49 protein-coding genes and 1 pseudogene (2 of these 50 running past the window's edge) are annotated in these 56,825 nt (G+C 71.4%); 23 read left to right on the top strand and 27 right to left on the bottom strand.

Annotated features, from left to right (window positions below; genetic code table 11):
- From AB0D53_RS02925 to AB0D53_RS02900, 6 genes are all read right to left on the bottom strand, one after another.
- A protein-coding gene (locus AB0D53_RS02925) for a glycoside hydrolase family 95 protein (protein ID WP_362439126.1) crosses the window boundary here: on the bottom strand, nt 1–178 show its start. 2,216 nt of this gene lie to the left of the window's left edge; only the first 178 of its 2,394 coding nucleotides appear in the window; its start codon is at nt 176–178; its stop codon lies off the left edge, out of view.
- Between the two features lie 147 nt (nt 179–325).
- A complete protein-coding gene (locus AB0D53_RS02920; protein WP_018550733.1) occupies nt 326–826 on the bottom strand; it encodes a hypothetical protein in 501 nt (166 codons plus the stop codon).
- Between the two features lie 139 nt (nt 827–965).
- Nucleotides 966–2,132, bottom strand: coding sequence for a thiolase domain-containing protein (locus tag AB0D53_RS02915; RefSeq protein ID WP_329815122.1), 1,167 nt, complete (start codon nt 2,130–2,132; stop codon nt 966–968).
- Complete coding sequence (locus AB0D53_RS02910; RefSeq protein ID WP_362439123.1) at nt 2,125–3,177, bottom strand: thiolase domain-containing protein; 1,053 nt, start codon at nt 3,175–3,177, stop codon at nt 2,125–2,127. Before AB0D53_RS02910 ends, AB0D53_RS02915 begins: the two co-directional genes overlap by 8 nt.
- Nucleotides 3,178–4,122: an OB-fold domain-containing protein gene (locus AB0D53_RS02905; RefSeq protein WP_362439120.1), complete on the bottom strand. Its 945-nt coding sequence runs from the start codon at nt 4,120–4,122 to the stop codon at nt 3,178–3,180.
- A 15-nt stretch (nt 4,123–4,137) separates the two neighbouring features.
- Nucleotides 4,138–4,938: a crotonase/enoyl-CoA hydratase family protein gene (locus AB0D53_RS02900; protein WP_362439117.1), complete on the bottom strand. Its 801-nt coding sequence runs from the start codon at nt 4,936–4,938 to the stop codon at nt 4,138–4,140.
- Nucleotides 4,939–5,105: 167 nt separating this feature from the next.
- Between AB0D53_RS02900 and AB0D53_RS02895 the strand changes: the two genes are divergently transcribed.
- The 3 genes from AB0D53_RS02895 (at nt 5,106) to AB0D53_RS02885 (ending at nt 9,042) form a co-directional block, all read left to right on the top strand.
- Nucleotides 5,106–6,734: an acyl-CoA synthetase gene (locus tag AB0D53_RS02895; protein ID WP_362439114.1), complete on the top strand. Its 1,629-nt coding sequence runs from the start codon at nt 5,106–5,108 to the stop codon at nt 6,732–6,734.
- Nucleotides 6,735–6,862: 128 nt separating this feature from the next.
- Nucleotides 6,863–7,930: a right-handed parallel beta-helix repeat-containing protein gene (locus tag AB0D53_RS02890; RefSeq protein WP_362439111.1), complete on the top strand. Its 1,068-nt coding sequence runs from the start codon at nt 6,863–6,865 to the stop codon at nt 7,928–7,930.
- Between the two features lie 35 nt (nt 7,931–7,965).
- Nucleotides 7,966–9,042 (top strand): methyltransferase, encoded by a 1,077-nt coding sequence (locus tag AB0D53_RS02885; RefSeq protein ID WP_362439108.1) that lies wholly within the window; start codon nt 7,966–7,968, stop codon nt 9,040–9,042.
- Between the two features lie 73 nt (nt 9,043–9,115).
- Here AB0D53_RS02885 and AB0D53_RS02880 read toward each other — a convergent pair whose 3' ends face one another.
- The 7 genes from AB0D53_RS02880 to AB0D53_RS02850 form a co-directional block, all read right to left on the bottom strand.
- The gene (locus AB0D53_RS02880; protein WP_362439105.1) at nt 9,116–9,448 is read right to left on the bottom strand and encodes a TcmI family type II polyketide cyclase; all 333 of its coding nucleotides are present in this window, start codon (nt 9,446–9,448) and stop codon (nt 9,116–9,118) included.
- Between the two features lie 75 nt (nt 9,449–9,523).
- Nucleotides 9,524–10,003, bottom strand: a complete 480-nt coding sequence (locus tag AB0D53_RS02875; RefSeq protein WP_362439102.1) for an SRPBCC family protein — start codon at nt 10,001–10,003, stop codon at nt 9,524–9,526.
- A 1-nt stretch (nt 10,004) separates the two neighbouring features.
- The gene (locus AB0D53_RS02870) at nt 10,005–10,262 is read right to left on the bottom strand and encodes an acyl carrier protein (RefSeq protein WP_189545375.1); all 258 of its coding nucleotides are present in this window, start codon (nt 10,260–10,262) and stop codon (nt 10,005–10,007) included.
- Between the two features lie 15 nt (nt 10,263–10,277).
- On the bottom strand, nt 10,278–11,528 hold the full coding sequence (locus tag AB0D53_RS02865; protein WP_362439098.1) for a ketosynthase chain-length factor: 1,251 nt from the start codon (nt 11,526–11,528) through the stop codon (nt 10,278–10,280).
- Complete coding sequence (locus tag AB0D53_RS02860) at nt 11,525–12,793, bottom strand: beta-ketoacyl-[acyl-carrier-protein] synthase family protein (RefSeq protein WP_362439095.1); 1,269 nt, start codon at nt 12,791–12,793, stop codon at nt 11,525–11,527. Before AB0D53_RS02860 ends, AB0D53_RS02865 begins: the two co-directional genes overlap by 4 nt.
- Nucleotides 12,790–13,224 carry a cupin domain-containing protein gene (locus AB0D53_RS02855; RefSeq protein ID WP_329815111.1) on the bottom strand — a complete coding sequence of 145 codons (435 nt, stop codon included), beginning with the start codon at nt 13,222–13,224 and terminating at the stop codon, nt 12,790–12,792. Before AB0D53_RS02855 ends, AB0D53_RS02860 begins: the two co-directional genes overlap by 4 nt.
- Nucleotides 13,225–13,300: 76 nt before the next feature.
- On the bottom strand, nt 13,301–14,422 hold the full coding sequence (locus AB0D53_RS02850) for a SchA/CurD-like domain-containing protein (RefSeq protein WP_362439091.1): 1,122 nt from the start codon (nt 14,420–14,422) through the stop codon (nt 13,301–13,303).
- A gap of 268 nt (nt 14,423–14,690) precedes the next feature.
- Here AB0D53_RS02850 and AB0D53_RS02845 point away from each other — a divergent pair, with 268 nt between their 5' ends.
- On the top strand, nt 14,691–16,319 hold the full coding sequence (locus tag AB0D53_RS02845) for an FAD-dependent monooxygenase (protein ID WP_362439088.1): 1,629 nt from the start codon (nt 14,691–14,693) through the stop codon (nt 16,317–16,319).
- A gap of 7 nt (nt 16,320–16,326) precedes the next feature.
- On the opposite strand, the gene AB0D53_RS02840 is transcribed toward AB0D53_RS02845, so the two are convergent.
- Entirely contained in the window at nt 16,327–17,850 is a 1,524-nt protein-coding gene (locus AB0D53_RS02840; protein WP_362439085.1) for an alpha/beta hydrolase, read from the bottom strand.
- Nucleotides 17,851–18,022: 172 nt separating this feature from the next.
- Between AB0D53_RS02840 and paaK the strand changes: the two genes are divergently transcribed.
- Complete coding sequence (paaK, locus tag AB0D53_RS02835) at nt 18,023–19,312, top strand: phenylacetate--CoA ligase PaaK (protein ID WP_362439082.1); 1,290 nt, start codon at nt 18,023–18,025, stop codon at nt 19,310–19,312.
- Nucleotides 19,313–19,376: 64 nt separating this feature from the next.
- On the opposite strand, the gene AB0D53_RS02830 is transcribed toward paaK, so the two are convergent.
- The 3 genes from AB0D53_RS02830 to AB0D53_RS02820 form a co-directional block, all read right to left on the bottom strand.
- A complete protein-coding gene (locus tag AB0D53_RS02830; protein ID WP_362439079.1) occupies nt 19,377–19,766 on the bottom strand; it encodes a VOC family protein in 390 nt (129 codons plus the stop codon).
- Entirely contained in the window at nt 19,763–20,056 is a 294-nt protein-coding gene (locus tag AB0D53_RS02825) for a metalloregulator ArsR/SmtB family transcription factor (RefSeq protein WP_362439076.1), read from the bottom strand. The genes AB0D53_RS02830 and AB0D53_RS02825 overlap by 4 nt, the downstream gene beginning before the upstream one ends.
- An 80-nt stretch (nt 20,057–20,136) precedes the next feature.
- Nucleotides 20,137–21,636: an acyl-CoA synthetase gene (locus AB0D53_RS02820; RefSeq protein WP_362439073.1), complete on the bottom strand. Its 1,500-nt coding sequence runs from the start codon at nt 21,634–21,636 to the stop codon at nt 20,137–20,139.
- Nucleotides 21,637–21,786: 150 nt separating this feature from the next.
- Between AB0D53_RS02820 and AB0D53_RS02815 the strand changes: the two genes are divergently transcribed.
- Entirely contained in the window at nt 21,787–24,204 is a 2,418-nt protein-coding gene (locus tag AB0D53_RS02815; protein ID WP_362439070.1) for a penicillin acylase family protein, read from the top strand.
- Between the two features lie 40 nt (nt 24,205–24,244).
- Here the strand turns inward: AB0D53_RS02815 and AB0D53_RS02810 are convergent, their stop codons facing one another.
- Genes AB0D53_RS02810 through AB0D53_RS02800 form a run of 3 tightly spaced genes read right to left on the bottom strand, consistent with a single transcriptional unit; the run spans nt 24,245 to nt 28,068 of the window.
- Nucleotides 24,245–25,351 (bottom strand): ionic transporter y4hA, encoded by a 1,107-nt coding sequence (locus AB0D53_RS02810; RefSeq protein ID WP_362439067.1) that lies wholly within the window; start codon nt 25,349–25,351, stop codon nt 24,245–24,247.
- 60 nt (nt 25,352–25,411) lie between these two features.
- A complete protein-coding gene (locus AB0D53_RS02805) occupies nt 25,412–26,962 on the bottom strand; it encodes an acyl-CoA synthetase (RefSeq protein ID WP_362439064.1) in 1,551 nt (516 codons plus the stop codon).
- A complete protein-coding gene (locus AB0D53_RS02800; RefSeq protein WP_362439061.1) occupies nt 26,959–28,068 on the bottom strand; it encodes a nitronate monooxygenase family protein in 1,110 nt (369 codons plus the stop codon). The genes AB0D53_RS02805 and AB0D53_RS02800 overlap by 4 nt, the downstream gene beginning before the upstream one ends.
- Nucleotides 28,069–28,250: 182 nt before the next feature.
- On the opposite strand from AB0D53_RS02800, the gene AB0D53_RS02795 reads away from it, so the two are divergent.
- The 4 genes from AB0D53_RS02795 to AB0D53_RS02780 are packed head-to-tail and all read left to right on the top strand — an operon-like array spanning nt 28,251 to nt 32,785.
- A complete protein-coding gene (locus AB0D53_RS02795) occupies nt 28,251–30,101 on the top strand; it encodes a serine hydrolase (protein WP_362439058.1) in 1,851 nt (616 codons plus the stop codon).
- 31 nt (nt 30,102–30,132) lie between these two features.
- Nucleotides 30,133–31,008 (top strand): aminoglycoside phosphotransferase family protein, encoded by an 876-nt coding sequence (locus AB0D53_RS02790; protein WP_362439055.1) that lies wholly within the window; start codon nt 30,133–30,135, stop codon nt 31,006–31,008.
- Nucleotides 31,009–31,046: 38 nt separating this feature from the next.
- Entirely contained in the window at nt 31,047–31,568 is a 522-nt protein-coding gene (locus tag AB0D53_RS02785) for a diadenosine tetraphosphate hydrolase (protein ID WP_362439052.1), read from the top strand.
- Nucleotides 31,565–32,785, top strand: a complete 1,221-nt coding sequence (locus tag AB0D53_RS02780; protein ID WP_362439049.1) for an MFS transporter — start codon at nt 31,565–31,567, stop codon at nt 32,783–32,785. The genes AB0D53_RS02785 and AB0D53_RS02780 overlap by 4 nt, the downstream gene beginning before the upstream one ends.
- Nucleotides 32,786–33,066: 281 nt before the next feature.
- Here AB0D53_RS02780 and AB0D53_RS02775 read toward each other — a convergent pair whose 3' ends face one another.
- Complete coding sequence (locus AB0D53_RS02775; RefSeq protein WP_329815480.1) at nt 33,067–34,158, bottom strand: LacI family DNA-binding transcriptional regulator; 1,092 nt, start codon at nt 34,156–34,158, stop codon at nt 33,067–33,069.
- A gap of 225 nt (nt 34,159–34,383) precedes the next feature.
- Here AB0D53_RS02775 and AB0D53_RS02770 point away from each other — a divergent pair, with 225 nt between their 5' ends.
- The 11 genes from AB0D53_RS02770 to AB0D53_RS02720 all read left to right on the top strand — a co-directional run bounded on the left by AB0D53_RS02770 (nt 34,384) and on the right by AB0D53_RS02720 (nt 48,410).
- Nucleotides 34,384–35,652: an ABC transporter substrate-binding protein gene (locus AB0D53_RS02770; protein WP_362439045.1), complete on the top strand. Its 1,269-nt coding sequence runs from the start codon at nt 34,384–34,386 to the stop codon at nt 35,650–35,652.
- Nucleotides 35,653–35,664: 12 nt separating this feature from the next.
- Complete coding sequence (locus AB0D53_RS02765; RefSeq protein ID WP_362439042.1) at nt 35,665–36,633, top strand: sugar ABC transporter permease; 969 nt, start codon at nt 35,665–35,667, stop codon at nt 36,631–36,633.
- Nucleotides 36,620–37,543, top strand: a complete 924-nt coding sequence (locus AB0D53_RS02760) for a carbohydrate ABC transporter permease (RefSeq protein WP_362439039.1) — start codon at nt 36,620–36,622, stop codon at nt 37,541–37,543. The genes AB0D53_RS02765 and AB0D53_RS02760 overlap by 14 nt, the downstream gene beginning before the upstream one ends.
- 84 nt (nt 37,544–37,627) lie before the next feature.
- Complete coding sequence (locus AB0D53_RS02755) at nt 37,628–38,392, top strand: SDR family NAD(P)-dependent oxidoreductase (protein WP_329815484.1); 765 nt, start codon at nt 37,628–37,630, stop codon at nt 38,390–38,392.
- Nucleotides 38,380–40,170 carry a heparinase II/III family protein gene (locus tag AB0D53_RS02750; RefSeq protein ID WP_362439036.1) on the top strand — a complete coding sequence of 597 codons (1,791 nt, stop codon included), beginning with the start codon at nt 38,380–38,382 and terminating at the stop codon, nt 40,168–40,170. The genes AB0D53_RS02755 and AB0D53_RS02750 overlap by 13 nt, the downstream gene beginning before the upstream one ends.
- Before the next feature lie 3 nt (nt 40,171–40,173).
- Complete coding sequence (locus AB0D53_RS02745; RefSeq protein ID WP_362439033.1) at nt 40,174–42,159, top strand: hypothetical protein; 1,986 nt, start codon at nt 40,174–40,176, stop codon at nt 42,157–42,159.
- A gap of 5 nt (nt 42,160–42,164) precedes the next feature.
- Entirely contained in the window at nt 42,165–42,767 is a 603-nt protein-coding gene (locus AB0D53_RS02740; protein WP_329815487.1) for a YesL family protein, read from the top strand.
- The gene (locus AB0D53_RS02735) at nt 42,764–43,843 is read left to right on the top strand and encodes a right-handed parallel beta-helix repeat-containing protein (RefSeq protein ID WP_362439029.1); all 1,080 of its coding nucleotides are present in this window, start codon (nt 42,764–42,766) and stop codon (nt 43,841–43,843) included. Before AB0D53_RS02740 ends, AB0D53_RS02735 begins: the two co-directional genes overlap by 4 nt.
- Entirely contained in the window at nt 43,840–44,991 is a 1,152-nt protein-coding gene (locus tag AB0D53_RS02730; RefSeq protein WP_362439026.1) for an SGNH/GDSL hydrolase family protein, read from the top strand. Before AB0D53_RS02735 ends, AB0D53_RS02730 begins: the two co-directional genes overlap by 4 nt.
- Before the next feature lie 7 nt (nt 44,992–44,998).
- Nucleotides 44,999–47,431, top strand: coding sequence for a polysaccharide lyase 8 family protein (locus AB0D53_RS02725; protein ID WP_362439023.1), 2,433 nt, complete (start codon nt 44,999–45,001; stop codon nt 47,429–47,431).
- 4 nt (nt 47,432–47,435) lie between these two features.
- Nucleotides 47,436–48,410, top strand: coding sequence for an alpha/beta fold hydrolase (locus AB0D53_RS02720; RefSeq protein ID WP_362439020.1), 975 nt, complete (start codon nt 47,436–47,438; stop codon nt 48,408–48,410).
- 9 nt (nt 48,411–48,419) lie between these two features.
- Here the strand turns inward: AB0D53_RS02720 and AB0D53_RS02715 are convergent, their stop codons facing one another.
- From AB0D53_RS02715 to AB0D53_RS02700, 4 genes and pseudogenes are all read right to left on the bottom strand, one after another.
- On the bottom strand, nt 48,420–49,964 hold the full coding sequence (locus AB0D53_RS02715; protein ID WP_362439017.1) for an NAD(P)/FAD-dependent oxidoreductase: 1,545 nt from the start codon (nt 49,962–49,964) through the stop codon (nt 48,420–48,422).
- A 52-nt stretch (nt 49,965–50,016) separates the two neighbouring features.
- A complete protein-coding gene (locus AB0D53_RS02710; RefSeq protein ID WP_362439014.1) occupies nt 50,017–52,263 on the bottom strand; it encodes a serine/threonine-protein kinase in 2,247 nt (748 codons plus the stop codon).
- 21 nt (nt 52,264–52,284) lie between these two features.
- Nucleotides 52,285–52,674: pseudogene (locus tag AB0D53_RS02705) on the bottom strand (oxygenase MpaB family protein); the annotation flags it as partial.
- A 15-nt stretch (nt 52,675–52,689) separates the two neighbouring features.
- Nucleotides 52,690–53,565 (bottom strand): universal stress protein, encoded by an 876-nt coding sequence (locus AB0D53_RS02700; protein ID WP_362439011.1) that lies wholly within the window; start codon nt 53,563–53,565, stop codon nt 52,690–52,692.
- Nucleotides 53,566–53,767: 202 nt separating this feature from the next.
- On the opposite strand from AB0D53_RS02700, the gene ppk2 reads away from it, so the two are divergent.
- Together ppk2 and AB0D53_RS02690 are read left to right on the top strand one after the other, a co-directional pair.
- Complete coding sequence (gene ppk2 / locus AB0D53_RS02695; protein ID WP_362439008.1) at nt 53,768–54,589, top strand: polyphosphate kinase 2; 822 nt, start codon at nt 53,768–53,770, stop codon at nt 54,587–54,589.
- Nucleotides 54,590–54,736: 147 nt separating this feature from the next.
- Nucleotides 54,737–55,198, top strand: a complete 462-nt coding sequence (locus tag AB0D53_RS02690) for a cyclic nucleotide-binding domain-containing protein (protein WP_362439005.1) — start codon at nt 54,737–54,739, stop codon at nt 55,196–55,198.
- A gap of 18 nt (nt 55,199–55,216) precedes the next feature.
- Here AB0D53_RS02690 and AB0D53_RS02685 read toward each other — a convergent pair whose 3' ends face one another.
- The gene (locus tag AB0D53_RS02685; RefSeq protein ID WP_362439002.1) at nt 55,217–56,245 is read right to left on the bottom strand and encodes a zinc-dependent alcohol dehydrogenase family protein; all 1,029 of its coding nucleotides are present in this window, start codon (nt 56,243–56,245) and stop codon (nt 55,217–55,219) included.
- Nucleotides 56,246–56,377: 132 nt separating this feature from the next.
- A protein-coding gene (locus tag AB0D53_RS02680) for a universal stress protein (RefSeq protein ID WP_362438999.1) crosses the window boundary here: on the bottom strand, nt 56,378–56,825 show its 3' portion. 434 nt of this gene lie beyond the right edge of the window; 448 of the gene's 882 nt are visible here — the last part of the coding sequence; its start codon lies off the right edge, out of view; it ends in the stop codon at nt 56,378–56,380.

Here is a 56,825-nt window from a genome sequence, read left to right as displayed (position 1 = left end):
GCGCGTCGTACCGGAGGGTCGGTTCCGCTCGTTTCTTCGCATAGGCAGCACTCCCCGATTCATCGGAGGTGCTGACCGCCGCCGCCGTTTCGGAGAGGGCGGGAATTCCCAGCGCCAGAGCACCGGTTGCGCCGATCGCTGTCTTCACTGTGGTGCGTCGCGTGATCCCGGATGTCATGCGGCCGACCGTAGAGGTCCGACGACTGGCCCGACAAGGAGCATGACAAAGCGGCCTCTTGGACGGAGGCCGCGAGCACTTGGACAGATGGTGGGGGCAGAGGCCCACAGCCGCCCGGAAGGCGCGGACGGCCGACGGGAGGGAGTCTCAGCCCTGCTGGAACAGCTCGGCGGGCAGGGGCTTGAGCAGGGTGTACAGATCGTCGGTGATCGGCCGGTCCCAGCTGGCGATGGTGACGAGCACACCGTCGCTGCGGTCGAACTGGACGCAGGAGATCCGGCTCTCGGAGAGCTTGACCCGGCGGACGATCAGCAGGTTGTCGCCCTGCATCACGGGCATGTCCTCGGTCCCGGTGACCTCGACCGGCTCGTCGTTCTCCAGCGCGAGCAGCAGCTGGGCGACCTCGAACGGAACCTGTCCCTCCTCGGTCTCGCGGGCGGGCGAGCCCTCCGGGAGGTTGCCGATGATCATCGCGGGGCCACGGCCGCCGAACAGGTCGTAGCGGAGGAAGACACCCTGACAGCTTCCGTCGGGCGCGGGCAGCAGACCGGCGCCGAGGTTTCCGGGCCAGTCCCCCGGGTCCATGGCCAGGACGTCGAAGTCGGGGCCCGCGGGTGTGGCGGCGCTACGGCGGCGGAGGAAGGACATGCAGCCATGTTACGTGTCCGGGCTCACGTTGCAGAGCCGGGTCCGCGCAGGCCAACGCGCCGCCGGGTGTCCCGGGCCGGACCGTCCGGTCCCGGACCGGACGCGGGCGGGGCCCGCGGCGGTCCGGGACGGCCCGGTGTCAGCGGGTGGGGGGCTCGGCGCCGACCAGCCACATGGAGAAGAACTGCGCCCCGCCCCCGTAGGCGTGGCCGAGTGCCTTCCGGGCCCCGGGTACCTGGTGCTCGCCCGCCTGCCCCCGGACCTGCAACGCGGCCTCGGCGAAGCGGATCATGCCGGAGGCGCCGATCGGATTGGTGGAGAGCACTCCGCCCGAGGGATTCACGGGGAGATCCCCGTCGAGTTCGGTGACGCCGGACTCGGTGAGTTTCCAGCCCTCGCCCTCGTCGGCGAAGCCGAGGTTCTCCAGCCACATCGGTTCGTACCAGGAGAACGGCACGTACATCTCCACGGCGTCGATCTCGCGTCGCGGGTCGCTGATGCCGGCCTGCCGGTACACATCGGCGGCACAGTCGCGGCCCGCCCGCGGCGAGACGAAGTCCTTCCCGGCGAAGAGCGTCGGCTCGCTGCGCATCGCGCCGCCGTGCACCCAGGCGGCCGGGTGCGGAGAACGGGCCGCCCCGGCACGGTCGGTGAGGATCATCGCGCAGGCCCCGTCGGAGGACGGGCAGGTCTCCGAGTAGCGGATCGGGTCCCAGAGCATGGGCGCCGAGCGGACCTTCTCCAGGGTGATGTCCGGGTCGTGGATGTGCGCGTACGGATTCTTGAGCGCGTTGCGGCGGTCCTTGTACGCGACGAGGGAGCCGACCGTGTCGGGCGCGCCGGTACGGCGCATGTACGCCCGCACGTGCGGGGCGAAGAAGCCGCCCGCTCCGGCCAGCAGCGGCTGCTGGAACGGGATGGGCAGCGAGAGCCCCCACATGGCGTTGGACTCGGACTGTTTCTCGAAGGCGAGCGTGAGGACGGTGCGGTGCACCCGCGCGGAGACCAGGTTGGCCGCGACCAGCGCGGTGGAGCCGCCGACGGAGCCCGCGGTGTGCACCCGGAGCATCGGTTTGCCGACCGCGCCGAGGGCGTCGGCGAGATAGAGCTCCGGCATCATCAGGCCCTCGAAGAAGTCGGGTGCCTTGCCGATGACGACGGCGTCGATGTCCGCCCAGGTCAGGGCCGCGTCCTCCAGTGCGCGGACGGCGGCCTCGCGGACAAGTCCGGCGATGGAGACGTCCCGGCGCGCGGACACGTGCTTCGTCTGGCCGATGCCGACGACGGCCACGGGCTCCTCAGGCATGAGCGCTCTCCCCTTCGAGGACGGCGACCAGGTTCTGCTGCAGGCAGGGCCCGGAGGTGGCGTGGGCGAGCGCCCGGTCGGACTCGCCGCGGTGGATGCGGGCTGCGGCCTCGCCGAGGCGGATCAGCCCGGCGGCCATGACGGGGTTGGCGGCCAGCGCGCCGCCGGACGGGTTGACGTTCACACGGTCGTCGAGTCCGAGCGCCTTGCGCAGCACCACCTCCTGGGAGGTGAACGGGGCATGCAACTCGGCGGTGTCCACCGGCCGTTCGAAGACTCCGGCGCGGGTCGCGGCGAGCCGGGTGGACGGTGAATCGGTCAGCTCCCGCACCCCGAGGCCATGGGCCTCGACGCGGTGGTCGATGCCGCGGATCCAGGCAGGGCGGGGGCACAGGGCCCGTGCGGTGTCACCGGCGGCGAGGATCACTGCGGCCGCCCCGTCACCGATCGGCGGGCAGTCGCCGGTGCGCAGCGGTTGCACGATGTACTCGCCGGCCGGGACCGGCCCCTTGAGCTGGGCGTGCGGGTTGTCCGCCGCGGCGGCCCGGCTGCGGCGGGCGATCTCGGCGAGCGCGGCCTCGTCCGTGTCGCCCGCGTCGATCAGTGCGCGGGCCTGGAGGGCGGCGAGCGCGACGGAGTCGGGCCAGAGCGGGGCGGCGTAGTACGGGTCGAGCTGGCGGGTCAGGACGTCGCGCACCTCGCCGGGCGAGGACTTCCCGTAGGAGTAGACGAGCGCGGTGTCCGCCTGGCCGGTCTGGATCTTCACCCAGGCCTCGTACAGCGCCCAGGCTCCGTCCATCTCCACGTGGGACTCCGAGATCGGCGGGTACGCGCCGACGCCGTCGAGCGCCATGGTGAAGGAGAAGGCCCGGCCGGCCAGGTAGTCGCTGGAGCCGGAACAGGTGAAGCCGATGTCGCTGGTCCTGAGCCCGGTCGCGTCGAGGACCCGGTGCAGGACGGGCATCAGCATCTCGACCTCGGAGAGTTCGTCGGTCCGCCGCAGATGGTCCGTCTGCGCGAAGGCGACGATCGCCACGTCTCGCATCTAGAGCAGCTCCTTGTACGCGTCGTAGTCGGCGTCGGGCTCGCCGGTCGGCCGGTAGTGGTCGGGGTGGCGTCCGCCCTCGGTCCAGACGGGTTCGACGCGCAGGCCCATGCGCACCTGGTCGTAGGGAATGCCGCCGATGCGCGCGTGCAGGGCGAGGTCCGCGCCGTCGAGCGCGATGTGCGCGTAGACGTAGGGGACTTCGATGTCCAGGTTCTTCGCCTTGATGTTGACGATGCAGAACGTGGTCACGGTGCCGCGCGGGCCGGCCTCGACCTGTTCGGCGGTGGCGACCCCGCAGGTGGGGCAGGCGCCGCGGGGCGGTACGTACACCTTGCGGCAGGAGGGGCAGCGCTCGCCGACGATGCGCCGGCGGGAGAGCGCGTCGAGGTACGCGCTCTGGGCGCGACCGGGGGTGTACCGGTAGTCGAGCCTGGTGGGGGTGACGATGCCGGTGACGGGGTCGGTGAACCGACCGTCGTGCGGGGCCGGTTGTCCCGTCTCCTCACCCTCGTACGGTTCGAAGCAGGCGATGTCCGTGATCGCTCCGGTGCGCTCGGCGGCCCAGCGGATCCGGACCCGCATGCCGGTGCGTACGGCTTCGGGGCCGGGTGCGGCGAGGGCGTGCAGCAGCGCGGTGTCGGCGCCGTCGAGCCGGACGAGGACCCAGGCGAAGGGGGTGTCCAGGGGCTGGCCGCGGCGCGGGGCGGGGTTCCAGGCCCAGGTGGTGACGGTGCCGGTGGCCCCGACCTCGGTCAGTTCGCTGATCTCCTCCGCGGTGACGGGGTCGTACTCGACCGGCGGGACGAGGATCTTTCCCCCGGCGGTGCGGACGCCGAGGACGGTGCGTTCACGCAGTCCGGTGAGGAAGGCGCTCTGGACGGGTCCGAGGGAGCGGGTGAAGGGGAATTCGACCACCAGCGGGGCGCTGAGGGCTTCGGGCACGGTTGCCTCCTCGGCTCAGGCACGCCGGTAGACGGGCGGGCGCTGCTCGGCGAAGGCGCGGGCGCCTTCCTTGGCGTCGTCGGTCGCGAAGACCGGCCAGCCGCGTTTCAGCTCGGCGGCCAGTCCCTCGGTCTCGGTCATCTCGGCCGTCTCGTACACGGATGCCTTGACGGCCTCGACGGCGAGCGGCCCGCAGGCGTTGATCCGCTCGGCGACGGCGAGGGCCTCCTCCAGGGCGGTGCCGTCGGGGACGACCCTGCCGATCAGTCCGATGCCGGCGGCCTCCGCGGCGCTGTACGCGCGTCCGGTGAGGAGCATTTCGAGTGCGTGTGTCCGGGCGATCTGGCGCGGCAGCCGGACCGTCGAGCCGCCGATGGGGAAGAGCCCGCGCCGCACCTCGAAGAGCCCGAAGGTGGCCCCTGTCCCGGCGATCCGGATGTCGGTGCCCTGGAGGATCTCCGTGCCGCCCGCGACACAGTGGCCCTCCACGGCGGCGATGACCGGTTTGCGGGGGCGGTGGTGGCGCAGCATCGCCTTCCAGTGCAGATCGGGGTCGGCGGTCATCCGGTCCCGGTACTGCTCGCCCTCCATCCCCTTGCCCGCCAGCGCCTTGAGGTCCATTCCGGCGCAGAAGCAGCCGCCCGCTCCGGTCAGCACGACCGAGCGGATCGTGTCGTCCTCGTCCGCCGCCAGCCAGCCGTCGTACAGCCCGACCAGCATCGGCAGCGACAGGGCGTTCTTCGCCTCCGGTCTGTTCAGGGTGAGCACCAGTGTGGCGCCCTCGCGCCGCACGGCGAGGTGTTCCGTACCAGCCATTGTCCGCCTCCCATCCAAAGACCTAGAACAGGTTGCAGTAGGCGGTGCCCCAGTTCAATAGTTTTCTGACAGCCAGTCAGATTTCCTTGGCGGCACCCCTTCCCAGTTGCGCCTCCCGGCGCTCTAATGACCGCCGAGCCAGTCAGCTTCCGGCGTCAGGAGGAACGGTGGAGTACAACCTTGCCGACCTGTTCGAGTCGGTCGTCGACGCGGTCCCGGAACGCGAGGCGCTCGTCCACCTCGACCATCCCGGCACGGGTGCGGAGCGCCGGCTGACGTACGCGGAGCTGGACGCGGCGGCCAATCGCCTCGCCCACCACCTGATCGAGGCGGGCATCGCCCCCGGCGAGCACCTGGGACTGCACCTCTACAACGGGGTCGAGTACCTCCAGACCGTGCTGGCCTGCCTCAAGGCCAGGATCGTCCCGGTCAATGTGAACTACCGCTACGTGGAAGAGGAGTTGATCTACCTCTACCGCGACGCGGATCTGGCCGCGCTGGTCTTCGACGCCGAGTTCGACGAGCGGGTCGCGGCCGCCGCACCGAAGGCCCCGGGCCTGCGTCATCTGGTGCGGGTGGGCGCGCCGGAGGCGGGGGTCCGGGGCCCCGAGGCCGTCGCGTTCACCGACGCCGAGGCGGCCGGGAGCCCGGAGCGCGGCTTCCCGCCGAGGTCGGCCGACGACCAGTTCATCATCTACACCGGCGGCACCACCGGAATGCCCAAGGGTGTGATGTGGCGCCAGGAGGATCTCTTCTTCTCCGGCCTGGGCGGCGGCGCGCCGACCGGTGAGCCGGTGAAGAGCCCGCAGGAACTGGCCGAACGGGTCGCCGCGGGCGGTGACGGGATCACCTTCTTCCCCACTCCCCCGCTGATGCACGGCACCTCGACGCTCACCGCCTTCATCGGCTTCAACTTCGGACAGCGGGTCGTGGTCCACCGCAAGTTCGTGCCCCAGGAAGTGCTCCGTACGATCGAGAAGGAGAAGGTCACCAGTGTGTCGCTGGTGGGCGACGCGATGCTGCGACCGCTGATCGACGCACTGAAGGGCCCGTTGAAGGGCACCGACTGCTCGTCGCTGTTCTCCGTGTCCAGCTCGGGCGCGATCATGTCGGACTCGGTGCGCGCGGAGTTCCAGGAACTGGTGCCGACGGTGATGCTGCTCAACAACTTCGGCTCGTCGGAGTCCGGTTTCAACGGCACGGCGACGGCCGACTCGGGCCCGGAGAAGGGATTCCGGCTCCGGGTCAACTCCCGTACCGCGGTGGTCGATCCGGCGACGTACGAGCCGGTCGCACCCGGGGAGCCGGGGCGGATCGCCCAGCGCGGGCATGTGCCGCTCGGCTACTACAACGACCCCGGCAAGACCGCGGAGACCTTCTTCCGCCGCGGCGACGAGCGGTGGGTCCTGCTCGGCGACATGGCGACGGTCGACGAGGACGGCATCGTCACAGTCCTCGGCCGCGGCTCGCAGTGCATCAACACCGGGGGCGAGAAGGTCTACCCCGAGGAGGTCGAGCAGGCCCTTAAGGCCCATCCGGACGTGTACGACGTACTGGTCGCCGCGGTACCCGACGACCGGTGGGGCAACCGTGTCGCGGCGGTCGTACAGCTGCGCGAGGGAGCGTCCGAACCCACGCTCGACGACCTCCAGGCCCACTGCCGGACCCGGCTGGCGGGCTACAAGATCCCGCGCCGGCTGGTGATCACCCGCCGGATCCAGCGCTCGCCGAGCGGCAAGGCCGACTACCGGTGGGCCCGCTCGGTCGTCGCACCCCGGCGCGAACCCGGGGAATGAGGGCCGGGCGTCCGTGCGGCCGGACCGGCCACCGGGCGGCGGATCACGCGTAAGCCATTCGGGCACGCTCCGAACCCATCCGCTCACCCTATGTGGCAACCGGGGGAGATCGACCATAGCTTCGGCTCATGAGGAAACGAAACATCAGGATCCTTGTCCCCGTCGCGGTCCTCTCGGCCGCGGGATGCGGCATGTCCATCCCCTCCGCCTCGGCCACGGACTCGCACGAGGTCCGTCCGGGCGAGTCGATCCAGAAGGCGGTGGACGCCGCCCGGCCGGGTGACACCGTCGTCCTGCTGCCCGGCACGTACCGGGAGAGCGTGCTGGTCACCAAGCCCGACCTGACCCTGCGCGGCTCCGGCAGCGGGACCGTGCTGCGGCCGGCCGAGCCGGGCACGAAGGCCGCCGACGCCTGCGCCAAGACCGGCAGCGGGATCTGCGTCCTGGGCAAGTCGGGCGGGACCGTGGACGGTGTGCGCATCGACTCGCTGACCGTCTCCGGCTTCAAGAAGAACGGTGTCTGGGCCTCCTGGACCGACCGGATGACCGTCCGGCGGGTGACCGCCGAACACAACGGCGTCTGGGGCATCGCCCAGGAGCACTCCACCCGCGGTGCGTTCATCGGCAACACCGCCCGCGCCAACGGCGACGCGGGCATCTTCGTCGCGAACACCGTGGACAAGGAGGGCGGTGCGACCGACACCCGGGGCACCGAGCTCCGGGACAACACACTCACCGACAACCGGATCGGCTTCACCGCCAGGCGGGTACGCAACCTGTCGGTCCACGACAACCGTCTCACCGGCAACTGCACCGGTGTGTTCGTCGTGGGCGACGAGGGCAAGCCGCAGGCCGGAGCGATGACGATCGAGTCCAACGAGATCACCGGCAACAACAAGTTCTGCTCCGCGACCGAACGGCTGTCGGCCCTCCAGGGCTCCGGCGTGGTGCTCACCGGCGCCGCGGACACCGTGGTGCGCGCCAACACGATCCGCGACAACTCCGGCGCCGCCCCGATGTCCGGCGGTGTCGTCCTGTTCAAGAGCTTCGTGGGCACCAAGAACACCGGCAACACCATCAGCGGCAATGTCGTGCTCAACAACAAGCCGGCCGACCTCGCCAATGGGGACACCGGTAAGGGCAACACGTTCACCGACAACGTCTGCGCCAAATCCGCACCGGCCGGTATGTGCTGACCGGTGCACCCCCGCACGAGGAGAAGCGAAACAGCATGACCACTGTGAGCCCCACCCCCACCCCCACACCCGTACACGCCGCCCTCCCGCACCCCGTCACTCCCCCGCAGCCGGCCATGCAGCTGCGTGAGCTCGTCTTCGGCGCGGCCAGGGCCGCCGCCGTGCGCGCCGCCGCCCGCCTGGGCGTCGCCGACGCGCTGGGCGAGACGCCCGCCACGGCGCAGGAGCTCGCGGCACTGGTGAAGGCCGAGCCGGTGCCGCTGCGGCGGCTGCTGCGCGCCCTGTCCTGCTACGGGATCTTCGCCGAGACCCCGGAGGGGCATTTCGCCCACACGGAGATGTCGCGCCTGCTGCGCGAGGACGACCCCAACAGCCTGCGCTACATCTCGCTGTGGTGCACCGAGCCCTGGACCTGGGACGTCTGGCCGCACCTCGACGACGCGGTGCGCACCGGCGAGAGCGTCTTCGCGGACGTGCACGGCAAGGGATTCTTCGACTACCTCCACCAGGACGCCCACGAGTCCGCGCAGATCTTCAACCGCGCGATGACCACCTCCAGCATGCAGTCCGCGCTGGACGTCGCCGAACTCCTCGACCTCTCCGGAGTGACCTCGGTCGCCGACATCGGCGGCGGCCAGGGCCACGTACTGGCGAGCCTGCTGGAGAAGGACCCGGCGCTCCACGGCACCCTGATGGACCTGCCGGGCGTGGTGGCGCGGGCGGACGCCCGGCTGCGGGACGAGGGCGCGCTCGTCGGCCGGACCCGGATCATCGCCGGGGACTGCCGCGAGGCCATCCCCGTCCAGGCCGACCTGTACGTCATCAAGAACATCCTGGAGTGGGACGACGACAGCACCCGCCGGACGCTGCGCAACGTCGTCGCGGCGGCCCGCCCGGGAGCCAGGGTCGTCGTCATCGAGAACCTCGTCGACGACACCCCCTCGATGCGGTTCACCACCGCGATGGACCTGCTGCTGCTCCTCAACGTCGGCGGCGCCAAGCACACCAGGGAGAGCCTGGTCACCCGGATCTCGGACGCCGGGCTGCTGCTCGGTGACGTCGTCCCGGTCAACGCCTACCTCCACGCCTTCGAGTGCGTGGTCCCCGGCTGATCACCGCTCCCCGGCACGACGTCAGATCGCCCCGGGTCCGGCCGAAAGGCCGGACCCGGGGCGATCGCCGGTCTCAGGCGGGAGTGCCGCGCTCCCACCGGTAGAACTCGTGGGCCATGGCGTCCTTGGGGCTGCGCCAGGTCTGCGGGTCGTACGCGCTCACATAGGCGGTGAGCTTCTCGCTGATGTCCTTGAACTCCGGGTGCGCGGTCACCTTCGCGATCTCGGGGCCGGGCGGGTTCTCCGACTCGATCAGGTGCAGATACACGTCGCCGAACTGGAAGAGCTTGCGCCTGGTGACGCCGACGAGGTGCGGCAGTTCCCCGCTGTCGGAGGCCGCGAACAGGTCGGCGATGTCCGGCGCCGACCCCGGGGCCATCCGGGCGACGATCAGAGCGTGATGCATCGGGAGATGCCTTTCTGGTTCCCGGTCCGGCACCCGGCCCGCAGGCCGGGTGCCGGACCGTGGGCGGTTGGCGGGTCAGTTGGCCCCGACCGAGGCGGTGCGGCGCTCCCGGGCCCGCTGCTCGATCTTGTCCCGGATCAACTCCATCTGGACCTTGGAGTTGCGGTTGATGTTGTCGGTCATCCAGGCGTCGTCGACGGGTGCGTCGGGACGCATCGCGAAGTCCTGGGTCCAGTGCATCTTGGTGCCGCCGGGGACCTCCGAGTACTCCCAGCGGATGTTCATGTGCTGGAAGGGACCGGGCTCGACCCTGCGGGCCCGGACGGTGCGCCCGGCGCGGTCCACGGTCCGCTCGGAGACCCAGCTCCACACCTTGTCGTTCTCGTCGGGGTGCATCGTCAGGCGGAAGGTGGTGCTGTCGCCGTCCCTCTCGATGATCTCGACCGCGGCGTACTCGCTGAACAGCCGCGGCCAGTTCTCCAGATCGTTCGTCACGTCCCAGACCAGGTCCAGGGGGGCGGCGATGGTGATCTCGTTCTCGGTGTGTCCGGGCACGTCAGGCTCCTGTCATGAGGCTGTTGTTGACGAGGTCGAGGAATTCCTGGGGGGTCCTGCAACGGTCGGCGTCGGCCGGCAGCGCCCGGCCGTGCCGGTTCTCCAGCACACCCACGATGCCGAGGAGGCCCAGCGAGTCGAGGCCGTACTCGTCGAAGGCCGAACCGGGGCGCTGCTCCATGTCGCGCGGGTCGACGGTGACTCCGGCGCCCTTCTTCATCAGGACGGCGAGTTCCGTGTAGGTCAGTCGGTCGGTCATGGGGATTTCTCCTTCTCACGTTCGGGGGTCGGTGGAGCACCGCAGCACCATCGCCGCGTTCGAGCCCATGAGCCCTCGGCTGAGCACCAGCGCCGTGCGCAGTTCGGCGGGGCGGGCGCTGCCGGTGACCACGTCGAGGTCGTGGCACACCTCGAAGACGTTCGGGGTCGGGGGTATGAGCGCGTTCTCCATGGAGAGCACCGCGGCGGCCGCGTCCAGCACCGGTGCACCGCAGTAGGCGCGCCCGATACCGGTCTTGGGCGCCGTCACCGGGACGCGCTTGCCGTGCGCGCCGAGGGCATCGGCGATCGCCAGCGCCTCCGCGCGGTCGGCCGCGGGTACGCCGAGGGCGTCCGCGAAGACGACATCGATCTCGTCCGGTGCGCAGTCGGCCTCCCGCAGCGCGCCGATGATCGCCTGGGCGAGGCCCTCCCGGGACTCCTCCCACCTGGCCGCCCCGGTGAACGTGGCGGCGTGCCCGGCGACTTCGGCCCGGACCTTGGCGCCGCGCCGGCGCGCCGACTGCTCCTCCTCGACCACCAGCATGGCGCCGCCCTCGGCCGGCACGAAGCCGCAGGCCTCCGAGGTGAACGGCCGGTAGGCGCGGGTGGGGTCCTCGACGGTGCTCAGGTCCGCGTACCCGAGCTGGCAGACGACCGAGTAGGGCGCCAGCGGGGCCTCGGCGGCACCGACCACCACCGCTTCCGTGCCGCCGCGGATGGAACGGGCGGCGTGTGCCAGTGCGTCCAGGCCGCCGGCCTCGTCGCTGGCCACGACCGCGCACGGCCCCTTGAAGCCGCCGCGGATGGAGATCTGGCCGGTGCTGGCGGCGTAGAACCAGGCGATGGACTGGTACGGACCCACATAGGTGGAGCCCTGTCCCCAGAGCCGCTGGAGTTCGCGCTGGCCGAATTCGCCGCCGCCGGAACCGGCGGCGGTCACCACGCCGACGTCGAAGGGTGAGTTCTCGTAGTCGGCGCGGCCGAGCCGGGCGTCGTCGAGCGCGATGTCCGCGGCGGCCATCGCGAAGTGCGTGAACTTGTCGGTCTGGACGAGGAAACGCTCCTCGATCAGCTCGACCGCCTCGAATCCCCGCACCTCTCCCGCGACCCGCAGCGGCAGTTGCTCGCAGCCCTCGCGGGTGACCCGGTCGAGGACGCTCATTCCTTCGTGCGTCCGCTTCCAGAAGGCCTCGGTGTTGTTGCCGTTGGGGGCGACCACACCGATGCCGGTGACGACGGTGCGCCGGGCTTTGCGGGTTCTCATGGTGTCCTCCCACCTGTACGGGTCAGGGCCACCGCGGACTGGAAGCCGCCGAAGCCGCTGCCCACCGAGAGGACGCTGCGCAGCTTCAGGGGACGAGCGGTGCGCGGGACGTAGTCGAGGTCGCATTCGGGGTCGGGGCTCTCGTAGTTCGCCGTCGGCGGCACCGTCTGGTGCTCCAGGGCAAGTACGCAGGCCGCGATTTCTATCGCGCCGATCGCCCCCAGCGAGTGGCCGACCATGGACTTGATCGAACTCATCGGGATGTCGAAGGCGTGCGCGCCCAGTGCCCGCTTCACGGCGGCCGTCTCGTGCCGGTCGTTCTGCTTGGTGCCGGAGCCGTGCGCGTTGACGTAGTCGATCTGCGAGCCGTCCATGCGTGCATGGCCCAGCGCCCGGTTGATCGCCTCGGCCATCTCCAGGCCCTCGGGGGTCAGCCCGGTCATGTGGTAGGCGTTGCCGAAGGTGGCGTAGCCCGCGATCTCGCAGTACACGGTGGCACCGCGGGCACGGGCGTGCTCCAGCTCCTCCAGGACGAGGACCGCTCCGCCCTCGCCCATGACGAAGCCGTCGCGGCGTGCGTCGAAGGGCCGCGAGGCGTGCTCGGCATCGTCGTTGTTCGGCGAAGTGGCCTTGATCGCGTCGAAGCAGGCCACGGTGATCGGGGTGATCGGCGAGTCGGACGCCCCGGCGACGCAGACGTCGACGCGGCCCTCCTCGATGGACTGGAAGGCGTACCCGATCGCGTCGAGGCCGGAGGTGCAGCCCGTGGAGACGGTCTGCACCGGGCCGTGCGCGCCGACCTGCTCGGCCACCGCCGAGGCGAGGGAGCTGGGTGAGAAGGCCCGCTCCAGGTGGGGGCCGGCCGAGCGGTGGTCGACGTCCCAGCGGGCACCGCTCTCGCTGACGGCGACGTAGTCGTGCTCCAGCCGGGTGGTGCCGCCGACCGCGGTGCCCAGCGACACCCCGACCCGCCAGGGGTCCACCTTCTCCGGGTCGAGACCGGCGTCGCCGAGGGCCTCCCTGGCGGCCACCATCGCGAACTGGATGTAACGGTCCGAGCGTTCGACGGTGCCGGCGTCCAGCCCGTGGGCCGCCGGGTCGAAGTCGCACTCGGCGGCGATCCGGGAGCGGAAGCCGGTCGGGTCGAAGAGCGTGATGCCCCTGGTCGCGGTGCGTCCGTTCGCGAGGAGGTCCCAGAAGGCCGGTACGCCGATGCCGCCGGGGGCGACGACGCCGACTCCGGTGACCGCCACCCGGCGTGTCATGAGGCGGCCTCCGTTCGTTCCGGGGGCGCGACGCGGCCGGCGGATTCGGTGTGCTCGGTGTCGACGTGGCCGAGTTCCGGACGCGGGGCGAGCGGGCCGAGGTGGAAGACCATGCGTGCCTCGACGTCGCCCACGTTGCGGAATCGGTGGCGTACATGGGGAGGGATCAGCAGGCCCTGGTCGGGCCGCATCCGGTGCGGTTCGCCGTCCAGGTCCACTTCCAGCAGACCGTTCACGACGTACACGAACTCCTCGGAGTACGGGTGGTAGTGCTCGCCGATGCGGTCACCGGGCTGAACGATCGCCAGCCCCATGAAGCCGCTGGTGGCTCCCACCGCCGTCGGCGTGAGCATGGCGCGAAGATCCCCTCCGCGCCTGCGGTTGGGCTGCGTCTCGCTGAGATCCACGATGCGTGGCCGGTGCATGGTCATGACTGTTTTCCTCCTGGCGCATTGCGCGTTGTGTTGACGGGTTGAGCGAGAACCCCCCAGGGTGCGGATGCGCGGTTCAGGACTCCATGGCCCGCCGATCCGTGATCAGGGTCATCTCGGACTGCTTGAGGAAGCTCGGGACGCCCTGTTCGTCCATGGGTACGGCGTTGCTGCCGCCGTCGAGGAGACGCCCGAGTCTGGCCACCTTTCCGGGGCCGTCGATGCCCACCGCCTGGGCGGGCTGCGCGTCGATCGGTTCGACCGCTTCGAGGAGGCGGACGACGACGTCGTCGCGCTGGAAGATGGTGCTGCTGTCGATGATGCTCGCCGGGTCGTCGGCCGCTTCCTCGTCGTGCTCGGCCAGGAGCCGGGCGAGAGCCATGCCGCAGCCCTCCTTGGCCTGGTAGAAGAGGGCGTGCCTGCGGATGTCCTCCGCCTTGTGCCGGCCAGCCGTCACGTGGTGGACGGTCGGGAGCGCCGCCCGGGTGAAGAACATCCGGGCGGAGTCCGGGTCGCTGAGGTCCCGGTCCTGCTCCAGGTACGGGTTGATGGCCTCTTCGACGGCCCTGACCTCGGGCTGCCGGGCCACGTGGCGCAGGGCGGCGAGCAGGTCGCCCTCGACCTCGACGGCCCGCACGACGCGGTTCCCGTGCATGAAGAGCGAGGTACGGCGCAGTCGGGTGTCCTCGTCGACCCGTGCGTTCGGGGAGTCGTAGTCGGCCAGGATCTTCGCCACGATGTCCTCGGTGCCGGGCTTGACGGTGAAGGTGAGCGCGTGGCGCACCACCCCGTCGCCCAGGCGCGGGGACGCCTGGAGGCGCCCCTTGGGCGTCTCGGGCGTCATCTCGAAGCCCTTCCCGGTCTCCCGCAGGACGCTGAAGCGCAGCGAGCGGGTGTCGCGCACGCAGTTGTGCAGCGGCTGGACCGTCGCGACGTGCTCCTCGCTGTTCACCCAGGCGAGGAACGGTGGTGCGCTGTCCCACTCGCTGGTGATGAGCCATTGGGATGGATTCTCGATCGACTGGCACAGCTGGTCGCTGATGTGTCCGGGAACGGACGCGACCTGGTTGCGCAGGTGCTCGTACGCCTCCAGGAACTCCTTCTGGGCCCCGTCGTAGAGGTCCAGCAGCAGCACGACGCGCAGCCGGGAACCGTCGAAGGCGGACTGGGAGATCCGTTCCGAGAGGGTGGTGGTCATCTTTCGATCTCCTTCGAGACGGTTTCGTGGGCCGAGCCGGGTGGCATGCCCTCAACCGTCGGTTGGCGAGTGGATTCGGAGCGGGGACTCTCCCGGCGGATGCGAACGGTCCGCCCCCGAGGCCGCGGGCATCGTCTCCGTGACCGATCGTGAAACGCTGGTCCGGGTGGCGCGAGATTTATGAACCGTTCAGGTGAGCAGCCGTCCGAACCGCTCTCACCAGGGCATTGAACAATGCATCCGAACGGCGTCCGAGCTGGAGCAACTGATGAACGAGAACGTCGACATTCGCGTACCGGTCCTCATCGTGGGCGGCTCCCTGGTGGGCCTGTCCGCCTCGGTCTTCCTCGGTCGGCTCGGGATCGAGCACCTGCTGGTCGAGAAGCACCGGGCCACCTCGACACACCCGCGCGGCCGCGGCAACAACGTCCGCACGATGGAGGTGTTCCGCACGGCGGGTGCCGAGGAGGGCATCCGGCGGGCGGCCTCGGTCCTCGCCGACAATCACGGGATCCTGCAAGCCGGTTCGCTCACCGGGGACGACCAGGAGTGGCTGTTCAGGGAGATCGACCCGGGTGGTGGGATCGCCCGGTTCAGTCCGACCGGCTGGTGCCTGTGCAGCCAGAACGACCTGGAGCCGGTGCTGCTGAAGCAGGCCCGGGAGCAGGGCGGTGACCTGCGGTTCTCCACCGAGATGCAGAGCTTCGACCAGGACTCGTCAGGGGTGGACGCTGCGCTGAAGAACCGGGAGACCGGCGAGCACATCAGCGTGCGCGCGGACTACCTCATCGCGGCCGACGGGCCGCGCAGCCCCATCCGCGAACAGCTGCGCATCGACCGGACGGGGCCCGGCGACCTCTTCCACAACGTCAGCATCACCTTCCGTTCCCGGAAGCTCGCCGATGTGCTGGGCGACCGGCGCTTCATCGTCTGCTACCTCACCAACCCCGCTGCTGACGGTGCCCTGTTGCCGGTCGACAACAAGAAGGACTGGGTGTTCCACGCGCCGTGGCAGCCCCAACTCGGCGAAACACTTGAGGACTTCACCGACGAGCGGTGTGCCGAGCACATCCGTACGGCGGTCGGCGCACCGGGTATCGACATCGAGATCACCGGAAAGGCGCCGTGGCACGCCGCGGAGCGGGTCGCCGAGCGGTACTCCTCCGGCCGGGTCTTCCTCGCCGGCGACTCGGCCCACGAGATGTCCCCCACCGGGGCGTTCGGCTCCAACACCGGCATCCAGGACGCGCACAACCTGGCCTGGAAGCTGGCCGCCGTACTGAAGGGCGAGGCGGGTCCGGGGCTGCTGGACACGTATGCGGCGGAGCGGCTTCCGGTGGCGCGGGCCACGAGCGCACGGGCTTCGGCGCGCTCCGGCGAGCACAGCCACCCGGGGTACTCCGCGCCGCCCGGCGTGGGCGGCGGGAAGCGGGGCGGCATGCTCAGTGTGGCGCTGGGCTACCGCTATGTCCGCGGTGCGGTGCTGGGCACCGACCCCGAGCAGCCGGTGGTGCCGCAAGGGGTGCAGTTGAACGGTGAACCAGGCAGCCGTGCACCGCATCTGTGGGTCCATCAGGACGGCGAGCGCAAGTCCACACTGGATCTGTACGAGCAGACGATGGTACTGCTCACGGACGGTGAGGACGTGGTGTGGCGCCGGGCGGCGGCCCGGGTCGCCGACCGGCTCCCGGTCCGGCTCCAGGCGTACGGCATCGGCCCGGGTGCCGATCTGGAGCCGGAGAACGGCGCGGACTGGACCGCGCTCCACGGGACGACATCCGAGGGTGCCGTCCTGGTGCGCCCCGACGGTTTCGTGGCCTGGCGGTCGACGGGCCCCGTGGCGGATGCCGAGAGCGCCCTCCACGAAGCCCTGACCACCCTGCTTCACCGTTCCTGACGGACATTCAGGACAGGCCGAACTTCCTTATTTCTGCGAGGAATTCGTCCGGCCGATCGGTGTGGACGAGGTGTCCGGCCTCGATGGTGACGAACCGGCCGCCGGGTATCCGCCCCGCCAGCCAGACCAGTCTCTCCTGGGCGATCTGACTGGTGGGGCCGCCGCCGATGACGAGGGTCGGGGCGGTGATCCCACCGAGGCGTTCCCGCCAGGCGGGGTCCGGTCCGTTCAGCTGGGCATCGGTCGACGGCACCACCGGCCAGTCGAAGTCCAGTTCCTCGTCGGGCCGTCGGGCGGGGGCGCGCGGCGGATCGAGCGGGAACGGCGGCGGCACCTCCTCCAGGACGAGCCGGCCGATCAGCCCGGGTTCCCGCTCGGCGAGCAGATAGGCGGCAGCAGCTCCCATCGAGTGCCCGATCACGGTGGCTCCCGCCAGGTTGCGGGCCTCCAGGAAGGCGTGCAGATCGTCCCGGAACAGCTCGAAGGAGTAGCGGCCGGGCCAGTCGCTGAGCCCGTGGCCACGGAAGTCGAAGGCGTACACCCGGTGTTCGGCCGCGAGGTGCTCGGCGATCGCGGTCCAGGTCCGGCTGTCGCCGCAGCGGCCGTGGGCGAGAACGACGGGCGGGGCCGACGGGTCCCCCCACACCCGGTGGGCCAGCCGGATGCCACCGGCCTGCACACTGAGCACGTCCGGGTCGAGGAAGGCCTGAACGGTACGGACGAAGGCGCCCGGGCCGTCCAGCCACGGGAAGTGCGCGGCACCGCGCTGCACGACGAACTCGGCGTTCGGGAAGAGCGCCACCAGTTCGGCGGCGCGGTCCGGGGTCGGCCCCCCGTCGTACTCCCCCGCGAGGACGAGCACCGGTGCGGTGAACGCCGCCAGCGCCGCGACGGTGGCGGCCGGGTCGAAGGCACCGTTCTCGTAATAGAAGCCGGCGGCAGCGGAGTTGGTCTGCCCGGGCCCGGCGGCGGCATGGGCGCGGGCGGCCTCGTCCCAGCGCCCGTAGACGAGCGGCGCGACAGCGGCCCGGACCTCGTCCGAGGCGCCACCCGCCAGAAAGTCGTCCAGGGCGGCCCGTGCGGCCGGGTACCACGGTTCGTCGCGCCGGAGTTCGCTCGCCTCGTACCAGTCCTGTTCGGTGACCTCGATGCCGACCGCCAGGGTGCCGGGGGTGACGAGGGTGAGCGTGCGCAGCCGTTCCGGGTACCGCGCGGCGTAGAGCGCGGCCAGATTCCCCGCGGCGGAGTGGGCGAGCAGGTCCACCCGGTCCTCGCCGAGGTGTTCGCGCAGTGCCTCGATGTCGTCGACCAGCCGGTCGCAGCGGTAGGCCGCCGGGTCGTCCGGCACCGCGGAGTCCCCGGCGCCGCGCGGATCCGGCACCACGAGCCGGCGGTGGGCGCTGAGCCCGCCGAGGTCCCCCATGTACGCCCCGGCCCGTATCGGGCCGCCGGGCAGACAGATCAGCGGTGCGCCCTCCCCCAGAAGGCGGTAGGCGAGTTCGGTCCCGTCGTATGCGTGGAAGATCGGCATGCCTGCCATCCAAACAGGGCCCCATGGGCGGCGCACCCATGTTCGGTATGAGCGAATCCGCGATACGGATGAGCTGCGTCACCCCTCTTGCCAGGTGGCGGCCCGTCCTGAATTACTACTCCCGAAAGATCGACCGAATGATCGGTCGCCTGCTCGGAAGAGGGAGATCCGGATGACGTTTCTGCTGGACGAGGCGGAGCGACTGGGCCGGGACGAGCTGGCAGCGCTCCAGTTGGAGCGGCTGCGGGCCACGCTGCACCACGCGTACGAGAACGTCGGCCACTACCGGGCCGCGTTCGACCGGGCCGGGCTGCGTCCGGACGACTGCCGTACGCTCGCCGATCTCGCCCGATTCCCCTTCACGACCAAGGCCGACCTGCGGGACAACTACCCCTTCGGCATGTTCGCCGTCCCCGAGGAGCGCGTACGCCGGATCCACGCGTCCAGCGGGACGACGGGCCGGCCGACCGTCGTGTGCTACACCCAGCGGGACCTGGACACCTGGGCCGACGTGGTCGCCCGCTCCATCCGGGCCGCCGGCGGACGGCCCGGGCAGAAGGTCCATGTGGCGTACGGGTACGGGCTGTTCACCGGCGGGCTCGGCGCACACTACGGAGCGGAGCGGCTCGGCTGCACGGTCATCCCCGCCTCGGGAGGCATGACCGCCCGCCAGGTCCAGCTGATCCAGGACTTCCGCCCCGAGATCATCATGGTGACCCCGTCGTACATGCTGACCCTCCTCGACGAGTTCGAACGGCAGGGCGTCGATCCGCGCACGACCTCGCTGAAGGTCGGGATCTTCGGCGCCGAGCCGTGGACGGAGGAGATGCGGCGCGAGATCGAGGAGCGGTTCGCGATCGACGCGGTCGACATCTACGGCCTCTCGGAGGTGATGGGGCCCGGGGTGGCGCAGGAGTGCGTCGAGACGAAGGACGGACTGCACATCTGGGAGGACCACTTCTATCCCGAGGTCGTCGACCCGTTCACCGGCGAGGTGCTGCCGGAGGGCGCGGAGGGCGAGCTGGTCTTCACCTCGCTCACCAAGGAGGCCATGCCGGTGATCCGCTACCGGACCCGGGACCTGACCCGGCTGCTGCCGGGCACGGCCCGGGTGTTCCGGCGGATGGAGAAGGTGACCGGGCGCAGCGACGATCTGGTGATCCTGCGCGGCGTCAATCTCTTCCCGACGCAGATCGAGGAGATCGTGCTGCGCACACCGGGCGTGGCGCCGCACTTCCAGTTGCGGCTGACCCGCGAGGGCCGTCTCGACGCGCTGACGGTGCGGGCGGAGGCGCGGCCGGGAGCCACCCCGGAGCAGCGGGCGGCGGCCGCGGCGTCGATCACGGCGGCCGTCAAGGACGGGATCGGTGTGTCGGTCGCGGTCGACATCGTCGATCCGGAGACGCTGGAGCGGTCGGTCGGCAAGTTCAAGCGGATCGTGGACGAGCGCGGCGGGAACTAGGGCCCCTGCCGGGCGGCCCGGTTGCCCGGGCCGCCCAGCTCCCGGGCCGGTGTCCGCGCCGGTTTCACCGGCCGCTGTGCACGATCTGGATCAGGTTGCCGCACGTGTCGTCCAGGACCGCGGTGGTGACGGGACCCATCTCCAGCGGCTCCTGGGTGAAGCGCACCCCGAGCCCGCTCAGCCGCTCGAACTCCGCGGGTACGTCGTCCACCGCGAAGGAGGTGGCCGGGATGCCGTCCTCGACCAGCGCCGTCTTGTACGGCTGCACCGCGGGATGGCCGGAGGGTTCGAGCAGCAGTTCCGTGCCGTCGGGGTCCTCCGGCGAGACGACGGTCAGCCACCGGGCCTCGCCCAGCGGGACATCGTGCTTCTTCACGAAGCCCAGCACCTCGGTGTAGAAGCGCAGGGCCTTGTCCTGGTCGTCCACGAAGACGCTGGACAGGTGGATCCTCATGGGGTGTTCTCCGGTGCGTCGGGCCTGAGCCACCGGGTCACGATGCGCTCAAGGGGTTCGGTGTCGAGGTCGTGGAACTTGTAACGGCCCTGGCGTCGCGAAAGGACCAGGCCCGCGGATTCCAGTACGGCCAGGTGCTGGCTGATCGCCTGGCGGGACAGCCCCAGACCGTGCTTGGTGACCAGCCGGGTGCAGATCTCGAACAGCGTCTGGCCGTCCCGTTCCACCAGTTCGTCCAGGATGAGCCGACGGGTGGGGTCGGCCAGCGCCTTGAAGACATCCTCCGCCATGACCTCACCATAGGCAAGTCAGGACTTGCCTATCAACCCGTTCGGAGCGAGGCCCGTGCCGGCGGACCGCAGACGGCCGGTCACGCGAACCGGTCGCGCAGCTCCCGCTTGAGGATCTTCCCGCTGGCGTTGCGCGGCAGTTCGTCCACGAAGAGGACCCGTTTGGGGGCTTTGAAGTGAGCCAGCCGCCCGCGGGCGTGATCGACGAGTTCGGCCGCCGTCGCCTCGCCGCTCAGCACGACGACGGCGGTGACCGCCTCGATCCAGCGCTCGTCCGGCAGTCCGATCACCGCGGCCTCGGCAACGGCGGGGTGGGTGTAGAGGGCGTCCTCGACCTGCCGGGATGCGACGAGCACGCCGCCGGAGTTGATGACGTCCTTCACCCGGTCGACGACGGTGAAGAACCCCTCGGCGTCCCGGACCGCGAGGTCTCCGGAGTGGAACCAGCCGTCGCGGAAGGCCTCCGCCGTCTCCTCGGGCTTGTCCCAGTAGCCCTCGCACAACTGGGGTGACCGGTAGACCACTTCGCCGGCCGTGCCGTCGGGGACCTCCTCACCGTCCTCGTCGACCACCCTGGCCTCGACGAAGAGGACGGGCCTGCCGCAGGAGTCCATCCGGCCCTCGTGCTCGTCCGGGCCGAGGACGGTGGCGAGCGGACCGATCTCGCTCTGCCCGAAGCAGTTGTAGAAGGCGAGCGCGGGCAGCCGTTCGCGCAGCCGTTCCAGTACCGGCACGGGCATGATCGACGCGCCGTAGAACGCCTTGCGCAGGCCGCCGAGTTCGCGGGTGGCGAAGCCGGGGTGCCGGGAGAGGCCGATCCAGACGGTCGGCGGGGCGAAGACGCTGTCGGCCTGCCCCGCCTCCACGAGGTCGAAGATCCGGTCGGCGTCGGGCGCGTCGAGGATGGTGTTCTGCGCCCCGACCGCGAGGTAGGGCAGCAGGAAGACATGCATCTGCGCGGAGTGGTAGAGCGGCAGCGAGTGGACGGGCCGGTCGGTGGCCCGCAGACCGAGCGCCGTGATCGCGCTGACGTACTCGTGCACCAGCGCGCCGTGGGTCATCATCGCGCCCTTGGGCAGCGCGGTGGTGCCCGAGGTGTAGAGCAGCTGGGCGAGGTCTCCCGCGGCCGGTTCGTGTTCCGGGACGAAGGGGCGCGGGTCGTCGGTGGCCGCCAGGAGCGAGTCCGGTGCGTCGCGCAGCGGGCGTACGGGGAACGCGGCCGGAATCCGGCCGGCGAGGTCCGGGTCGGCGAGGACGAGGGCGCTGCCGGACTGTTCCAGGATGTACGTGAGGTCCGCACCCGTGAGGTTCTGGTTGACCGGCACATGGACCAGGCCCGCGCGGGCACAGCCCAAGTAGCCGATGAGGTACGCGTCGGAGTTGTGCGCGTAGCAGGCGACCCGGTCGCCGGGGCGCAGTCCGTGCTCGCCGGTGAGGGCGGCTGCGGCGGTGGTGACGGCCGCGTCGAGCTCCGCGTACGTCCATGACCTGTCCGCGTACCGCAGAGCGGTGTGCTCCGGGGCGCGCCGGGCGCTGCGCGCCAGGACTCCGTCGACTGTGCTGCTCCGTACACCTGTCATGGCGTGATCCTGTGCGGCCGGAACCCGGGGGTCAAGGGTCCGGATACCCGTGGGGCTGTTGACAGGGGTGCGCGGGTGCTGGCTGAGTTGCGCGTGGCGACTCGAATCCTCGGGCAACCGCCTTTCGTATCAGCACAGTTGGGAGGACCGTTGCCACTCCGCAACCGTCTGAGACTTCTCGCGATATCCGGCCTCGCGCTGTTCACCGTCGCGGCGTCGCTGCCACCCGCCGCTGCCGACGCCCCGCGCTCCCACCGTCCCTCGGGCGGCGGGCTGTCCGCCACGATCCGGTACACCGAGTACGGCATTCCGCACATCGTGGCGAAGGACTACGCGAGCCTGGGCTTCGGCAACGGCTGGGCCCAGGCCGCCGACCAGGTGTGCACCCTCGCCGACGGCTTCGTTACCCTGCGCGGCGAGCGGTCGCGGTACTTCGGCCCGGACGCGGCCCCGGACGGCTCGCTGTCCTCCGCGACGAAGAACCTCTCCAGCGACCTCTACTTCCGCCGGGTCCGCGAGAGCCGCACCGTGGAGAAGCTGCTGAGGGCGCCCGCGCCGGCGGGGCAGAGCCGTGACGTCAGGGAGCTGGAGCGCGGCTGGGCGGCCGGCTACAACGCCTGGCTGGCGCAGAACCGGATCACCGATCCGTCCTGCCGGGGCGCCGGCTGGGTGCGCCCGGTGACGACACTGGACGTGGTGACGCGCGGCTACGCGCTCTCGGTGCTCGGTGGGCAGGGGCGCGCCATCGACGGCATCACGGCCGCTCAGCCGCCCACCGGCACGGCGGGGGCGCCCGGTGTCCCGTCGCCGGGCGCCGCGGCGGACGCGGCCCGGCGGCTGCTGTCGACGCAGAACGCGGACATGGGCTCCAACGCGGTCGCGTTCCGCGGGGACACCACGGCGAACGGACGGGGCCTGCTGCTGGGCAATCCGCACTACCCTTGGCAGGGCGGGCGGCGGTTCTGGCAGTCCCAGCAGACGATTCCCGGCGAGCTGAACGTGGCGGGCGGTTCGCTGCTCGGCGCACCGGTCGTCTCGATCGGGCACAACGCGGACATCGCGTGGAGCCACACCGTCGCCACCGGTGTCCCGCTCAACCTCCACCAGCTCGCCCTCGACCCGGCGGACCCGACCGTCTACCTGGTGGACGGAGAGCCCGAGCGGATGACGAAACGTACGGTGTCGGTCGCGGTGAAGGGCGGCGCCCCCGTGACCCGCACCCAGTGGTCGACCCGGTACGGGCCGGTCGTCACCTCGCTCGGTGACGGGCTGCCACTGCCCTGGACGGCGACGACCGCGTACGCGCTCAATGACCCCAACGCCGCGAATCTTCGTTTCTCGGACGCCGGCCTCGGCCTCGGCCGGGCGCGCAGCACCGCGGACATCCAGGCCGCGCTGCGCCGTACCCAGGGGCTGCCGTGGGTGAACACCATCGCCGCCGACTCGTCGGGGCATTCGTTCTTCTCGCAGTCGCAGGTGCTGCCGAGGATCACGGACGAGCTCGCGGCACGGTGCTCCACGCCGCTGGGCAGGGCAACGTACCCGTCGTCGGGGCTGGCGGTCCTGGACGGTTCGAGGAGCGACTGCGCCATCGGTTCGGACCCGGACGCCGTGCAGCCGGGCATCTTCGGGCCGGGCCGGATGCCCACCGTGAAGGACGCCCCGTACGTGGAGAACTCCAACGACAGTGCCTGGCTGACGAACGCGGCCGCGCCACTGACCGGGTACGAGCGGGTGTTCGGCACGGTCGGCACGCCCCGCTCGATGCGGACCCGGGGCGCGATCGAGGACGTCTCCGCGATGGTGGCGAAGGGCCGGCTGACCGTGGCCGATCTCCAGGGCCAGCAGTTCGCCAACCGGGCGCCGGCCGGTGATCTGGCCGCCGCGGACCTGGCGGCGGCCTGCTCGGCGCTGCCCGGCGGCCGTGCGGCCGGCAGCGACGGCAGGCCGGTCGACGTGTCGGCGGCGTGCGAGGTGCTGCGGCGCTGGGACCGGAAGGTCGACACCGGCAGCCGGGGTGCGCTGCTCTTCGACCGGTTCTGGCGCAGGGCGACGGCCGCGGTCCCGCAGACCGAGCTGTGGAAGGTGCCCTTCTCCCCCGCCGATCCGGTCGCCACGCCGAACACGCCGAACACCTCGGCACCCGGCGTCGCCAGGGCTCTCGCCGACACGGTGGCCGAACTGCGGGCTGCCGGGATCGCGCTGGACGCCCCGCTGGGCCGGCACCAGTGGGTGGAGCGGAACGGGAAGCGCATCCCGATCGGCGGCGGTACGGAGTCGCTCGGCATCTGGAACAAGACGGAGCCGGTGTGGGACGCGGCGGCCGGCGGCTACCGGGAGGTGTCGGCCGGGTCCAGCTACATCCAGGCGGTCGGCTGGGACGGCAGCGGGTGCCCGGTGGCGCGCACCCTGCTCACGTACTCCCAGTCCTCCGACCCGGGCTCGGCGCACTACAGCGACCAGACCGAGCTGTACTCGGGTGAGCGGTGGGTGACGTCCCGGTTCTGCGAGAAGGACATCCTGCGCTCGCCCGCGCTGCGGGTCGTGCGGGTCCACGAGCGCCGGTAGCTCCCGGCCCGCGATCGGTCCCTGTCCGCCCGGCGGGCGGTCAGGGACTGATCGCGAGGAAGACGAACGCGGCGAAGATCGACAGATGGACGCCGCCCTGGAGCAGGGTGGCCCGTCCCGGTACGACGGTCAGCGCGCCGACCACCACGGTGAGTGCGAGCAGCACCATATGGGTGGCGCCCAGGCCGAGATGGAGCGGTCCGTCGAGCCAGACCGAGGCGAGGGCGATGGCCGGGATGGTCAGGCCGATGCTCGCCATGGCCGAGCCGAGTGCGAGGTTGAGACTGGTCTGGACGCGTTCGCGGCGGGCGGCCCGCACGGCCGCCAGGGTCTCCGGCAGCAGCACCAGCAGCGCGATGACGACACCGACCACCGCCTGGGGCATCCCGGCCGCCTCGACCCCGGACTCGATGGTCGGCGATACGGACTTGGCGTCGCCGACGACCGCGACGAGGGCGATCAGCAGCATCACCAGGCTCAGGGCGGTGGCGCCCCGGCCGGGCAGCGGGGCGTGGTGCTCCTCCGGTTTGAGCGCGCCCTCCGGTGTGAGGGGCAGGAAGTACTCGCGGTGCCGCACCGTCTGCACGGCGACGAACAGCCCGTACAGGAAGAGCGAGGCCACGGCGGCGAAGGCCAGCTGGGCGGTGGAGAACTCGGGTCCCGGTTTGCCGACGGTGAAGGTCGGCAGGACCAGGCTGAGGGTGGCGAGCGTGGCGACGGTCGCGAGGGCGGCCCCCGAGCCCTCGGCGTTGAAGACGACGACGCGGCTGCGGACGGCCCCCACGAGCAGGGACAGTCCGACGATGCCGTTGCAGGTGATCATCACGGCCGCGAAGACGGTGTCGCGTGCGAGCGCCGACGTCTTGGGGCCGCCGTCCACCATCAGGGTGACGATGAGGGCCACTTCGATCACGGTGACGGCGACGGCCAGGACGAGCGACCCGAACGGTTCCCCGACCCGGTGGGCGATGACCTCGGCATGGTGGACGGCGGCCAGGACGGCGCCCGCGAGGCAGAGCGCGACCACGGCGACGGCGAGGGACGGCAGCTCCCGTCCCCAGCTGAAGACCAGCGCGAGCGCGGCGACGATCGGCACGACCACCGTCCACCGGGTCGCCAGTGTCCGGACCGTCGCGCGCGCGTTCATGGGCCACACCCTGCCAGAGCGGGAGCGGGGGCGCTCGTCGGGCCGCGGCCCGACGGCGGCTCACACGGCCCGGGTGTGTCCTTCCCAGTACGGGTCGCGCAGCCGCCGCTTGTAGAGCTTGCCGTTGGGGTCGCGGGGCATCACGTCGATGAAGTCGATGCTTCTGGGGCGCTTGTACCCGGCCAGGCGCTGTTCGCAGTGACGCAGGATCGCGGCGGCGAGCTCCTCGCCCGCCTCGTGCCCCTCGGCCGGTTCGACGACCGCCTTGACCTCCTCGCCCCAGTCGGGATGCGGGATGCCGAAGACGGCGACGTCGGCGACCGCGGGGTGGCCGAGGAGGGCACCCTCGATCTCGGCGGGGTAGATGTTGACCCCGCCGGAGATGATCATGTCGATCTTGCGGTCGCGGAGGAAGAGGTAGCCGTCCTCGTCGAGGATGCCGAGGTCGCCGACGGTGAAGAAGTCACCGATGCGGTTCTTCCGCGTCTTGGTCTCGTCCTTGTGGTAGCTGAAGCCGCCGGTGTTCATCTTCAGGTAGACGGTGCCGAGCTCGCCGGGCGGCAGCCGCTTGCCGTCGTCGTCGAAGACGGCCAGTTCGCTGATCGGCCAGGCCCTGCCGACCGTGCCCGGCTTCTTCAGCCAGTCCTCGGCCGTGGCGAAGGCGCCACCGCCCTCGCTGGCCGCGTAGTACTCCTCGACGCACCTCCCCCACCAGTCGATCATGGCGCGCTTCACGTGGTCGGGGCAGGGCGCGGCACCGTGGATGGCGTGCCGCATGGCGGTGACGTCGTAGCGCCGTTTGACCTCGTCGGGAAGGGCGAGGAGACGGTGGAACTGGGTCGGGACCATGTGGGTGTGGGTGCAGCGGTGGGTGTCGATGAGCCGCAGCATCTCCTCGGGCGTCCACCGGTCCATCAGCACCAGTGGGTGTCCGATGTGCAGGGACGCGCCCGCGAACTGCAGAACGGCGGTGTGGTAGAGCGGTGAGCAGACCAGGTGGACGTTGTCGTCGAAGGGTTTGATGCCGAAGATGCCGAGGAATCCGCCGAGGTGGCTCTCCTCGGGGAGCCTTCCGGAGAGTGGTCGGCGGATGCCGCGCGGGCGGCCCGTGGTGCCCGAGGTGTAGTTCATGACCCAGCCCAGGGTGCGGTCGTCCGGGGCGTGTCCGGGCTGCCCTTCGAGCAGGTCGGCGTAAGGGCGGAAGCCGTCGACCGTGCCCACGGCGTAGCGCCGGGCGGCCGGCAGCTCCGCCTCGTCGGCGGCCTCGGTCGCGGCCTGTGCGAACCGCTCGTGGGCGATGAGCACCTTGGCGCCGGAGTCGGAGACGATCCAGGCGATCTCGGGGCCGACGAAGTGGTGGTTGACGGGTACGAGGTAGAGACCTGCCTGGGCGGCAGCGAGATAGGCGGTGAAGAACTCGGCGCCGTTGGGCAGCACGACGGCGAACGCGTCGCCCCTGCGCAGCCCGGCCGCGCGCAGTCCGTGGACGAGGCGGTTGGCGGCGGCGTGCAGGCGGCCCGCGGTCCAGCTCTCGCCGTCGGGTGCGGTCAGGACCGTGCGGTCGGGGTCGGCGGTGGCCTGGGCCCAGAAGCCGTTGGGCGGCCGGTTCATGAGGCGCTCCGTCCGGCGATGTGGTTGATCCGGTCCACGGCACGCTCGAAGCCGCGGGTCAGGTCGTCGAAGACGGCCCGCACGCTGCGTTCGCTGTTCATCCGGCCGACGATCTGGCCGACGGGGGTGCCGAGCAGAGCGCCGGTCTCGTACTTCTGGATGCGGGAGACGGCCTCGGCCACCAGCAGTCCCTGGAGCGGCATGGGCAGTGTGCCGGGTCCGGCCGGGTCGTCCCAGGCGTCGGTCCATTCGGTACGGAGCTGGCGTGCGGGTTTGCCGGTGAGGGCGCGGGAGCGGACGGTGTCGCCGGAGCCTGCGGCGAGGAGTTTGCGGGTCAGCGCGCGCGAGTGGAGGTCGGCCTCCTCGGTGGTCAGCCAGAGGGAGCCGAGCCAGACGCCCTGGGCGCCGAGGGCGAGCCCGGCGGCGATCTGTTCGCCGCTGCCGATGCCGCCGGCGGCGAGGACGGGCAGCGGCCCGACAGCATCGACGACGTCCGGGACCAGGACCATGGAGGCGATCTCGCCGGTGTGGCCGCCCGCCTCGTACCCCTGGGCGACGACGATGTCGATGCCCGCCTCGGCGTGGTGGCGGGCGTGCTTGGCGCTCCCGGCGAGTGCGGCGACGAGTACGCCCCGGTCGTGGGCGCGGCGGACGACGTCGGGGGGCGGCGATCCGAGGGCGTTGGCGAGGAGCCGGATGGGGTAGTCGAAGGCGACGTCGAGCTGGTTGCGGGCGACCTCCTCCATCCAGCCGGTGATGCGCCAGCCGGACGCCTCGCCCTCGGGCAGTCCGGGGACACCGTGCTTGGCGAGGGTGTCCTGGACGAACTGGCGGTGTCCGGCCGGGATCATCGCCTCGACATCGGCCTCGGTCACCCCCTCCACCTTCTTCGCGGGCATGACGACGTCGAGGCCGTAGGGCTTGCCGTCGGTGTGCTCCTGCATCCAGTCGAGGTCGCGCGCGAGGTCGTCGGGGGCGGTGTAGCGGACCGCGCCGAGTACGCCGAATCCGCCGGCCCGGGTGATGGCCGCGGCCACCGCGGGGAACGGCGTGAAGCCGAAGATGGCGTGCTCGACTCCCAGTTTCTTGCTCAGCTCCGTCTCCATGGGCCGCAGGATGCCGCAGCCGGTCCCCCGAGGGAAGAGATTTTCTGATGCAGTGTCAGATTCTTTGTGGCGCAGGGGGCCTCCGTGGCGGCGGGGGTGACAGTAATCTCTGCGGCGGCAGGAAGTTTCATTGTCGGACGAAATTTCGAAAGTAACTTTCGCGCAGCGGGAAGGGGTTCCGGATGACCGAGGACACGGCGGGCAGAGGCATCAGCCGGCGGAGGCTGGGCGGTGGGATGCTGGCCCTGGGCGGGGCACTCGCCCTGGCGCCGATTCCGTTCGCGGAGCGGGCGTCGGCCATGGAGTCGGGGACGGGATCGTCACAGATGCGTACAGGGGCGGTCGGGAGTACCGCGTCGGGACAGGGCCGGCCGACGCTGCGGCGTGGACCGGCCGCCCGTGCCGGGCTGCTCCAGGAACCGCTGGACCAACTGGTCGCCGACGCGGAGAAGTTCCTCTCCGCCTCCCCCAAGCACCCCTGGTACGCGGGGGCGGTGCTGCTCGCCGGGCGCGGCGGCACGGTGGCCCTGCACCGGCCGATCGGCAAGGCCGTGCGCTATGCGGCGTACGACGAGAAGACCGACACCGGAGTGGAGTTCCCGCCCGGCCGGCAGATCGCCATGGCCGAGGACACCGTCTTCGACCTGGCCTCGGTCTCGAAGCTGTTCACCTCGATCCTGGCCGTGCAGCAGATCGAGCGCGGGACGCTGGAGCTGGAGGCGAAGGTCGCCTCGTACCTGCCCGATTTCGCCGGCGGCGGCAAGCAGGACATCACGATCCGTCAACTGCTCACGCACACCTCCGGCTTCCGCGCCTGGATCCCGCTGTACAAGGCGCCGACGCGGGAGGGGAAGCTGCAACTGCTGTGGAACGAGGTGCCGGCCAGCCCGCCCGGCACGGTGTACCTCTACTCCGACCTCAACCTGATCTCGCTCCAGCTGGTCCTGGAGAAGATCACCGGCCGTACGCAGGACGTCCTGCTCCGTGAGGAGATCACCGCTCCGCTCGGAATGCACCGCACCCGGTACAACCCCCCGGCCTCCTGGAAACCGAAGATCGCCGCGACCGAGGACGCCCGGCTGCCCTGGTCCGGACTGGACCGCGGACTGGTCTGGGGCGAGGTGCACGACGAGAACGCGTACAGCCTGGACGGGGTGGCGGGCCACGCCGGCGTCTTCTCCTGCGCCTGGGACCTGGCGATCCTCGCCCGCACGCTGCTCAACGGCGGGGTGTACGGCCGCGCACGGATCCTGTCCGCGGAATCGGTCGATCTGCTGTTCACCGACTTCAACACCGCGTTCCCCGGCGATGCGCACGGCCTCGGCTTCGAGCTCTACCAGCACTGGTACATGGGCGCGATGGCCACACCACGCACCGCCGGCCACACCGGTTTCACCGGCACCAGTCTCGTACTGGACCCGACGACCGACTCGTTCCTGATCGTGCTCGGCAACTCGGTCCACCCGGTCCGCAATTGGCGTTCCGGCAGCGCTCCGCGCGTCGCCGCGGCCAACCGGATGGCGCGCGCCGTCGCGGTCCGCCCCGCGCACGGCCGTACCGCGTGGTTCTCGGGTATGGCGAGCGCCGCATCGGCCACGCTCACGCTGCCCGCGCTGCGCCTGGCCTCCTCGCACGCCCGGCTGAACTCGGCCCTGTGGTGGGACACCGAACCCGGCTCCGACTTCCTCTTCCTGGAGGCGTCGGCGGACGCCGGAGCGACCTGGCAGCCCGTACCGTTCACCACCGTACCGACGGCGGAGAAGCCCCGGACCGGGGCCGAGCCGCATCCCACCGGCGCGGTCTCCGGCTGGTCCGGCCGGGTGTGGCACCGCCTCGACGCGGACCTCGCCGCCTGGCGCGGCACGGAGGTACGGCTGCGGTGGCGGTACACGACGGACCAGCTGTACGTCGGCCGCGGGGTGTACGTGAACGCCGTCCGGGTCGAGGACGGCAACCGTACGGTCTTCGACGAGAGCCGGTCCGGCGACGCCGCACGCATCGAGGCACTGGGCTGGACCGCCTCGGCGGACTGAGCCGCGCCGGGCCGTGCCGGACAATGTCCCGATGACCACATCACCGCAGAACCGGCTGCGCGTCGAGCGCCTGGACGCCGACCGGACGGCGGCCGCCGTGCAGGCCAGGACCGGCGTACGGCTGGAGGTCGAGGGGCCCTGTCCGGGCGGTGCGGTCGGTGCCGCTTACGTACGGTGGCCCGACGGCCGGCGGTCGGTCCTCAAGTGGCGGCCGGGCGCCGGGATCGAGGAGCTGCGAGCGGGTCCGCTGGCGGTGTGCGAGGTGCTGGGTGCCCGCGGGTACCCCTGCCCTGCGACGGAGCTGGCGCTCCAGGTGGACGGTGCGGTGGTACTGGTCCAGGAACTTCTGCCGGGCACACCGGTGGAGTTCCTGGACCACCACGGGCTGGACCGGGCACTCGCCCTCAACGCGTCACAGGCGGAGCTGCTGGCCGAGCACCCTGAGATCCCGTCGATGAACCTGTATCTGCTCGACGACGGCCCCGGCTACTGCCTCCACGAGCCGGTACGTCGGCACAGCCGGCGCAGCGCCGCCCTGGAGCAGCGGATCAGATCCGTGGGCGCCGGTCGTCCCGGCCGGCTCGCCGGGAACGATGTCGTGCACCACGACTTCCACCACGGCAATCTGCTCGCCGTGGACGGCACGGTCACGGGGGTCATCGACTGGGACGGCGCCGGACGGGGAGACCGCCGGTTCGACCTGGTCACCCTGCGCTTCGGGCTGCACGCGACGGGGCAGGCGCCGGATGTCGTGCGTCGGCTCGACGACATCCTGGACGCCCTGCCCGAGGAGATCCTGCGTCCCTGCTGGGCCCATATGAGTCTGCGCATGACCGACTGGGCGATCCGTCACTTCGCCCCGGGCGAGGTCGAGCACTGGCTGGATCTGGCCGAACAGCGCCTTTGACCGCGATCCGGACGGGCGGGACGCTGTAGGTTCCGGTGGTGATCGCCAACTGGAAGAACGACCGGATAGGCAGTGCCCTGCGGGGCGAAAACCCGACCGTCATGCGCCGCCTGGACGCGGGATTCGCCGTGATCGGGGATGTGCAGTTCCTGCCGGGGTACTCGGTGCTCCTGGTCGACGAACCAGGGGTGGAGCGCCTGTCGGAACTCCCGAGGGCCGGACGGCTGGCCTTCCTGTCCGACATGGACCGGCTCGGCGAAGCGGTCGAACGGGCCTGCCGCCGTGCCGACTCCGCGTTCCGCCGGGTGAACCTGGAGATCCTCGGGAACACCGACGGGTTCCTGCACGCACATGTGTGGCCCCGCTACGAGTGGGAACCGGGCGATCTGGTGGGCCTGCCCGTCTGGCTGTACCCCCGTGACCGGTGGAGCGACGGACGCTTCGCACTCGGCCCGCGGCACGACGCGCTGCGAGCGGCGATCACCGGGGAGCTGGACCGGTCCCCGGCCGATGACCGACAGCCCCTCGGCCCCGGCGCCCCGGTCGCGGGAGAGGCGTGAAGACCAGCGTCGAACCCTCCGCGCCCCGCCTGGCGCCCTTACGGGTTCCCGCCTTTCGGCGGTTCGCGCTCGCCAACCTGGTCTCCACGACCGGGTCCGCGATGGCCCCTGTCGCACTGGCCTACGCGGTGATCGGACAGGGCGGCGGCGCGGGTTCGCTCGGGGTCGTGCTGGCGACGAACTCGGTCCCGACGATCGTCTTCACCCTCGTGGGCGGCGTTCTCGCGGACCGGCTCTCGCGCAGCCGGATCCTCTTCCTGGGCAATCTCCTGGCCGCGACCGCTCAGGGTGTGCTCGCGGCGCTGGTGGCCACCCACCACGCGACGACCGCCTCGATCGCCGCGTGCGGTTTCGGCTCGGGGATCGCCGTGGCCTTCACCGCACCGGCCGCGGCGGGCGTCGTGGCGCAGGTCGTCGCGGCGGAGCACCGGCAGCAGGCCAACGCCCTGCTCCGGCTGCCGGCCAACGCCGTCAAGGTGCTCGGTCCCGTCGTCTCAGGGGTGATCGTCGCGATCGGCGGACCGGCGTGGGCGCTGTCGTGGGATGCGCTCAGCTTCCTGGCCGCGGCGCTCCTGCTGCTCGGCCTGCGGCTGAGCGCACCGGTCACGACGAGCAGCGCACTGGCCGATCTGCGCGCCGGCTGGTCCGGCTTCCGGTCCCGCACCTGGCTGTGGACGTACACCGCATCGGGCACGGTGGTGGTCGCCGCGTGGCTGGCCGGATTCCAGCTCCTCGGCCCCGTGGTCGCGGCCGGGCACTACTCGGGGGCGCGGTCCTGGGGGCTGGTCCAGGGCGCGTTCGCGTTCGGGCTGCTGGCGGGGACGGCGGTGTGCCTGCGCTGGAGGCCGTACCGGCTGCTGGCCGTCGCCGTGCTCACCGGCGCCGGGCTCTGTCTGCCCCTGGCTGCACTGGGTCTGGGCCTGGACCTGCCCTGGGTACTGCTCGCCGCCGTGCTCGCGGGCATCGGGCTGGACATCACCATCGTGGCGTGGAACACCGCGCTCCAACTGCATGTGCCGCAGGAGGAACTGGGCCGGATGAGCTCGTTCAACGGTGTCGGGGAGCGGATCGCCATCCCGCTCGGCTACCTCGCCACCGCGCTCGCCGCACATGCCTGGGCCGACCGGACCGTGCTCCTGGTCTGTGCCGGTGCCGTCGTGGTCGCCACGGTCCTCAACCTCTGCGTACGGGACGTGTACCGCGTCAATCGTGTCTGAGCGTGCGGGCGGGTGCCCGAGGACGCACGTACCGGGTGCGCCCTCGGACCGGACCGGACCGAAGCCGGCCGGCCGTCGACGCGGCGGGACGCGCCTTACCGGAGAAGCGGCCTCGGCGGGCCGGTCTCCTGCGCCCGCCGCTCCGGTGGCCGCCGGAGCCGTCATCACCTGGTGCACGTTCGTCGACGGGCAGGTGCCCGTCGCAGCCCACCCCACCGACGCCGCCGCGCCCCGGAAAGCCGCGCGGGCGTCGGGTCGGCCGGGACCCGGGCAGCAGCGTCCTACACCGGGCTGTGCGTCGCCGGTCCCGGGATCGCGGCCCCCGCGCCGGACGGCGCCGGGGCCGTCGACTCCCGGACGACCAGCCTCGGCCGGATGAGCAGGGAACGGCCTGCCGCGGGGGCCGAGTCGATCCGGGCCCGCAACTGCTGGAAGGTCTCCGCGGCCATCTCCGGCAGTGGCTGACGGACCGTGGTGAGCGGCGGCTCGAAGAGGTCGGCGAGGAGGATGTCGTCGAAACCGACCACGGAGACGTCCTCGCCCGCGCTGAGCCCGGCGTCCTTGGCCCCCCGGCAGATCCCGATCGCGCACATGTCGTTGATGGCGACGAACGCGGTGGGCGGGCGCGGGCCGCCCAGGAGCTCCCTGGCGGCGTTGCGCCCCAGCTCGGCCGCGTCCTTGTCACCGAACTCGGTGGCGTCCGCGCCGGGCCAGACGATCGCGTCGGCCGGGTCGAGACCCGCCGACTCCAGGGCGGCCCGGAAGCCGCGCAGCCGCTCGCGGCGGTTGACGCTGTTGACCGAACCGGAGACGAAGGCCAGCCGACGGTGGCCGAGTTCGATCAGGTGGCGGGTGGCGAGTTCGGCGCCCATCGCGTTGTCGACGCTGATGGAGGCCAGCGACGGCGGGTCGCCCGCCTGGGCGGTGCGGTCGAAGGCGACCATCTTCAGCCCACGGCTCAGCAGCGGAGTCACATGGTCCAGCGAGGGCAGCGAGGAGCACAGCACCACCCCGCTCACCCCGTCCGCGAGCAGCTCCTCGCCGTACTTGAGCTCGCGGGCGGCGTCGCGCTCGCTGTTGCAGAGCAGTACGTGATACCCCTCGGCGAGCGCGATGGCCTCCAGCTCGCGGGCGAGCGCCCCCCAGAAGGGGTTGGCGACCGACGGCACGATGAGGCCGATGACCTTGATGCGGCCGGTGCGCAGCATCCGGGCGGCTCGGTTGGGCCGGTAGCTGAGCTGCTCGATCACCTGCTCCACGCGGGCCAGCGTGGCCGCCTGCATACGGTCCGTCCGTCCGTTGAGGACGTTGGAGACCGTGCTCGCGGAGACCCCCGCGGCCTCCGCGACCTGATGGATCGTTACCCCGCTCATGCCACCTCCGGTTCGGAACTCGTCTGACTCTACCAGTGTATCGATTTACTGAACTTCGTTTACCGGTACACCCGTTAACATCCCCGAAAATTCATGTGCATCAGCTGTTGACGTTGCTCTCACGGCGTTCCTAGCATCAGTGCATCGATTTACCAGCACTTCCCAGCCATGGCCGGGACCCCTCGCTGGATCGATCCACAGCCTCCACCTCAAAAGGGGTGTCCCATGCAACTCAACCGACGGTCGCTGCTTGCCGCCATCGGCGCCGGAACCGCTGTCGCCGCGCTGGGCGGCTGCGGTACCGGCACCTCGACGGCCGGCTCCGCCGAAGGCCCCGCCGAGGGCGAGATCACTCTGCTCACCCCGATCTACGAAGGGGCCGACGGCAAGACGCTGTTGGAGAAGGAGATACTCGGCGGCTTCCGGAAGAAGTACCCGGACGTCAAGGTGAACGTGGACTACACCACGTACGCCCAGCTCAACGAGAAGATCACCACCGGTCTCGCGGGCGGTCTGCTCCCCGACGTGCTGATGATGGGTGTGGGCTGGATCCCGCCGTTCGCAGCCAAGAAGGCGATCGCCGAGCTGCCGGAGAAGTTCGCCTCCGCGCACGACTACGAGAAGCGGGTACTGGAGCCGTCCCGGTACGACGGCAAGCTGTACGCGCTGCCGGTCGTCCTCGACACCCGCATCGTCGTCTACCGCAAGGACCACTTCGCCGAGGCGGGGATCAAGAAGACCCCGGCGAACTGGGCCGAGCTGCGCGCCGTGGCCAAGCAGCTCACCAAGGACGGCCGGGTCGGGTTCGACCCGTTCTCCATCGATCTGCGCCAGTGCTGGGAGACCTTCCTCTTCGCCAACGGCGGCCAGCTGTTCAGCGCGGACGGCAAGAAGGTGCTGTTCACCGACGCCCGCGGGGTCGAGGCGCTCCAGTTCTTCAAGGACCTCGTCAAGGACGGCTCCGCCGACTACGCCAAGAAGACGGAGCTCGGCGCTCCGAGCAACGTGCAGACCGGCAAGGCGTCGATGATGATGACGACCAGTGCCCTGTGGAAGCAGGTCGGGGACCAGGCGCCGGACCTGATCAAGGACGACAAGCTCGGGGCGTTCATCCTCGCCAACCGCAGGCCCGCGATGCTCCAGGGCGGCACCCTCGTCACCCAGTCCGCCAGTTCGAAGCATCCCGCGGCGGCCCGCGCGCTCGTCGAGTACCTCGCCTCGCCCGAGTCGATCCTCGGTGCGGCCAGGCAGCGCGGTTCGGTGCCCGGTCTGAAGGACCTCAACGACACCTCGTACGTGAAGGAGAACAAGTTCGTCGATCTCTCCCTGCAGAGCATGGGCGACGCGTGCTCCGAAGGCGGCACCGCCGCCTGGATGGAGATCCGCGAGAAGATCAAGCCCACGCTGGAGCCCGCGATCGTGGGCAACCAGTCGGCGAAGGACGCCATCGCGGAACTCGGCCGGCTAGCCGAAGCCGCGATCGGCCGGATGTAAGGACCCGTCACTGTGGGAGCGACATCCGTATTGAAGGCGCGCCTCGCGCCGCCCTCCGCCCCGGACGGACGCACGGTCGCGAAGAAGCGCACCGGCCGGGTACCGACGGGGCCGGGGCGCCGCAGGCAACGCGCCGGCATGCTGATGGTGGCGCCCGCGCTGCTGCATGCCTCGCTCTGGATCGGCCTGCCGGTCGTCGCATCGGTGGTCCTGGCCTTCACGAAGTACGACGTGCTGACGGCGCCGCAGTTCGTGGGACTGGACAACTTCAGCGAGATGATGAGCGACGCGGTCTTCCGCAAGTCCATCGTCAACACCGTCGTCTACACCTTCTTCACCGTGCCGTTCGGCATGATGCTGGGGCTGCTCGTCGCCCTGGCGCTGCACACCGGCCTGAAGGCCCGGGGCATCTTCCGCACCGCGGTCTTCCTGCCGCAGGTGACGGCGACCGTCGCGATCGCGCTGGTCTGGCTGTGGATCTACAACCCGGGCAACGGGCTGCTGAACACGCTCCTGTCGTTCCTCGGGATCGACGGTCCGGCCTGGCTCTCGTCGACCTCGTGGGCGATGCCCTCGGTGATCCTGGTCGGCATCTGGCAGGGCATCGGCATGAAGATGCTCATCTATCTGGCCGCGCTGCAGTCCCTGCCGAAGGAGCTGTACGAGGCGGCCTCGGTGGACGGCGCCTCGAAGGTACGGCAGTTCTTCTCGATCACGCTGCCGCTGCTGAAGCCCGCGACGTTCTTCGTGCTCATCACGTCGATGATCAGCGCCTTCCAGTCCTTCGACCAGATCTACATCCTGACCGACGGCGGTCCCGCCAACAGCACCACGATGATGACGTACGAGATCTACAAGTCCGCCTTCCGGGAGTTCCGCGTCGGCTACGCCTGCGCGCAGTCACTGGTGCTGTTCGTGCTGCTGATGGGCTTCACCCTGGTCAACCGGCGGATCATGGGAGGCACCCGTGGCCACAACTGAGCTGCACGCGCCAAGGGTCGCGAAGAAGTCCCGGCCGGGGAGGAACGGCAAGCCGGTCACCGCCGGCCGGATCGCGCTCTACGTGACCCTCACCGTCGTCTCGCTGCTGATGGTGGTGCCGTTCGTCTGGATGGTGCTCACCTCGCTCAAGACCCCGGTGGAGATCGCCTCCCAGGACGCCGGACTGCTGCCGGAACACTGGGAGTTCGGGAACTATCTCGACGCGCTGAAGGCGGCGCCGTTCGCGACGTACGCACGCAACAGCTTCATCATCGCCTTCAGCCACACCCTCATCAACGTGGTCGTGGCGTCGATGGCCGGTTACTCGCTGGCCCGGATCAAGTTCCGGGGCAGCGCGGTCATCTTCTACCTCTTCATCGCCGCGCTGATGATCCCGACGTACACCAAGGTGCTGCCCGAGTTCCTGATCGTCCGCTTCATGCCGCTGGCCGGCGGGAACGACATCTTCGGCCAGGGCGGCAGCGGCTGGCTGGACTCCTGGTGGGCGCTGATCGTTCCCGGTGCCGTCACCCCGTTCGCGGTCTTCCTCTTCCGTCAGTTCTATCTGGACCTGCCGGTGGAGCTGGAGGAGGCGGCCAGGCTCGACGGCCTGGGCGAGTTCCGGATCTACGCCCGGATCATGACGCCGCAGGTCAAGCCCGCGCTCACCACCGTGGCGCTGCTGACCTTCGAGTCGTCGTGGAACAACTTCCTGTGGCCGCTTCTGGTGACCCGCACGGACAGTCTGCGGGTGATCCAGGTGGGGCTCTCCGTCTTCAAGACGGAGAACGGCCCCCAGTGGCACTTCCTGATGGCCGGCACCACGCTGGCCACCCTGCCCATGGTCATTCTCTTCCTCATCGGCCAGCGCTACTTCGTGCAGGGCTTCGCGACCGCCGGCCTCAAGTGACCTGCTCCGGTCCCCAGTGACCGGAGCAGGCCCCGGGCCACCGGCTTTCGCCCGAACGACCGTTCTTCGAAAGGTACTCACTCCATGTCTGCTGATCTCAACGGCTCCCGCGCACTGGTGACAGGGGCGGGCCACGGCATCGGCCGCGCCATCGCCGTCGCGCTCGCCGAGGCCGGTGCCGATGTCGCCGTCCACTACCACTCCTCCGCCGACGAGGCCGCGAAGACGGTCTCCGCGATCGAGGCGCTGGGCCGCCGGGCGAAGGCGTTCAAGGCCGATGTCACCGTGACCGGTGATGTGGACCGGCTCGTCGACGAGGCGACCGGCTTCCTCGGCGGACTGGACGTCCTGGTCTGCAACGCGGGTCATCTGATCGGCCGGGCCACCATCGCCGAGATGTCCGACGACCACTTCGACCAGGTCCTCTCCACCAATCTGACCTCCACGTTCCGCACCGTGCGCGCCGCCCTGCCGCACCTGCGGGAGTCCTCGGCAGGCCGCATCATCACGATGTCCTCGCTGGCCGCGCACAACGGCGGCGGCCCCGGCTCGGTCGCCTACGCGGCGGCGAAGGCCGGCGTGCGCGGTTTCACCAAGGGCCTGGCCAAGGAGCTCGGCGGCACGGGCATCACCGTCAACACCGTGGCGCCCGGCTTCATCAAGGGAACCGCCTTCCACGACACGTTCACCGCGCCCGAGGCGCAGCAGGCGATGGAGGCCGGCATCCCGGTCGGCCGGGCCGGCACCCCCGAGGACGTCGCCGCCGCGGTCGTCCACCTGGCGTCGCCGTCGTCCGGCTTCCTCACCGCCACCACGGTGGACATCGACGGTGGCGTGTGGCCGCGTTGAGGCGGATCGCCCGGGAGCGGGGCGGCTGGTGGCACGCGTACGTCTGCCCGGCGCACGGCGTGGAGCTCGACCACGGCGACCTGCTCGCCGGAGTGTTCCCCGAGGGCGGTGCGCGTTGTGCGTACGGCTGCCGGGTGGACGACGAGGCGGTGCGCGGCGCCTGGCTGGTGCTCTCGCACCAGGCGTGGGCGCGGCATCTGCGGGTGCTCGCCCACCGCAAGGAACGCGCGGAGTCGGTGGCGCGGCTAGTGGAGTACGCGGGGCTGTACGCGGAGCTGGCCACCGAGCGGCACGGCGAGGCCCAGACCTGGATGCTGCGCGGCCGGCTCTTCCACCAGGCGCTGACCGATGCCATCTGGGCGGTGAACGTCGGCCACACCGTGATCACGCTCGCCCAGCACTCCACGGAACACCTGGCGGCGGTGCTGCCGCTCCTCGACGACCTGGAGCGGGCGGCGCTCGACGCCCGGGACGTGCTGACCGGTCAGGGCCATCTCGCCTCCAACTACACGGCGTGGCTCAACGCCGCCGGAGTGGCGACGAGTCGGGCCGCCGCCGCGGCCCGTGGCCGGGAGTGGGACGGCGGCGAGCGGTGGCTGGAGGGCGAACACGGCCTGTACGCGCATCTGCGGGTCGCGGTCGCCGATGACGGCTGGGAGTGGGAGGGCAGTACCTACTACCACGGGTTCGTGCTGCGGGCCACGCTGCTGGCGCTGCGGGGCACCGACCCGGCGTCCGTACCGTCCGACGTGCTGGATGTGCTGGCCGGGATGACGGATGTGCTGGCGACGATCGCCACGCCGGGCGGCATCCTTCCGGCGCTGCACGACGGCCCGTATCTGCGCGGTCCACTCGCCCTGGAGTGGCTCGAACTCGTGGCTCTGGCACAGCAGTTGGTTCCGTCACCGGCCCTGGAAGCAGTGGCCGGGCGGGCCCGGGCCGAACTCGGCGCGCGCGACGACGGGCTCGACCGGGAACTGGACGGCTGGTTCGGCGGGCCGCCGCTGCCCGAGCGCCCGGCGCCCGGTCCGGTGACCGTGTTCCCGACCGCCGGGTACGCGGTGCTGCACCACGCGGGCGTCCACGCTCTGCTGGACTTCGGTCCGCACGGCGGCTCGCACGGCCACCGCGACAAGCTGTCGCTGTATCTGTACGGCGACACCACCCCCTGGCAGCCCGACCCCGGTCAGGTTCCCTACGCGCACGCCGAGTTCCGGGACCTGTACGCGTCGACGGAGGCCCATCCGGCGTTCCGTGTGAACGGCGGCGAACAGGCGGAGTGCACCGGGCGGCTGCTCGGCTCGGACGGTTCGTCCGTCACCGCCGAGGTGACGACGGCGTACGAGGGGGTGCGTGCGGTGCGGCGGGTGGTGCTCGGTGACGGCTATCTGGTGGATCTGCTGAGCGTGCGTGCCGAGGACGAGCGGTGCCTCACCGCGCAGCTGCGCCCCGGTGTCGCGCTGGATGTCCAGCTCCAGGCGTCGGGCGAGGTCCGCACCACCTGGTACGGCGACGAGACCCTGCACGGCTGGCACACCCACACCCCCGGCGCGACCGTGCGTCCGGTCGCCCGGCCCGGCCCCGGTCCGGCCGACGATCCGCAGCGCGTGCGCACCCGGGTCGACTTCACCGCGCAGTCGGACCGGATCACCTTCGCCTCGGTGTACCAGGCGGCGTCGGCCGGCCCCGCCGTGGCCGATGTACGGCTGGACGGTGACGGGGTGCTGACGGTCTCGCTGACGGACGGCGGCACCGCACGGTTCCGGACGGAGGACTGACCCTTGTTGCTCTCGGCGACCCCGCCGCCCGGCCCGCGCCCCGCGCAGCAGGTGCGGCTGTACGAGGAGGCCGCCCGCCACCGCGGGCTGACCCCGCCGCGTACACACCCCCTGGCCAGCATCACCTGGCTCGGCCCCGCCGCCTCCAACCCGGCGCTGGCCTACCGGGTGAGCGGCGATCCGGCCCATCTGGCGGAGAGCCGGCGCTGGATCGAGGCCGCGGTGCGGCTGCCGCACTGGGGCAGGGCCCATATGCCGGACCACGATCTGGACGCCGGCTGGCTGCTGCACCATCTCTCGCTCGCCCACCGGTGGATCGGCGACGAGCTCCCGGACGAGGTGCGGGCGCTGCTGCGGTACAAGCTGCTGCTCCAGGGGCGCCGGATGTACGAGTTCGCGGTGGCGAGCGAGGGCCGCTGGTGGTCGTCGTCGTACTGGCAGAATCACAACTGGATCTGTTACGCGGGTCTGGCGACGGCCGGTTATGTGCTGGGCAAGCAGGAGTGGACCGAGCGCGCCAAGGAGAACCTCGGCACGGTCCTCGACCTGATGCCGGACGACGGTTCGCACGCCGAGGGCGTCGTCTACTGGCGCTACGGCGTGCCCTTCCTCGCCGTCCATCTGGATCTCCTCCAGGAGGCGGAGGGCATCGACTGGTGGGGACGGGGCGGCTTCCTCGCGAACACCTTCCGCTACCGGCTGCACCAGCTGGTCCCGGGCTTCGCGTTCAACGTCGACCACGGCGACTGCCACGACCGGCGCAGCGGACACAGCGCCGGTCTGTACTACCGTCTCGCGGCGCAGTACGGGATCCCCCAGGCGCAGTGGCTGGGCGATCTCGCCTCGGGTGAACTGCTCTGGCAGGAGGCGGCGGAGAGCGGGGTGCGGCCGGGGATCCTGCCGGAGGCGTATCTCGAATACCTCTGGTACGACCCGTCGGTGGCCGGCGCCCGTCCCACCGAGACCCGGGCGTTCTTCCCGGATCTCGGGCTGCTCGCGGCCCGCACCGGATGGGACGACGACGCCACGCTCGTCTCGTTCAAGGCGAGCCCCGGCGGTGGCCACAAGGCGTGGGAGACCTCCGCGAAGCACCGGGCGGAACGCGGCTGGGAGACCCTCAACCAGGGGCACCACCACCCCGATTCGGGCTCGTTCGTGCTGGTCTCGCAGGGTGCTTTCCTCGCGGTCGACGAGGGGTACAGCAACCGCAAGCGGGCCGCGCACCACAATCTGCTGCTGGTGGACGGGCAGGGGTACGCGGACGAGGACCGGTACCACGTCTACAAGGACATCCCGTACGAGCGGCAGGCCCGGCAGCGCGATGTGCTGGCCGGTCCCGACTGCGGCTGGGCGCACGCCACGGCGGAGATCGCCGCGATGTACGATCCCGCGCTCGGGGTGCGGCGGCTGGACCGGACGCTGGTGTTCACCCCGTCGGGCCGGCTCGTACTGCTGGATCTCGCCGAGGCGGACGCGGAGCGGGAGTGGTCGTTCCTGCTCCAGACCGACCGGCCCACCGAACCCGGTCCGGACGGTGGCCGGCTGATCCGGTCCGGGGCTGCCTCCGCACTGGTGCGGCGGTTCGCGCCGCTCGACGCCGAGGTCGTCTCCGAGGTCACCGAGGTCGAGGCGAACCCGACGTCGAGCACCCCGGAGCTGCGTCTGACCCGCACACTGCACACGCTGCGTGCGACGTCCGCGCGCTCCACGGAGGCGCTCTTCCTCACCGCGATCGTCCCGGGCGCGGGACCGGTCCCCGTCGAGCGGGTCGGGTGCGCGCAGGGCCAGGGCGTCACGTTCGGCGAGGAGACCGTGCTCCTCTCCCCCGTCGCGCGCCGTATCCGTACCGAGACGGTGTCGGCCGACGCGGCGGCGGTGCTGCTCGGCGCCGAGGGCTCGGCCCCCCACGTGGTGGCGGCCACCCGGCTGGTGCTGGACGGCCGCGTGCTGCTCGATGTCCCGGAGCCGTACACAGGAAAGGTCGGCTGATCACCATGCAGGCAACCCTCTCGTCCGGCTGGCCGACGCTGCTGCGGCGGCTGGAGTTCGTGGCCTACCCGGCGGCGGCCGGGGCCGCCTTCACCGTGCTGTCGCTCGGTGTGGTGACCTGGCTCCCCGCGCTCGCCGCGATGGGGCACGCCCTGCAGCGGTGGCGGGCGGAGGGTGACAGCCGCTGTTTCACCAACGCGTTCGCCGCCTTCCCGCAGTACTGGCGGTCCCTGTGGCGCCACGGCCTGGCGTCCACCGCGGCGGGGATCGTCCTGGCCGCCAACATCGTCCATCTGCTGGGCCGTCCGGAGCCGTGGACGTTCGTGCTGCTCGCCGCGCAGGTGGGCATCGCGGCCGCGCTCGCCATCCACCATGTGGCGCTCGCGGCCGAGGCGGGCCGGTCCCCGCGCGGGACGGTCCGCACCTGGTCGCGCGGTGCGCTGGCCCTCGGCTTCGGCTCGGCGGCCCGTGGCACCGCACTGCTCGGCGCGGTGGTCTCCGCCGCGCTGCTCTCGCTCGTCGTACCGCTGGGCCCCCTGCTCCTCGGCCCCAGCATCCCCGTACTGCTCGCACTGTCCTTCGCAGACCCCAGGAGGCACACCCCATGAGCCGTGTACTGCGCACCACCCTCGTCGCCGCGCTCGCCGCCGGCGCACCGCTCGCCTTCCCCCCGCCGTCCGTGGCCGCCGAAACCGCCACCGCGTACTACGTGTCGCCGTCCGGCAGCGACTCCAACGCCGGTACGTCGGCGAGTGCGCCGCTCGCCACGATCCAGAAGGCGGTCGATCTGGCGCCGACCGGCGCGGTGATCGAGCTCGCCTCCGGTACGTACAAGCAGGACGTCGTGACCAAGCGCCCCGGGGTCACCATCACCGGCCCGTCCAACGCCGTGGTGAAGGGGGCGGGCGACGCCCGGATCATCCAGGTGCAGCACGACTCGACGACGCTCAGCGGATTCACCGTGGACGGGCTGCACGGGTCGTCCACCGATGTGTCGGGGTACCGCCTCAAGCTCATCTATGTCATGAGCACGACTCCGGGCAATGGTGTGGGCGGGCTGCGGATCACCGGGATGACGCTGAAGAACGCCGCCGACGAGTGCCTGCGGGTGCGCTATCTGGTGACCGGCGCCGACATCTCCGAGAACACGATCACCAACTGCGGTGTCAACGACTTCAAGTTCGGCGGCGGCGGGAAGAACGGCGAGGGCATCTACCTCGGCACCGCGCCCGAGCAGCAGGGGGCGAACGGCGCCCCGGACGCGGCCCCCGACATCAGCAGGAACAACCGTATCCATCACAACACCATCGCCACCCAGGGCAACGAGTGCGTCGATGTGAAGGAGAACTCGACCAACAACTACGTCGAGTACAACGACTGCAGCGGCCAGAAGGACTCCAGCTCCGGCGGCCTGGACGCACGCGGCAGCGGCAACATCTTCCGCTACAACACCATTCACGACAATGTCGGCGCGGGCATCCGGCTCGGCGGCGACACCGCGACCGACGGCATCGACACCAGCATTTACGGCAACACCATCACCGGTAACGCGGGCGGCGGCATCAAGTTCATGCGCACCCCGCAAGGTCCGGTGTGCACCAACACGATGAGCGCCAACACCGGCGGCGACGCGGTCGGCACCTACGGCAGCGAGTACGACCCGACGGGTGCGTGCCCGCAGTGACCGGGCGGGGAACCGCGAGACGCGGGGTACTGACGGCGGCGGCCGGTCTGGCGGCGGTCGCGGCCACGGCGCCGGGGGCGCAGGCGGCCGAGCGGTCGGGCAGCGGAGTGAGCCGGTCGCGCTGGACGACGTCCTGGGCGACCGCGCAGACCGCGCCGACCGCCACGGACACGGTGGCGAGCGCCGGCCTGACCGACGGCACGTGCGTCACCCACGTACGGCTCTCCGCGGGCGGAACCGTCCGGCTGCGTTACGGGCATGCCTTCGGTACGGCCCCGGTCCTCGTCGGCCCGGTGACGGCGGGCGGCCTGCCGGTGACGTTCGGCGGGCAGCGGCAGGCGTGGCTCGCCGCGGGCGCCTCGCTGACCAGCGACGCGGTCGCCGGACTGCGTGTCGCCGAGGCCGCGCGTCTGACGGTGGAGACCCGGCTCCCCGGCCCCACCGGGCCGCTGTCCTTCCACCGCAACACCCACGCCTCGCACTCCGTCGACGGCGAGCGGACCACCTCGGTGTTCCTGCTGACCGGAGTCGAGGTGACGGGCGCGCACGGACCGGTGGTCGCGGTGCTGGGCGACTCCATCACGGAGGGCGTCGGCACCCCGGACGACGCCGATCTGCGCTGGCCCGACCAGCTGGCCCGGCGGCTTCCCGGCTCGGCCGTCGCCAATCTCGGCATCAGCGGCAACCGGCTGCTGCTGGACGACGCCCGGTTCGGACCGGGCGGACAGGCGCGCTTCGACCGCGATGTGCTGTCACGGCCCGGGCTGCGCACCGTACTCGTCCATCTCGGCGTCAACGACCTCCAGCAGCCGCCGAGCCAGACCGATCCGGCGCGCGTGCTGGCCGGATACCGGCAGCTGGTGCTGCGCGCCCGCGACGCCGGGCTGCGGACGGTCGGCGCGACCATCGCGCCGTTCGGCGGCTGGACCCGCTGGACGCCGGAGCTCGAATCGGTGCGACAGCGGATCAACGCGGCGGTGCGCACCGGGCGGGTCTTCGACGCCGCCGTGGACTTCGACGCGGCCCTGCGCGACCCGGACCGGCCGTCCCTGCTGCTGCCCGCGTACGACAGCGGCGACGGGCTCCACCCCAACCCTTCCGGTCATGCCGCGCTGGCCGCGGCCGTCGACCGCCGACACCTTCTGTGAGGGCCGCATGACGAACCCAGGCACCACTCCGGGCACCACCCGGCGCACCGTTCTCGCCGGCGCGGCGGCCCTCGGCGCGGCCGCCGCGCTGCCGCTCACCCTCACCGCCGCCCCGGGCACCGCGCACGCGGCGGACGGACCCGCCGTCATCGACGACCCCACCGCCCTGCGCACCCGCTGGCACACCCTGCTCACCGGTGGCCCCGGCCTCGACCTGACGGACCCGCAGATCGCCGCGGCCGTGGCCAGGACCGGCAAGGCCGCGACCACCTCGGTCAAGGGCCTCGACCCGGCCCGGAACGACGGGCTGTTCCCCGATCTGACCAGCACCACGCTCTCCAACCACGTGACGACGTCGTTCAAACGGCTCGCCACGGCAGCGACCGCGTGGGCCGTGCCCGGCACCCCGCAGTACGGCGACACCGCGCTGCGCGATCTGCTGCTCGCCGGTCTCGACTGGATGCTGACCAACCGCTACGGCCCCGGCCACACCCGGTTCGACAACGACTGGGACTGGGAGATCGGCTCCGCGCTCGCCCTCAACGACGCGGCCGTGCTGCTGTACGACGCGCTCGGGACGGAGCGGCTGGGCCGGATCACCGCGGCCGTGCGGCACTACACACCCGACCCGAACCTCTGGCGGGCCGACCGGCAGATCGCCACCGGTGCCAACCGGGTGTGGATCTCCACCGTGGTCGCCGTCAACGCGGTGCTCACCGGCACGGGCGACGATCTGGCCCGGGTCCGTGACGCTCTTTCGGACGTCGAGGGTTCGGGCGCCAACAGCGTCCTCGCCTTCAACGACGCGAGCGCCGCGGCGGAGGGCACCGGCGAGGGCTTCTACTCCGACGGTTCGTTCCTCCAGCACTACAAGCATCCGTACAACGGCGGATACGGCAAGGAGCTGCTGAACAACCTCTCCCGGCTGCTGAATCTCCTCGCCGGAACCGCGTGGACGGTCACCGACCCCGACCTCGACAACATCCGCGGCTGGGTCGACGACGGCTTCGACCCGCTGCTGGTGCGCGGCGACGTGATGGCGTCGGTGTGCGGGCGCGAGATCGCCCGCCCCAGCAAGCAGGGCCATGTGTCGGCGCAGACGGTCATCGAGGCGGTGGTGCGCCTGATCCCGAGCTTCCCGGGCGAGACCGCCGACCGCTTCACCGCCCTGGTCAAGCAGTGGATCGCCGAGGACACCTACCGGGACTTCCTGGCCGTCACCGACCTGGCCTCGCTGGTCGCCGCCCGGCAGGTCATCGCCTCCCCGGTGCCGGCCCGGGGGCCGCTGGTCGCGCACAAGCAGCATCCGCGGATGGACAAGGCGGCCCACCGCCGGCCGTCCTTCTCGCTCGGCATCTCCGCCTACTCCTCCCGGATCTACAACTACGAGTCGATCCAGAACGAGAACCTGCACGCCTGGCACCTCTCCGACGGCATGGTCCTGCTCTACACCGACGACCTCGGGCACTACAGCGAGGACTACTGGCCGACCGTCGACCCGGCCCGGCTGCCCGGCACCACCGTCATCGCCGGGCGCCCGGCGGACGCGGCCGGTCAGCGCACCACCAGCACGGCCGACTGGGCGGGTGGCACCGCGCTGCCGGGCACCACGCTCGGCGCGTACGGCATGGAGTTGCGCGCGTACGGCAGTTCGCTGCACGGACTCAAGAGCTGGTTCTGCCTGGACGACGTGATCGCCTGCGTCGGCTCGGGCATCGGCGCGGACGCGGGCACGGCCGAGACCGTGGTGGAGAACCGGAAGCTGCGCGACCCCGGGGCGGCCCTGCTCGTCAACGGCACGGCGGCGCCGACGGACGCCGGCTGGTCGGCCCGGCTCGACCAGGTCCGGTGGCTGCATCTGGCCGGAACCGGCGGCTACATCTTCCCCGAGCCCGTCGCGCTGAACGGTCTGCGCGAGGAACGCACCGCGACCTGGCGCGAGATCAACCTCAAGTACGGCACGGACACCTCGGTCACCCGCCCGTATCTGACGCTCTGGCAGGACCACGGCACCGCACCGGGCGGGGCGGGCTACTACTGGCTCCAGGCCCCGGCGGCCTCGGCCGAACGGACCGAGCAGTGGTCGTCCGCGCCGCCGGTGAAGCTGATCGCCCGCTCCACCGCCGTGCACGCGGTGCAGCGCTGCGCGGACGGGCTGGTCGCCGCCAACTTCTGGACCGCCGGGACCGTGCGTGACCTGACCTCGGACGGCCCCGCCTCGGTGCTGGTGCGCCCGGACGGGAAGACCGTGAAGGTGGCGCTGTCCGACCCGACCCAGCTGCGGACCTCGGTCGTACTGGACCTGGCGCAGCGCGGCCTGAGCGTCGTCTCCGCCGATCCGGGTGTCGGCGCCGCGGCCACCGGCGACGGCATCCGCATCACCGCCGACACCGCCGGACGCCATGGCGCAACCCTCAACCTCACCCTGAAGAGGAGCTAGACCCTTGCTGTTCGACATGCCTCTGGACCGGCTGCGCGACTACCGGCCGGAACCGGAGGAGCCGGCCGACTTCGACGCCTTCTGGGAGAAGACGCTCACCGAGACGGCCCGCCACGACCTGGACGCCGCGTTCGTCCCGTACGACGCCGGATTCGCGACCGTCGACGTGTTCGACGTGACGTTCCGGGGCTGGGGCGGGCAGGCGGTGAAGGCCTGGCTGCTGCTGCCGAAGACCCGTTCGGGCCCGCTGCCCGCCGTGGTGCAGTACATCGGCTACAACGGCGGCAGGGGCATTCCGTACTCCTGGCTGACCTGGAGCGCGCTCGGGTACGCGCATCTGGTGATGGACAACCGGGGCCAGGGCGGCGGCGGCAAGAACACCGCGGACACCCCGGACATCGGCCCGGACGGGCACGGCTCCTCCTCGCCCGGCTTCCTGACCCGGGGCATCGAGGACCCGTACCGCCACTACTACCGGCGGCTGATCACGGACGCGGTGCGGGCGGTGGACGCGGCGAAGGCCCATGAGGCGGTGGACGCCTCGCGGGTGGCGGTGCTCGGCGGCAGCCAGGGCGGCGGGCTGGCGCTGGCCGTCGCCGGGCTGCGGGACGACGTCGTGGCGGCCGTCGCGGATGTGCCGTTCCTCTGCCATTACCGGCGTGCCTCGCAGATCACGGACGCCGGGCCGTACGCGGAGATCGCCCGCTGGCTGTCCGGGCACCGCTTCCGGATCGACGAGGCGATGGTGACCCTGTCCTACTTCGACGGGGTCAACTTCGCGGCACGCGCCACCGCCCCGGCGTGGTTCTCGGTCGGCCTGATGGACAAGATCTGTCCCTCGTCCACGGTGTTCGCCGCGTACCACCGCTACGCGGGTCCGGCGCAGATCGAGGTGTTCACGTACAACGGGCACGAGGGCGGCGCCGAGCACGACCTGCCGCGCAAGCTCGGCGCGCTGCGGGGCGTGTTCGGCCGGTAGTGGCCCCGGTCACCGGCCCAGCGCCGCCATCGCGGCGTTGTGGCCGGGGACCCCGCTGACCCCGCCGCCGCGCACCGCGCCGGCCCCGCACAGCAGCACATTGGCGTGTGCCGTCTCCACACCCCACCGGCCGGTGGACTCCGTGGCGCAGGGGAAGGCGAGGTCCCGGTGGAAGATGTGGCCGCCGGGCAGCCGCAGATCCCGCTCCAGGTCGAGCGGGGTCTTCGCCTCGATGCACGGCTCGCCGTTCTCGTCGCGGGCCAGGCAGTCGGTGACCGGCTCGTCCAGGTGCGCGTCGAGCTGGGCGAGGGTCGCCGCCAGCAGTTCGGCCCGGGTCGCCGCGTTGTCGGCGGTGAAGAGCCGGGCGGGGGTGTGCAGGCCGAAGAGGGTGAGGGTCTGGTAGCCGCGGGCGGCGAGGTCCGGTCCGAGGATCGACGGGTCGGTCAGCGAGTGGCAGTAGATCTCGGACGGCGGGGCGGCGGGCAGCCGCCCCGCCGCGGCGTCCCGGTAGGCGTCGGCGAGCTGCCCGTACCCCTCGGCGATGTGGAACGTCCCGGCGAAGGCCTCGCGCGGATCGACGGAGCGGTCGCGCAGCCGGGGCAGCCGGGTCAGCAGCATGTTCACCTTCAGCTGCGCGCCCTCGGCCGGGGCGGGCGGTTCGTCCCCGAGGAGGGCGGCGAGCGCCTGCGGCGAGGCGTTGACCAGGACCTTGCGTGCCGCGACGACCTGTTCCGCATCGGGTGAGCGGACGGTGACCTCGGCCCGTGTTCCGTCGGTCTCGATCCGGATCGCCTCGTGCCGGACACGGATCTGTGCCCCGGCCGCGCGGGCGGACCGGGCAAGGGCGTCGGTGAGCGCGCCCATGCCGCCGACGGGAACGTCCCAGTCGCCGGTGGAGCCGCCGATGACGTGGTACAGGAAGCAGCGGTTCTGGAGCAGCGTCGGGTCGTGCGCGTCGGCGAAGGTGCCGATCAGCGCGTCGGTGAGGACGACTCCGCGTACCAGGTCGTCGGTGAAGTTCTTCTCGACGGCGACGCCGATGGGCTCCTCGAAGAGCGCCCGCCAGGCCTCCGGGTGACCGATCCGCTCACGCAGGACGTCGCGGCCGGGCAGCGGCTCGGTGAGGGTCGGGAAGACCCGTTCGGCGACGTGCCGTGTCATGCCGTAGAACCGCTGCCACGCCTCGTACTCCCGGTCGGATCCGGTGAGCGCGGCGAAGGAGTCGCGGGTGCGCTCGCCGCCGACGAGCAGGCCGGTGGCGCGGCCGCCGCGCATGGCCGGGGTGTACGAGGAAACGGTCCGCTTCCGTACGGCGAAGTCCAGTCCGAGATCGCTGACGATCTTCTGCGGGAGCAGGGACACCAGGTACGAGTAGCGCGACAGGCGGGCGTCGACCCCGTCGAAGGGGCGGGTCGACACGGCCGCTCCCCCGGTGGTGGCCAGGCGCTCCAGGACCAGGACGGACTGTCCGGCGCGGGCGAGGTAGGCGGCGGCGACCAGGCCGTTGTGGCCGCCGCCCACGATCACTGCGTCATAGCTGTCGGGTGCGGGCATGACTCTTCGTAGCACGGCACGATCGCCCCTGACCAGAGGCCGTGGCTCCCGCTCAGTGCGGCGACGCCTGCTGCCCGCCGCGCACCGCGGCGACCTGCCGGTACAGCTCGGCGGCCTCCGTCCCGCGGCCGAGCTGCTCCAGGCAGTGCGCCTCGTCGTTGCGGGCGGCGAGTGTGTCGGGGTGGCCGGGGCCCAGGAGCCGTTCGCGGGCCGCGGCGACCGTGCGGTAGACGGTGAGTGCGTCGGCCCAGCGGCCGAGCCAGCCGAGGCCGACGGCGACCTCGCGGCGGCTGACGAGGGTGTCGGGATGGTCGGGGCCCAGGACCCTTTCGCGGATCGCGCACACGTCGCGGGCCTCGGTGAGGGACTCCTCCCAGCGGGCGAGGCGACCCAGGTTGACGCCGAGGCCGTGGCGGGCGCGGAGCGTCTCGGGGTCGGCGGGGCCGCCCACCCTGGTCCGGTCCTCCACCAGGGCGCGGTAGAGCTCCAGGGCCTCCGTGCTGCGGCCCAGGCGGCCGAGGCTGATGCCGACCTCGTAGCGGGCGGCGAGTGTGTCGGGGTGGTCGGCGCCGAGCGACCTCGCCCGGGCCCGGGCGACCTCCCGGTAGGCCTGCAGGGCCTCCGTCCAGCGCCCCAGCCTGCCCAGTGTGTACGCCACCTCGTAGAGCGTGACCAGGGTGTCGGGGTGGTCGGCGCCGAGCAGCCGGCTGCGGGCCGACGCCACGTCCCTGGCCATCCGGTACGAGTCCTCCAGGCGGCCGAGCCTGCTGAGGTTGAAGGCGAGGTTGTGGCGGCACCGCAGGGTGTCGGGGTGATCGGGCCCCATCGAGCGCTCCCGGGAGGCGAGGACCTCCGCGTACGCCTGGTGGGCCTCGAAGTGCCGGCCCAGCCGGCCCAGCACGTACGCCGCCTCCTGGCGGGCGGCCAGGGTGTCCGGGTGGTCGGGGCCCAGGCTGCGCTCACGGCCACGGGCGACCCGGTCGAACTCCCGCAGGGCGTCCGAGGCGCGTCCGGTGCGGCTGAGGGTGAAACCGATCTCGTACCGGCTGGCGAGGGTGTCGGGGTGGTCGGGGCCGAGGGCGTGCTCGCGTTCGGCGGCGACCGCGCGGTGCACCTCGCCGGCCTCCTCCCAGTGTCCGAGCCGGCCCAGGTTGAGGCCCGCACTGTGCCGGCCGGCGAGGACGGACAGCAGTTCCGGCGACGGGGTGGGGCGCTCGGCCGCGACCGGTGGCAGTTCGCCGGTGAGGCCACGCCTGTCGGTGCCGGTGGTCCACTCGCCGGTGAGGCCGGCGGAGTGGTCGGGCGGGGCGAGCCCGGGGCGGGCGCCGGTCGCCTTGTGTCCGGTGGTCATGCCGTGGGTCCAGGCCGGCAGCTGCTGCCCGGGGAGCACGACGGGGACAGGAGGGGCGAGCCGTACCTGCCCGGTGGACGGCAGGTGCGGCTGCTCGCCGGTGCGGCCGACGATGATCCGCCGGCGCAGGTCGCCCGCGTCGACGGGCCGCTCCTCGGGGGTCTTGGCCAGCAGTTCCAGGACGACGCGCTCGAAGAAGCCCGGGAGTTCGGCCCGGTGGGTGCGCAGCGGCCGGGGCTGGGTGTCGCGGTGTCCGACGAGGACGGCCCAGGCGTCGTCGAGGTCGAACGGCGGTGCTCCGGTGGCGATCTCGTACAGCACACAGCCCAGGGAGTAGAGGTCGCTGCGGTGGTCGACCTGGCCGCCGCTGATCTGCTCGGGCGACATGTAGTGCGGGGTTCCCATGGCGATGCCGGTGCCGGTGAGGCGGGAGGTGAAGCCGATGTCGTGGCCCAGCCGGGCGATGCCGAAGTCGCAGATCTTCACCGTTCCGTCGGCCAGCCGCATGATGTTGGCGGGTTTGAGATCCCGGTGCACGATGCCCTGCTGGTGGGTGTAGCCGAGGGCGTCGGCGACCTGTTCGGCGATGTCGACGACATCGGGCACCGGCAGCGGATGCTGTTTGTTGTCCTCCAGGAGCTGGCTGAGGTTGCGGCCGTCGAGGAGCTCCATGACCAGGTAGAGGACGCCTTCGTGCTCGCCGAAGTCATGGACGACGGTGACGCCGCGGTGCTGGAGCGAGGCGGCGACCCGGGCCTCGCGGCGGAAGCGTTCGCGCAGGACGCGGGTGAAGGACTGGTCCTGTTGCGGCCCCATCGGCTTGAGACACTTGACGGCGACATGACGGCCGAGCGACTCGTCATGGGCGCGCCACACCTCACCCATGCCTCCGCGCCCGATCAGATCGAGCAGCCGGTACCGGCTCTGGATCAGCCTGGTGTCCGCCATCGCCTGCTGTCGCCCCCGTCGTTACGCCTGTTCCCGCGCCCTCCCCGGCCCGTCCAGTATGGCGGCCCCGCCGCGCAGTTTGTACGGGGCGGGGCGGCTGCCGGGGCCGAGCCGGGCCATCGCGTTCAGAATGTGACCGGGCGGGAGCCGCCGGCGGAGCCGGGCGGGGATGCGGCGCAGCACGTTCCCCGCGACGCGCAGGCGGCGGTCGACGGTGGGTGCCGGGCCGGCGGGTCTGCCGTAGAGCTCATGGGCGTACGGGGGCAGTGACCGGTAGGCGAGTGCCGCGACGCGCCGCCACAGCAGTGCATGCGCCGGTACGAGCAGCGGGTGGACGGGGGGCCGGCGCAGGAAGTCGTCGGCGTCCGCCGCTTCGGGGGACGCGGCGAGCCGGGGCCGCATCCGTTCGAAGCAGCCATCGCCCGGTCAGGTGTGGGGGACGACGGCGACGGGGCAGCGGGCGTGATGAATGGCTGCCTGGGCGACGGAGCCCAGGTGCGGGGCCGGGGCTGGACGGTGCTTGCGCCGGCCGACGACCAGCAGCCCGGCGCCGTGGGCGGCGCCCACGACGGCCTTGGCGGGGCTTTCGAGGACGATGCCGTCGTCCACCTCCACGTGCGGGAACCTGTCCCGCCAGGGGCCCAGGATCCGATCGAGCTTCTTCCGCGCGTCCTGGGCCATTTCGTCCGTCACGTCGTGGTCCACCCCCCAGGGTGTGTAGGCGGCCACCGGCAGGCTCTGCCCGTGGACGACCCGGAGGGGCACACCGCGCGCGGCGGCGCTGGTGAAGGCGAAGGCGAGGAGGTGGTCGCCGGGGCCCTGCAGTTTCAGCGCCACCACGACGCCGCCCTCCCCCGCCGGTGCGTGCTGCGGCCCCGGTCCGCCGGACCCGGCGCGTACCAGCACCACCGGCCCGTCGGCCCGCGCCACGACGGGCATGCTGATGTCTCCGAGGAAATAGCTCTCGACGGGGACGAGCCCGCGCGATCCGAGCACCGTCATCTCGGACTCCGAGGCCGCTTGCAGCAGCGCGTGCTCCGCGTCGTCGGCAATCAGGCTGCCGACGACGGTGAGGCCCGGATGACCCTTCTGGAGCTCCGCCCGCGCCTTGTGCACGATCCGCCGCGCCCAGTAGTTCTGGTCCATCTCCGCCGGGACATGGGCCGGCTCCGGCACCAGCAGAGGCCACGCGTGCAGCAGACGCAGCGTGAGCCTGCGCCGCTCGGCTTCGTCGGCGGCCCAGCGGGCGGCGGCAAGGCTCTCGGGTGAGCCGTCGAGGCCCACGGTGACGACTGGCTCCATGACGACTGTCTCCGTCCCGTCAGTCTCGAACAGCCTCGTGAACGCCGGAACGAGGGCGAGCGGGTCCGCCTGCCCGGCTTCTCCTCATTCGAGGAGTACCGCAATTCTCCCGGTGCCGCATGCCGGACCCTGCGCATCGTCGCGAAGCCCGTCCGGCGCTGACGCTTGACTTCGGGCAGGGTCTCCTCCGTAACGTCGTCCCATGTCGGACGAGAAGAGCCCGGGCACACCCGGGAAGCTGCCGCGCTCGCTGTACGAACGTGAGCTGTACCGGCTCCAGACCGAGCTGGTGAAGCTCCAGGAGTGGGTACGCGCCGAAGGCGCACGGCTCGTCGTGGTGTTCGAGGGACGTGACGCGGCGGGCAAGGGCAGCACGATCAAGCGCGTCACCGAGCATCTCAACCCCCGGGTGGCACGGATCGTCGCGCTGCCGCGGCCCACCGAGCGCGAGCGTGGCCAGTGGTACTTCCAGCGCTACGTCGAGCACCTTCCGGCCGCGGGGGAAATGGTCCTGCTCGACCGGAGCTGGTACAACCGCGCCGGTGTCGAGCGGGTCATGGGTTTCTGCACCATGGAGGAACACCAGCGGTTCCTGCGCCAGTGCCCGATCTTCGAGCGGATGCTGGTGGAGGACGGCATCCTGCTGCGCAAGTACTGGTTCTCGGTCAGCGACGCGGTGCAGGAGGAGCGGTTCCGGCGCAGGCTGCAGGATCCCACCCGCCGGTGGAAGCTCTCGCCGATGGACCTGGAGTCGATCACGCGCTGGGAAGCCTATTCGCGGGCGAAGGACGAGATGTTCGTCCACACCGACATCTCGGAGGCTCCGTGGTACGTCGTCGAGAGCGACGACAAGCGCCGGGCCCGGCTGAACATGATCGCCCACCTGCTGTCGACCGTGCCGTACGCGACGGTCGACCCGCCGGTGATCGAACTGCCCCCGCGGCCTCCGGCCACCGGGTACGAGCGGCCGCCGAGAGACCTCCAGACGTACGTCCCCGACCACGCGTCGCGCCTCGGGAAGTGACGGGGAACGGATCTGCGCGTCGCCGCCCCGGCGTCCATTTGGCCCCACGCGGCGCGGGAGACGATAGTGGAGGGGCCGGACGCCCCAAATGTCCGTGAACGGGCCGCCCGGCGACGCTGACACCGGGGACTACTGAGGAGGCCACCGATGATCGGTTCTCCGACTCGCATCACGACAGCCCTGCCCGCCGAGTACCGCGCCCGCCTGATGGGGACCGGGCAAGAGGTGAATTTCGCCCAGGGGACCCGTCTCTTCCAGGAGGGGGACCACGCGAACAGCTTCTGGATCCTGCGCTCGGGCACCGTCACCCTGGACATCCGTGTGCCGGGCAGCGCCCCGGTTGCGATCGAGAGCCTCGGTTCCGGTGAACTGGTCGGCTGGGCCTGGCTGTTCAAGCCCTACATCTGGCACCTCGGCGCGGAGGCGATGACACCTGTCCGTACCCATGAGTTCGACGCGGAGACCGTACGCATGATGATGGACGCGGATCCCGCCTTCGGTTCGGCCATCGGCCAGTGGGTCGGGGAGGTCCTCGCCCACCGGTTGCAGGCCACCCGGATCCGCCTGCTCGATCTCTACGCCCCTCATGGCAGCGGCGGGTTCGCGTGAGTCCGCCCGTGCGGCGGGTCATCCGGGCACGAGCACGGCGGCACCGCTGACCCGGTCGGCGGCCAGGTCGCTCAGGGCCCGGTCGGCACGGCTCAGCGGATAGGGGCTGACGGTGACCCGGATGCCGATCCGCGCGGCCGTGTCCAGGAAGTCCCGGCCGTCCTGCCGGGTGTTGGAGGTGACGCTGCGCAGATCGCGTTCCTCGAAGAGGTGGCGCCGGTAGTCGAGCACGGGGATGTCGCTGAGGTGGATGCCCGCGACGGCGAGCGTCCCCGAACGGTCCAGTGCCTCCAGCGCCACGGGCACCAGATCACCGACCGGTGCGAACAGGATCGCCGAGTCCAGTGGTTCGGGCGGGCGCCCGTACGCGCCGCCGGCGGAGGAGGCGCCCAGATCGAGGGCGAGTTCACGGGCCCGTGCCGAACGGGTCAGCACGTGCACTCTCGCCCCTTCGGCCAGGGCGACCTGCGCCGCCAGATGGGCCGAGGCCCCGAAGCCGTAGATCCCGAGCCTGCCACCGGGCGGCAGGGCGCTGCGGCGCAGAGCCCGGTAACCGATGATCCCGGCGCACAGCAGCGGTGCCAGTCGCACGGCGTCCTGGTCCTCCGGGAGCCGGTAGGCATAGTCGGCCGGTACGAGGGTGACGTCGGCGAAACCGCCGTCCGCGTCCCAGCCGGTGTAGAGGGAGGCCGGGCAGAGGTTCTCGCGACCGGCCCGGCAGTAGCGGCAGTGGCCGCAGGTGCTGCGCAGCCACGCCCCACCGGCCCGGTCACCGGCCCGGAAGCCCGTGACCCGCTCGCCGACGGCGGCCACCCGGCCGACGATCTCATGACCGGGAACGGTCGACGCCCGGTGCGGGCTCAGATCGCCCTCGGCGAGGTGCAGATCGGTACGGCAGACGCCGCACGCCTCCACCCTCAGCAGCAGTTCACCGGGCCCCGGCGAGGGCAGCGCACGCCGCACGGGGACCAGCGGGCCGTCCGCCATCGGACCAGGGCTCTCGACAGCCCATCCGGTCAGCACGTCCGAAGCCGGCTCCGGCACCATGTTCCCAGCCTGACGCCGCAGGACGAACCCGGCAAACGCTCGCCGCGGGAACGGCGCCCGGCGGCCGTTTCGCACCACGCGTCCCGCCGCGGCGCCGTCGTCCCGGACAGCCGAGGAGCGCGGCCGCGGCGATCAGGTGTGGGGTACGAGGACGACCGGGCATCGCGCGTGGTGCAGGACAGCGTGTGTCACCCGGCCGAGCGGAGAGCCGATGGGGTGGGAACGCCGGCGGGTTCCGACGACGATCATGTCGGCGTCGGCGGTCGCCGCCACCAGTGCCTCGGAGACGGACCCGGTCCGGACGGTGTGCTCGGTCACGTCGAGTTCCGGGAAGTCCTCGCGCACGGGCTCGACCAGCCGGGCCGTCCCGGCCGCGCGGTCCGCGGCGAGCCGGTCCACACCGTCGAGCATCGTCACCATGCTGCCGACGTTCTCGAGGAAGACCCATGCGTTGAGCACCCGCAGCGTGACACCTTCGCGGGCGGCCAGAGCGGCGGCGATGCGCAGCGTTTCCCCGTCGTGCTCGTCCCGTACCGCCGCCAGTACGGCACCGGCCGGTTCGCGGTCGTCACCGCTCGGC

This window comes from Streptomyces sp. NPDC048295, from assembly GCF_040652135.1.
Lineage (GTDB): Bacteria > Actinomycetota > Actinomycetes > Streptomycetales > Streptomycetaceae > Streptomyces.
This window is presented reverse-complemented; position numbering and strand designations above follow the sequence as displayed.

Bases quoted from the DNA above. Each gene is read 5' to 3' on its own strand.
- AB0D53_RS02920 (WP_018550733.1), bottom strand. From the start codon at position 826: ATGTCCTTCCTCCGCCGCCGTAGCGCCGCCACACCCGCGGGCCCCGAC.
- AB0D53_RS02915 (WP_329815122.1), bottom strand. From the start codon at position 2,132: ATGCCTGAGGAGCCCGTGGCCGTCGTCGGCATCGGCCAGACGAAGCAC.
- AB0D53_RS02910 (WP_362439123.1), bottom strand. From the start codon at position 3,177: ATGCGAGACGTGGCGATCGTCGCCTTCGCGCAGACGGACCATCTGCGG.
- AB0D53_RS02900 (WP_362439117.1), bottom strand. From the start codon at position 4,938: ATGGCTGGTACGGAACACCTCGCCGTGCGGCGCGAGGGCGCCACACTG.
- AB0D53_RS02890 (WP_362439111.1), top strand. From the start codon at position 6,863: ATGAGGAAACGAAACATCAGGATCCTTGTCCCCGTCGCGGTCCTCTCG.
- AB0D53_RS02885 (WP_362439108.1), top strand. From the start codon at position 7,966: ATGACCACTGTGAGCCCCACCCCCACCCCCACACCCGTACACGCCGCC.
- AB0D53_RS02880 (WP_362439105.1), bottom strand. From the start codon at position 9,448: ATGCATCACGCTCTGATCGTCGCCCGGATGGCCCCGGGGTCGGCGCCG.
- AB0D53_RS02870 (WP_189545375.1), bottom strand. From the start codon at position 10,262: ATGACCGACCGACTGACCTACACGGAACTCGCCGTCCTGATGAAGAAG.
- AB0D53_RS02865 (WP_362439098.1), bottom strand. From the start codon at position 11,528: ATGAGAACCCGCAAAGCCCGGCGCACCGTCGTCACCGGCATCGGTGTG.
- AB0D53_RS02860 (WP_362439095.1), bottom strand. From the start codon at position 12,793: ATGACACGCCGGGTGGCGGTCACCGGAGTCGGCGTCGTCGCCCCCGGC.
- AB0D53_RS02855 (WP_329815111.1), bottom strand. From the start codon at position 13,224: ATGACCATGCACCGGCCACGCATCGTGGATCTCAGCGAGACGCAGCCC.
- AB0D53_RS02850 (WP_362439091.1), bottom strand. From the start codon at position 14,422: ATGACCACCACCCTCTCGGAACGGATCTCCCAGTCCGCCTTCGACGGT.
- AB0D53_RS02845 (WP_362439088.1), top strand. From the start codon at position 14,691: ATGAACGAGAACGTCGACATTCGCGTACCGGTCCTCATCGTGGGCGGC.
- AB0D53_RS02840 (WP_362439085.1), bottom strand. From the start codon at position 17,850: ATGCCGATCTTCCACGCATACGACGGGACCGAACTCGCCTACCGCCTT.
- paaK (WP_362439082.1), top strand. From the start codon at position 18,023: ATGACGTTTCTGCTGGACGAGGCGGAGCGACTGGGCCGGGACGAGCTG.
- AB0D53_RS02830 (WP_362439079.1), bottom strand. From the start codon at position 19,766: ATGAGGATCCACCTGTCCAGCGTCTTCGTGGACGACCAGGACAAGGCC.
- AB0D53_RS02825 (WP_362439076.1), bottom strand. From the start codon at position 20,056: ATGGCGGAGGATGTCTTCAAGGCGCTGGCCGACCCCACCCGTCGGCTC.
- AB0D53_RS02820 (WP_362439073.1), bottom strand. From the start codon at position 21,636: ATGACAGGTGTACGGAGCAGCACAGTCGACGGAGTCCTGGCGCGCAGC.
- AB0D53_RS02810 (WP_362439067.1), bottom strand. From the start codon at position 25,351: ATGAACGCGCGCGCGACGGTCCGGACACTGGCGACCCGGTGGACGGTG.
- AB0D53_RS02805 (WP_362439064.1), bottom strand. From the start codon at position 26,962: ATGAACCGGCCGCCCAACGGCTTCTGGGCCCAGGCCACCGCCGACCCC.
- AB0D53_RS02800 (WP_362439061.1), bottom strand. From the start codon at position 28,068: ATGGAGACGGAGCTGAGCAAGAAACTGGGAGTCGAGCACGCCATCTTC.
- AB0D53_RS02795 (WP_362439058.1), top strand. From the start codon at position 28,251: ATGACCGAGGACACGGCGGGCAGAGGCATCAGCCGGCGGAGGCTGGGC.
- AB0D53_RS02790 (WP_362439055.1), top strand. From the start codon at position 30,133: ATGACCACATCACCGCAGAACCGGCTGCGCGTCGAGCGCCTGGACGCC.
- AB0D53_RS02775 (WP_329815480.1), bottom strand. From the start codon at position 34,158: ATGAGCGGGGTAACGATCCATCAGGTCGCGGAGGCCGCGGGGGTCTCC.
- AB0D53_RS02770 (WP_362439045.1), top strand. From the start codon at position 34,384: ATGCAACTCAACCGACGGTCGCTGCTTGCCGCCATCGGCGCCGGAACC.
- AB0D53_RS02755 (WP_329815484.1), top strand. From the start codon at position 37,628: ATGTCTGCTGATCTCAACGGCTCCCGCGCACTGGTGACAGGGGCGGGC.
- AB0D53_RS02740 (WP_329815487.1), top strand. From the start codon at position 42,165: ATGCAGGCAACCCTCTCGTCCGGCTGGCCGACGCTGCTGCGGCGGCTG.
- AB0D53_RS02735 (WP_362439029.1), top strand. From the start codon at position 42,764: ATGAGCCGTGTACTGCGCACCACCCTCGTCGCCGCGCTCGCCGCCGGC.
- AB0D53_RS02725 (WP_362439023.1), top strand. From the start codon at position 44,999: ATGACGAACCCAGGCACCACTCCGGGCACCACCCGGCGCACCGTTCTC.
- AB0D53_RS02715 (WP_362439017.1), bottom strand. From the start codon at position 49,964: ATGCCCGCACCCGACAGCTATGACGCAGTGATCGTGGGCGGCGGCCAC.
- AB0D53_RS02710 (WP_362439014.1), bottom strand. From the start codon at position 52,263: ATGGCGGACACCAGGCTGATCCAGAGCCGGTACCGGCTGCTCGATCTG.
- AB0D53_RS02700 (WP_362439011.1), bottom strand. From the start codon at position 53,565: ATGGAGCCAGTCGTCACCGTGGGCCTCGACGGCTCACCCGAGAGCCTT.
- ppk2 (WP_362439008.1), top strand. From the start codon at position 53,768: ATGTCGGACGAGAAGAGCCCGGGCACACCCGGGAAGCTGCCGCGCTCG.
- AB0D53_RS02690 (WP_362439005.1), top strand. From the start codon at position 54,737: ATGATCGGTTCTCCGACTCGCATCACGACAGCCCTGCCCGCCGAGTAC.
- AB0D53_RS02685 (WP_362439002.1), bottom strand. From the start codon at position 56,245: ATGGTGCCGGAGCCGGCTTCGGACGTGCTGACCGGATGGGCTGTCGAG.